Origin of the sequence: Kibdelosporangium banguiense (assembly GCF_017876405.1) — a bacterium.
Taxonomy (GTDB): domain Bacteria; phylum Actinomycetota; class Actinomycetes; order Mycobacteriales; family Pseudonocardiaceae; genus Kibdelosporangium; species Kibdelosporangium banguiense.
Genome location: NZ_JAGINW010000001.1, coordinates 6,477,041 through 6,534,711, shown reverse-complemented (window position 1 = coordinate 6,534,711; position 57,671 = coordinate 6,477,041). Strand labels below are relative to the sequence as shown.

Here is a 57,671-nt window from a genome sequence, read left to right as displayed (position 1 = left end):
ACCCGCGCACGGCGTGATCGGCCATCCACGGCAACGCGGATGCCGAGAGCCGCCCGGACAAGATCACTTCACCGGACTCAGGCGACACAGTCGCGGCACTCAGCATCGGGTGGTTGACCGGCTCAAGCCCAGCCGAGCCCACATCGCCTGCGCCGTTGACGGCTGTGAGCCAGTAGTGCTTGTGCTGGAACGCATACGTCGGCAGGTCGATCGGCTCGCCCTTGCCGTAGAAGGCTGCCCAGTCCACTCCGATGCCGCGAGCGTGGGCAGCACCGAGTCCGGCCATCAGCTCTCGTTGCTCACCGCGGTCACGCCGTAGCAACGGAATGAAGGCAATACCGTCGTTGACGCATTCCTGCCCAAGCGCGGTCAGCACCGCGTCCGGTCCGATCTCCAGGATCGTGCTGACACCCTGCGCCGCGAGGAACCGGATCCCGTCGGCGAACCGGACTGTCTGCCGGACGTGCTCGACCCAGTACTCGGCGTGACTCACATCCGAGATCACGCCGGTCACATTGGACACAACCGGGATCGCCGGATCGGCGTAGACCAAGCGCGCCGCGACCGCCCGGAACTCGTCCAGCATCGGTTCCATCAGCACGGAGTGGAACGCGTGCGACACCCGCAACCGACTGGTCTTACGGCCCTGCAAGGAGAATCGTTTCGCGATCTCGGTGACCACCGCGTCCGTGCCGGAGATCACGACACTCATCGGCCCGTTGATCGCCGCGATGCTGGCCGCCGCGCCGCAGAGCATCGGCTCGATCTCGTCCTCGGTCGCCTGCACGGCGATCATGGCGCCACCGGACCGCAGCGCCTGCATCATCCGGCCCCGCGCGGCGACCAGTCTCGCCGCGTCGGCCAGGGAGAACACGCCGGAAACATGGGCCGCGGCGATCTCGCCGACGGAATGCCCGGCCAGGAAGTCCGGCCGCACACCCCATGACTCGACCAGCCGGTACAGCGCGACCTCGACCGCGAACAAAGCGGCCTGTGTGAACACGGTCTGGTCGAGTTGCTCCTGGTCCCGGCCCCACATCACGGCACGCAACGGCATGTCGATCTGTGTGTCCAGCTCGGCGACAGCCGCGTCGAACGCCTCGGCGAACACCGGGAAGGTGCCGTACAGCTCCTGCCCCATGCCGATGCGCTGAGCGCCTTGACCGGTGAACACGAACGCGGTCAGTCCTTCCCGGACCGAGTCCACAACAGATCCTCTACCGGAACTGACAGCTTCGAGTTCGGCCGCGAACTCCTCGCGCCGGGTACCGAGGACGACCGCCCGGTGTTCCAGAGCCGCGCGGGTGGTGGCCAGCGAACGGCCGATCCGGGCGAAGTCGGCGTCCAGCTTGGTGTCCAGATAGGAGCGCAACCGACCGGCCTGGTCAGCCAGTGCTTGCGGAGTCCGGCCGGAGATCACCCACGGCAGGATCTCCGCGTCGGGGTCGTAGCCGGGTTCGGTCACGACAGCCGGCGCCTGTTCGATGATCACGTGTGCGTTGGTGCCACTGAAGCCGTATGCCGACACACCCGCGCGGCGCGGCCGGCCGGTCTGCGGCCAGTCGATCGCATCCGTCAGCAGCCGGACATTGCCCTCAGACCAGTCGACTTGGGCTGACGGTTGTTGCGAGTGCAGCGACTTCGGCAGCAGGCCATGGGTCATCGCCTGGACCATCTTGATCACGCCGGCGACACCGGCGGCGGCCTGGGTGTGCCCCATGTTCGACTTCACCGACCCCAGCCACAACGGCTGCTCGCGGTCCTGGCCGTAGGTCGCCAGCAGTGCCTGGATCTCAATCGGGTCACCGACTTTCGTGCCGGTGCCATGCCCCTCCACAACATCCACATCGGACGTTGTCAGCCCACCTGAGGCCAGCGCACGCTGGATCACCCGTTGCTGGGAAGGGCCGTTCGGCGCGGTCAGACTGTGCGATGCACCATCGGAGTTCACAGCCGAACCGCGGACGATCGCGAGCACCTTGTGGCCGTTGCGCTGCGCGTCGGAGAGCCGCTCAAGCAGCAGCATGCCAACGCCTTCGCCCCACCCCGTGCCGTCCGCGCCGTTGCCGAACGACTTGCACCGGCCGTCAGCGGCAAGCCCGCCCCGGCGGTCCATATCGGTAAACGTGTCTACAGTGGACATAACAGTCACGCCACCGGCCAAGGCCAGCGAACAGTCGCCACGACGCAGAGCCTGTGCGGCCCAATGCATCGCGACCAGTGAGGACGAGCACGCGGTGTCCACGGTCACCGCTGGGCCTTCCAAACCGAGCGCGTAGGCAACACGGCCGGAAACTATGCTGGCGATGCTGCCGGTGCCGTGATAGCCGATGAGTTCTTCAGGCAGCGGACCGAGCCGCAGTCCCCAGTCGTGGTACATCACGCCGGCGAACACACCGGTGTCGCTGCCCCGCAACGAAAGCGGGTCGATACCGGCCCGTTCGAAGGTCTCCCACGCGATCTCCAGCAGCAGCCGCTGCTGCGGGTCCATCGCCTGGGCCTCGAGTGGCCTGATGCCGAAGAAGGCCGCGTCGAACTCGGCCGCGTCGTAGAGGAAACCACCCTCGGCACACGACATCTCCAGATCGTCGTCCCAGCCGCGGTCGGCCGGGAACGCCGAGATCACGTCCTCACCGGCGGCGACCATCTGCCAGAGATCCTCCGGCGACCGCACGTCGCCCGGATACCGGCAGGCCATACCCACGATCGCGATCGGCTCGTCGGTGCCGGCCGCCGTGGCGACCTGCTTGCTTTCGGCTGTCCCGGAGAGCTTGCTGACCAAGTGCTTGGCCAATGCGGCAGGCGTCGGGTAGTCGAAGGTCAGTGTCGCCGGCAGGCGCTGAGAAGTGGCGGTGCTGATCCGGTTGCGCAACTCCACTGACGCCAGCGAGTCGAATCCGATCTCGTTGAATGCCCTGGTCGCGCTGATCTGGCTGGAATTCTCGCGACCCAGCACGGCTGCGGCGTGCGCTCGGATCATCTCCAGCAGTTCCGGCTCCCCCATCGCCATGATTCCAGCCGATTGTTCCATGGCGCCGGCTCGCCTTGCGGGTTCCCGGACCAGGCCTCGCAACAGAGCCGGGATGCCGTCGTCACGGGCCTGCACAGCACTGGCATTGATCCGCACAGCCATCACAGTCGCGTCGTCGCAGGTCAACGCCTTGTCGAGCAGTCGCAGGTTCTCGGTGTACGACAACGGGTCCAGGCCGAGTCGTTCGACCCGCTGCAATGCGGTGGCGTCGAGCTTGGCGCCCATCCCGCTGCCGGCCCACAAACCCCAGGCGACCGAGGTGACCACCTGGCCGGACGCCTTGCGACGAGCGGCCAACGCGTCCAGGAAGGCATTCGCAGCGGCGTAGTTGCCCTGGCCGGCGCCGTCCAGGATCGTCGACATCGAGGAGTACAGCACGAACGCGGACAGCTCCCCGGTCAGCTCGTGCAGATTCCACGCCGCGTCCAGCTTCGGCCGCAGGACCGTGTCGAACTTCTCCGGGGTGAGCGAGCTGATCAGGCCGTCGTCGACGACACCAGCGGCATGCACGACCGCGTTGATGGGATGGTCCGCGAGCAGTGCCGCCACTGCCTCCCGGTCGGCCACATCGCATGCGGCCACGGTGACCTGCGGGCCCAACTCCGCAACCAGGTCGGCGGCGTCAGGGGCGGCAAGTCCACTTCGGCTGGCCAGCACAACCTGCTCGACGCCGTGCTCACGAACCAGCCTGCGCGCCAGGTGCGCGCCCAGTCCACCGGTACCGCCGGTGATCAACACCCGGCTCTCGACGGTCCACGGCAGGTCCACCGGCTGCCGGATCTCGACCTGCGCCAGCCGGGGAACGAGAATCTGCCCGTCCCGAATCGCGAGCTCAGGCTCTCCGGATGCCACGGCCGCGGCGACCGTCTCGGACAGATCGTCGACATCCACGAGCACGAACCGGCCGGGATTCTCCGCCTGCGCCGACCGCACCAGACCCGAGACCGGCGCCTGGACGAGGTCGACGTCCTCGCCAGGGCGCGTGGCGACCGCGTGCTGGGTCACCACAACGAGCCGGTTTCCCTCGGACTGCGGGTCGGCCAGCCATGCCTGCAGCATCGCCAGCACCTCGGCGGTGACCGACCGGACCGAACCCGGGATGTCCTCTTCGGACACGAGCGGGACGATGTACATCCCGAGCCCGGTCATGTCCCCGGCGACGCCCGGTCCGGGCAGTGGCGACCATTGCACGCGGTACAACGACTCGGGCCGCTCCCTCATCGTGAGTTGCCCGGCGGATACCGGGCGCAGCACGACCGAGCCGATGGAGGCCACCGGCACCCCAGCCGCGTCCGCGATGTTCACGGAGATCTCGTCGGCGCTGGTACGGCTGATCCGCACGCGGACCGAGGACGCGCGAGTCGAGTGCAGTGCGACCTGGCTCCAGGCGAACGGAACCTTCGTCTCATGCGTGTCCCCGTTGATGTCGGTCGCGTGCAGGCAGGCGTCCAGGAGTGCCGGATGCATTCCGAACAGGTCTCGGTCGATTCCATCCGGCAACGCGACCTCGGCGAACACGTCGCCACCCCGCGTCCAGGCCGCCCTTAACCCGTGGAACGCCGGGCCGTGGCCGTAGCCCTGGCCGGCAAAGTTCTCATAGAAACCCGACACGTCAATGGCCTGCGCACCCCGCGGCGGCCACTCGGCCAGGTCGAAGTCCTCGGTGACCGCCGAGCTCAGCATGCCGTCGGCGTGCCTGGTCCAGCCGGCGTCCGAGGCTTGCGGACGTGAGTAGAACTCGATAGATCGGCGCCCGCCCTCGTCCGGCCCGATCACAACCTGCAGCGCGACACCGGCCGAGTCCGCCAAGACCAGCGGCGACTCGAGCGTCAGGTCCTCCACGACACCGCAGCCGACCTCGTCCCCGGCGCGGATCGCCAGCTCGACGAAAGCCGAGCCGGGCAACAATGTCACACCCGAGATGACGTGGTCGGCCAGCCAGGGGTGCGACTTGAGCGAGACCCGCCCGGTCATCACCATGCCGTCCGATCCCGCCAGACCGACAACCGCGCCCAGCAGCGGATGCTGAACCACGACCTGGCCAAGGCCGGCGGCATCCGCGGCGGCGGCCATCGGGCTCAGCCAGAAAGTGCGGTGCTGGAAGGGATACGTCGGCAGCTCGATCCGGCGCGCGTTGAGCCCGGCATAGAACGCCTCCCAATCCAGCTGCGCGCCGCGCGCATAGGCCAGCGAGATCGCCGACAAGACTTCTCGCTGTTCGGGGCGGTCGTGCCGGAGCAACGGCGCGAACACGGCATCCTCGACGCAGGCCTGCCCCATACCCGACAGGACCGGGTCCGGGCCGATCTCCAGGAACGTCCGCACGCCCTGATCGGCCAGCCATTCGACGCCGTCCCGGAACCGGACGGCCTGCCGCACGTGCCGCACCCAGTACTCCGGCGAGCACAGGTCTTCGCTGGTCGCCAGCTTGCCGGTCACGTTCGACACCACCGCGACACGCGGCGGCGAGTACGTCAGGACCTCGGCAAGTCGCCGGAATTCGTCCAGCATCGGTTCCATCAGCGCGGAGTGGAACGCGTGCGACACCCTCAGCTGCCTGGTCTTGCGCCCCCGGCTGGCCAGTTGTGCGGCTAGAAGGAGCGTGGGTCTTCCAGCTCCGGAGATCACTACTGAATCCGGGCCGTTGATCGCGGCGATGCTCACCCCGGCGGGCAGCAGTGGGGTGATCTCTTGTTCGGTCGCTTGCACCGCGACCATCACGCCACCCGCAGGCAACTCCTGCATGAGCCGGCCACGAGCGGCGACAAGCATCGCTGCATCCTCAATGGACAGAACACCCGCGGCGTGAGCGGCGGCCAGTTCACCGATCGAGTGGCCGGCAAGGAAGTCCGGCTTGATCCCCCACGACTCGATCAGCCGGTACAGCGCGACCTCGACGGCGAACAACGCCGCCTGGGCGTACATCGTCTGGTCGAGCAACTCCATGTTCTCAGTACAGAAGAGGACGTCCCAGAGCGACCGATCGAGCTGGAGGTCAAGGTAGCCAATGGCCTCGTCCAGCGCTTGGGCGAACACCGGGTAGGCGCCGTACAGTTCGCGGCCCATCCCGATCCGCTGACTGCCCTGACCGGTGAACAACAACGCCAGCCGGCCACCGTTGGCCGATCCTTTGATGACGCCTGGCCCATCCACCGCCTTCAGGCCGCGGACCAGATCGATCCGATCCGTTGCGATGATCACCGCGCGCTCATGCAACGCGGCCCGGGTCGTGGCCAGCGAGTAGCCGAGATCAGTGAGCGGGGTTTCGTCGTCCACAACAGACAGGATCCGCTCGGCCTGCGCCCGCAGGGCCTGCTCGGACTTGGCGGAGATCACGTACGGCAACATCGCTGGTATCGAGGCACCGGCCGACTCCACGACCGGAGGTTCTTCGATGATCACGTGTGCGTTGGTCCCGCTGACGCCGAATCCGGAGATGCCCGCCCGGCGTGGCCGGTCACCGCGCTGCCACGGCACGGCTTCGGTCAGCAGTTCGACCTTGCCCGCCGACCAGTCGATGTTCGGCGACGGCCGGTCCACGTTCAGCGTCGCGGGCAACGACTCGTGCCGCATCGCCATGATCATCTTGATGATGCCCGCGGCACCGGCGGCGGCCTGGGTGTGGCCGAGGTTCGACTTCACCGATCCCAGCCGGAGCGGTGTCTCACGCTCCTGGCCATAAGTCGCCAGGATCGCTTGCGCCTCAACGGGGTCGCCGAGTCTGGTGCCTGTCCCGTGCGCCTCCACCACGTCGACCTGATCGGGCGTGAGGCCGCCGATCGCCAGCGCGGTGCGGATCAACCGGCGCTGCGCCGACCCGCTGGGCGCGGTCAGGCCGTTGGAGGCACCGTCCTGGTTGATCGCCGAACTGCGGATGATCGCGAGCACCGGGTGGCCGTTGCGTTGCGCGTCCGAGAGCCGCTCGACCACCAGCAACGCCGCGCCTTCGGCGAAACTCGTGCCGTCGGCTCCTGCTGCGAACGCCTTGACCTTGCCGTCGGGCGCGAGGCCGCGCTGCCGGCTGAACTCGGTCCAGAGCCCCGGGCTGCCCAAGATGGTCACGCCACCGGCGAGAGCCAGCGTGCATTCCCCACGCCGCAACGATTCGGCGGCGAGGTGCAACGAGACCAACGAGCTGGAGCATGCCGTGTCGACGGTCAGCGCCGGTCCTTCCAGACCCAGGAAGTACGCGACGCGGCCGGAGGCAATGCTCAACGATGTCCCGGTCAGGACGTAACCGTCGAGGCCTTCGGGCACGTCACTGGTCCGGACGCCGTACTCGTTCGTGCCCGCGCCGACGAACACACCAGCCTGGCTGCCCCGCAGCGAAGCCGGGTCGATACCCGCTCGTTCGAGTGCTTCCCAGGCGGTTTCCAGCAGCAGGCGTTGCTGCGGGTCCATCGCGAGCGCCTCGCGCGGCCTGATGGTGAAGAATTCGGCGTCGAACTGGGTCGCGTCGGTGAGGAACCCGCCCTGCCGGGTGTAACTCGTGCCGGCCGTTTCCGGGTCGTCGTCGAACAGGGAGTCCAGATCCCACCCACGATCGGCCGGGAAACCGCTGATCGCCGAGCGTTGCTGACACACCAGATCCCAGAGGTCGTCCGGGGAGGCGATCCCACCGGGAAATCGGCAGCCGATGCCGACGATCGCGATCGGTTCATCCACTATGGACTGATTTGTGCCCGGCGTGTTCCCGGTATGGCCGAGCACCTCGGCGCGCAGATGGTCGGCCAGCAGGGCCGGGCTGGGATAGTCGAACGCGATCGTGACGGGCAGGCTCAGCCCGAGCGCCGCGTTGAGCCGGGCGTGCAACTCCACCAGGCCGAGGGAATCCAGCCCGAGTTGTTTGAACGACTGACCCGGCTCCACCCCGGCGACCGGGCCGGGGCGCACTGTTCTCAGTACCGCCAGGGTTTCGGCGCGCACGGCGTCGAGCACCACCCGGGTCTGCTCCGCGGCGGGCAACCCCGCGAGCCGGTCCGCCAATTCTTCGGTGAAGTCTCCGGGCTTGGCCATGTGCGCACTCCAAATATCCCGCGGGCACTCACCTGGAAAGGTATGGCCGGCCGGGCAGGGCCTGTACCCCTATCAACCCCGACCGGCCATGAGACAGGCAGAGACCGGATATCTTCACGATCCCTGCCTGAGCTACTCACCTGCCACTGACGGTGAACGCGGAAACAATCGTGCGCATTCCTAAAAGCGTTGTCCAAGCAGCCCGGCGTCACACAGCTCGGCCACCAGGATATCCAGATCGGCACGCATGTTCTCGTCGTCGACCTGCCACGCGGACGCCAGTGCACCGGCCGCGGCCTCAACCCGCCAATCGTTCTGGCACAACGCGATCCACATCGCGGCGGCCGCAGGCTCACACCGCACGACGTCGCCGCCGAGCCGGGAGGACAACTCCAGCCGGCCGTCGGGAAGCACGGCCGCATCAACCCAGGGTTCCGGACGGAAAGGCACTTGCTCTGCCAAGCGGTCCACGGCACTGCTCCCCTCGCTTGCGCGATGTCTCCCACATTCATCGACGGCCCATGAATTGCTACCGCCCAAGCGTAGCAAACCCATAAACGAATGTATAGGACTTCCGTATAAGATCTTGTCGGGCGCGCAAAAATCCGGCGGCCCGCACCTCGGGATCACCGAGGCACAGACCGCCGGATAATCCGCCGGGCGGGGGTTGCCGGCGGAGGTTCGCTGATTCTTCTCATACACTTTTTGTCATCGCGCTCTCCAGATGGGCGGAGATTTCCCGGATGACAGTCATGAGCCGATTACAGCCGCATGGCCACCTTGATCACCACACGACTCAACCCCTATGACAGGCCCGGCCACCCCTGTTCGGCGTCACTCGAAGGTCGACAAGGTGCTTTGCTGGGCACCTGTCACCGGCACCCGGCTGAGCAACAGTCCGACCGGCAGGTCCGCGCGGCTGCCGACGTTCAGCTTCCGGTACACCCGCGTCAGATGCTGTTCGACCGTGCTCACGGTGATGTAGAGCATCCGGCCGATCTCCCGGTTGCTGTAGCCACGCGCCGCCAGAGTCGCGACCCTGCGCTCCGCACCGCTCAGCGGGGGCACGCCGTCACCCTCGATCCGCTGTTCCTTCATCTCGTACGAACCGCCGTGCGACAACAGCTTCGACAGCGGCTCAGCACGACAAGCCTTGGCCTCGGCGGCTGCCCTGCGGGCGTGCATCCTGGCCCGGCTGAACTCTCCCAACTCCTGGTGCGCCTCGCTCAGGTCGATCAGCGCGCGGGCCAGCTCGAGCCGGTCCCCGCAGTTGTGCAGATCCTCGATCGCCTCCATCAGCAGCTGAGGGCGTTGCCTCAGTTCGCTCGTGGCGGCGAGCACACGCAATGACGTTCCGCGCGTGCGGGAACTGATCATCCGGGGCCTCTCCAGCTGACGCGTGACCAGGTCACGTGCGACCTTGCGTTGGTCCAACCGGAGATACGCCTGCGCGAGATCGGTGTGCGCGGGGACAAGCGAGGGCACGTCGATGTTCCATTCCCGCATCTGCCGGTCGCACGTCTGGAAGTCGTCCAGCGCGGCCAGGGCACGTCCCGTGGCCAGGTAGTAGTGCCCGCGCGCGTGCAGGTAACGGAGTCCGATCACGGTCTGGAACATCCGGTCGGGCACGAACTGCTTGAGCACGTCGGCTGCGGCTTCAGGACGTCCCATCGCTGTGTACGCCAGCAACAGCGTGGCTCTCGGCAGTCCGATAAGGACGCCCCACCCCTCGGCGGGCAGCAGGGACAACGCCAGTACCGATCGGGATTCGGCAAGTGCCAGATCCCCTTGCCGGAGCGCGATGTCGGCCCGTACCGCACCGAGAAGCGCTTGCCAGGTCGGCGCGTTGCGTCGTTCGGCCTCCTCGGCCAACGCGTCACACCAGAACGCGGCCTTGTCCGGCTTGTCGGCGAACGCCAGCGCGAGCAGGGCCGCGGCCACGACCTCCAGTGTCGTGTCGCCGAGATGGCAGCTCTGCAGAATGTGCTCGGCGCTGCCGGAGACGTCCTCCGACCTGCCTTTGATCATCAGCCCGCTCAGTTTGGCCGCCACCTGGACCCACGGGTTGCCAGGCGGCACACCCGTCCGGTCGTTGGACGGCAGCGCCTGCTGCGAGCCGTACAGCCATTCGAACACCAGCCGCAGCTCAGCCGCGACCTGCACGTCGGATTCGCACGCGGCGAGCGCGGTCACGACCGTGGTTTTGTCGCCGCGCCAAAGGGCGTGCCGGGCCAGGGTGACGGCGTCCCTGCCCGCCAACGTACCCTCCTGCAGCGCGTCGTCCAGCGGCTTGAGGTGCAGGGCCGCGGCCGCAGGGTTGACCCGCCATTCCACGCGGGCCAACGCCTTCGTGATGGCCAACCGGTCTGTATCGCTGGTGGTGTCTCGTAGCGCCAGACGGAGACACTGCGCGGCCCACGCGACATCGTCGTCGGCCAGCGCGCGCTCTGACGCCTCACGCAGAAGCTTGATCGCCCACACCTCACCGGCCGCGTCCGCCGACACCAGGTGGCGCGCGATCTCAATGGCGCCAACGCCTTGCTGGTGCAGCAGAGCCGCAGCGTGCTGGTGCAGCCGGGACCGTTCGTCGGGCGGGAGACTGTCGAGAACGGTCGCCGCCGCGGCCGGGTGCCGGAATTTGTAACCGTCGAAGACGCCTGCGACCGTGAGCACCTCAAGCGACGGCATGACCTCGTCGACGGTCTCACCTATGAGTTGCCCTACCAATACAGGCGTGACGTGCTCGTCAAGCACGGCCGCTGCGCTCGCGACGCCGAACAACTGCGGCTCGGTTCGATGCAGGCACGTCAGCACGGCCTGCCCGTAGGCGGTCCCCGGCATGAGTTCATCGCCGGCCAGATCGTCCAGAAGAGCGTTGACAAGCAACGGATTCCCGCCGCTGAGGTCGAAGCAGGCGACCGCGAGCCGGGATGCCGGCACGCTTTCCAGACGGCTCATGAGCAACTCGGTGACACCGTCCGGGGACAATGTCGTCAGCCGGACCTGTTCGTGCTGCTGGCGCGTGATCTCGGCCCGGAACGACGGCCACGCGCGCCGGCGCTGCTCCCAGCCGGACAGGATCAGCAGGATCGGCGCGGTGGCCATTCTGCGCCGCAGGTACAACAGCACCCGCAGCGACGCGCCGTCGACGAACTGGACGTCGTCGATCGCGATCACGACTGGGCGCGTCCTGGCGACTTCGAGTACAGCCGTGCACATGTCACGCACCACATGGGCGTCGAGCGGGCCGACCACGGCCGGGTCCGGGTCGATCCCGTCCCAGCCGATCGCGTCCACAGTAGACATGGCGGGCCGCGGCACGTCCGGGAACGCCGAGCCGTACAGAATCTGGCACATCACGCCCAGCTGCAGGGACTGCTCGGCACGTGAGCCGGCGGCCGACAGCACCAGCGCGCCTGCGCGCCCCGCACGGTCGGCGAACTCACGCAACAACTCGGTCTTGCCCGTGGCCAGGCCGCCGGTGACCAGAGCGACCCGGCCCTGCCCCGTGGCGCTCTGGTCCAGCAACCGCTCCAATGCGCCCAACGGGCCATTTCGCTCGACTAACACCATCCCCACAGCCTTTCGTCTGACCACCGATCCGGGATCACGTGTCAGACGCGAGACGGCAACCGGTCTTCCCCGCTCGTCGGCGTCACGGCTGGCGACGTACCCGGCTCTGGTAGAAAATTGTTCAGCGGTGACCGGGCCACTTTCCAGTGCCACCCTCATCAACCTGCACATGCGCTTGTCACTGACCCGTATGAATAACAGCGGGACCAACCAGGTATTTTTCACATATCGCGTGGACGGTGTTTCACGCGCACTTCGTGACGTGCCGACTGGCCGATGCCCGCGAAACTGCCGTATACCTTTGTTTTCTGCAGTCGCGGCCGTCCGGCGCGAGCAGGGCGGCCACCCCATGTGGAATGGAGCAACCGTGCGAATGCCGCCCCGGCTGGAGGAAGACGATGAACGCCGCGGTAAAACTGGATCTGTTACGTGAACTGACCCGTGCGCGCACCCGTTACGAGGAGCGATTCGGCTGGCCGGTCACCATCGAGGTCGACCCCGGACGCCTGGTGATGCGCGTCGGCGACGCCGTGGACGCGGTCGTGATGCCCCGTCTGCTTGGCCGCCTTGTCCTCACTGACCTGCGGATCGCCCTGCTGGCTGGTCCGGTGCTTGCCGACACGACCGGGCAGTGGTGGATGTTTCTGACCCGGCCGGCCGAGCCGGACGCACCGAAGCACCGAACCGAACTTCGGTGCCTGGAAGTCCATCTTGTGCCCGCCGGATCCCGCGTTGTGGTGCCGCGCGAATTCGACGCGAAAAATGGGTGTCCGTGGATTGAACAACCCCGCAGTTTGCCGCACTTGCCGCCTTGGCCCGCGGTGATCGCCACCGTCCGGCGAGCGGCCGCGATTCCGGCCCCGCGCAGCGCCGAACCCGCCCCGGCGATGAGGATCGGCTACGCCCGCTGACCGACCCGGTTACGCCGGATGCCGCACACTTCGGTGATATGCGCGATTCGAAACGACGTGTTTTCGCCTAATTGCTTCTCCACTCGGTGTCATCATCCGAATACAGTGTGTTCCAATGACTTCGGCAGGCGGCATCAGATCGCCATTGTTTTCCCCTAATAGCCGATCCGAATGAGCACCGAAACCCCTATGATCACGGGTGGGAGAACAGGCTGCGCCGAAGAGGGAAGGGGCCAGCGATGATCAGGGTGATAATCGCCGAGGACATGCACATGGTCCGCGGCGCACTCGTGGCGTTGCTCAACGTCGAACCGGACATCGAAGTAGTGGCGGAAATGTCGTCCGGCGACGAGATCCTGCCCGCCGCACACAAGTGGCGACCGGACGTGGCCCTGCTGGACATAGACCTGCCAGGCAAGGACGGCCTGACCGCGGCGGCGGAGATCCGCGCGGCCCTGCCGGAGGTGCGCACCCTGATCCTGACCGGCCTGGGCCGCCCCGGCACATTACGGCGCGCGTTATCGGCCCACGTCAGCGGCTTCATGCTCAAGGACGCCCCCGCCAGCGAGCTCGCCGACGCCATCCGCAGCGTCGCCGCCGGCCGCCGAGTCGTCGACAGCCAGCTCGCCCTCGCCGCCTGGGACAGCACCGACTGCCCGCTGACCACTCGCGAAAGCGAAGTCCTTCGGTTGGCAGCCCACGGCGCCGACGCCTCGGAGATCGCAGCCAAGCTGTACCTGTCAGTGGGAACCGTCCGCAACTACCTGACGACCATCGCAGGCAAACTCAACGCCCGCAACCGAGTCGACGCGATCCGCATCGCCACCGAAGCCGGCTGGCTCTGACCGGTCCCGTACTCCCCTCCCCTCCTCCGTACAGGCCTCTGCCCTTGGGCTGGTGTTGGTGCTGTGATTGTTTTTGAATGCCCTGCCGGGCGGGCAAACCTCCCTCAGATGAGGACACTCAGAGCACACTTCTGTTGCGCTGACGCGCTTTGGCTTTCTCGGGCGCTGACCGGGGCCAGGGTTCGCGACCGGGGGCGCTGACCGGGCACGCCGGACTTCACTTCAGCAGTCGGGACACCGAAACCTGGCACTCGGCAGTCAGCACCTGACGTCGCGAGGTCGGCCAACTCTGGAACGCACTGGGCCGCGGTGGGTCAGGAGACTACTCGCAGGGGTGGGTTCAGGTCGTCGTCGTTGTCGCTTTTGGTTGGGTGCTGGTCGAACAGCGGTAGTACTGCGTGGAGGCGGAATCTGTTCTTTTCCTGGAGTTCTGTGATCAGTTCGCCGCCCAGTTCGGCTACTCGGGCGGAGAGGTTGTGGATTCCGCTGCCGCCTGGGCCTCCGCCCGTTCTTGAGTCGACTGGGTCGTTGGGGACTCCGTCGTTGATTATCTCGATGGTCACCGCGCCGCCGAGTTGGGTCACCGAGATTTCGCAGAATTCGGCTTTGCTGTGGCGCAGCAGGTTTGTGATGCCCTCGCGTAGCACTGTGGCCAGGACTGTGGTCACTCGGACTGGCAGGTCGTTGTAGTTGACCGCCATTTGGACGTGGACGTCCGCCGCGGCCAGGACCGAACGTGCCGACACGCACTCCTCGTCGAGTGACATCTCTCGGTAGCCGCTGGCGACCGCTCGCACGTCGGCCAGGGCCTGCCTGGAAATCTGTAGGATTTCCACTAGTTCCTCGCGGGCTCTCGCCGGGTGTTTGATGACCAGGCGGTGGGTCAGCTCGCTCTTCAGCGTGATCGCCGACAGGTTGTAGCCCAGTAGGTCGTGCAGGTCACGGGCGAATCTCAGGCGCTCGCGGGCCACTGCCATCTTGGCCAATTCCTCGCGGGCCGAATGCAGTTCCGTCACCAGGGTCGACAACCAGGTCAGGCCGTAGACCAACAGGCCCGTCAGTGTTGTGGACAGCGATATGTAGAGCACCGCTTCGAACTGGGGGAAAAACAGCCACTGGGTGAATGCCATGCTGGCCACCACCAGGGCCGCCGCGATCCAGCCATAGGGTGGCCGCAGTACCATCAGCACGCTGCCCGCGAAGAATCCGGGCAGGCCGATCCAGGAATCTTCGAACTGGAGCAACGGCAGGTACACCAGGCAGGCCTGGGCGAACAGCGCCGCATAGCGCAACGCGGGCGACAACTGGTCGGCACGACGCGAAGTCCACAAAATCTGCAACGACAGCAGCACGACCATGTAGAGCGCCGAGAGCAGCACAGCACCAGTGCTCACACCCGATGAGAGAACACGGGTAAAGGCGAGCACCGCTATACAACTAAAGACCGTGACGACGACTAACCTTGCCACCTTCGGGGCGAGTGTGGAGTTGACGGATAAGTCGTTACCGTCCGAGTCTGGGCTCATTCTCCCCCCAGCGTCATCACGCTCTCGGCATGCTAAGAGGGTACACGTTCACCTGCACGGATCGTGCTTGCAGCAAGCTGCAGTCAGGGATCTTGCCTGGTGCTGTTGTGCTCGGGTATGGCGTCAGGGCGCAGGCCCACCACGAACCCGCCGACGGTGACTTCGGCGGGCCACTGCAGCAGGAACGCGCTGTCGGCGACCTCGATATCGCCGACGGAAAGCGCGCACGGCGCGAGTCCCATCGCTGTCGCCACAAGGTAGAGCGTCTGCTGCAGTACGCCGACGTGCCGGAGGGTCGTGGCGTACGCGATCCCGTTGTACATCCAAGACAAGCGTCCCATCCGTGCGGTCATGGTGATCAGCGCAGGCGGCCGTTGCATTGAACCTGTTGCCACCTTTGCATCATCCAGCAACTCGCCGACCTTGTCGGCCGAAGTATCGATGAGAGTCAGCGCGTGCCCGAGCGGGTCATAGTGGTATATGCCCCTCGGCAGATCCGCGCACCGGTCGATGGTCAGATACAACTCCAGTTCGTGCAGGCTGGCACTACTGGGATACGGCCGGTCGGACACCGCATAACTGACTCCGCCGCCGTCTGCCGGCCGCACCGAACGAATCCGGGCGGCCCGGAACAACAGCTCGCCCAGACGCTGGGATGTCAACGGACGGCGGGCGAACTTCCGAAACGACCGGCGGCTCTCAATCACTTCGGTGAACGACGGATCAGCCGCCGCGATTTCCGCGAGAACCGGTTTGTAAAGGGGGTAGCGCTGGCCTTCCGGTAATGGTTTCACCGCGGGCGGCGGCGGGACCTTGTCGCCGCGTGGGTAGACCGCGCCGCGTGGGTCCTCGTGCCGGCTGAGTCTGCTGCGCGAGTGGAACAGCAGATCGCTGTGCGACCAGACCATCAGGCCGGGGTCGGTGTCCTCGGCGAACCGGGCCGACGGCACGGTGCTCTCGCCTTCGCTGAACACGATCATCCCGACCGCGGCGACGTACATGACGATGTCGGCGACGAGCGATTCCGCCACGTCCAACGCCGGCGCCAGATCCGCGACCGTAGTCGCCTTGCCGAGCGACCCGACCACGCGGGTGGCCAGCGAACGGTGGAACACCACGCGGTGGCGGGCCAGCGGGGACTCGAGCACGACTTCGCCGTCGCTCGCCCGCATCGCGGCGAACCGCGACAGCCGCACCGGGTGGTCGGGGTCGATCACCGGCAGCTCGAAGCTGGCCTGCCGGGAGATCGGCACCGCCGACAGCAGCGGGCCACCCATGTCGGCCAGGCCCAGCGAATGCACCACACAGCTGTCGAGTTTCTCCAGCACACCACGGACATGGCCGTACTCCGGATCGTCCTCCACCGGCCGCTGGTTGTTGCCCTGCCGTGGTGGCAGAAGGTTCTCCAGCGACACCGGGCCCAGGCTCATCCGGTAGAGCCATTCGCGGACCACCGGGCTCGGGTCCTCGATCTCGATGTCGCCCCACCGGGTGAACACCAGCAGCTGATCCTCCGAGCCGCTTTCCACCAGCGCGTCCTCACGCAGGGACCACAGCCGGATCCGGTCCGGCTCACCGGTAGCAGGCTTGAACTGCACGCTGAACTCCCCGTCGAGGCTGTCGCGGTCGTCGTGTGGTGCGCTCTCCCCCTTCCGGCTTTCCCGCCTGCCCATGAACCTGTCAGATGAACAGCGGGATCGGGTTGAGATCGGCGTACTCAGTTGGACGCGGCAGCCATCCCAGCGCCACCGGCACGTCGAACAGCCGGCCCGGGCCGAAGCGGGCCCAGAAGCTGCGCATCCCCGGCACCACGACCTTGACCACCGGCAGCCCGATGTCCGGCCGGGTCTGGTCCAGCACAAGCACTTCCAGCCCGAGCGACTCCACACGGCGGCGTACGGTCTCGACGTCGTCAAGCAGGTCCGTTGTGGGCTCGTAGCCGTAGTCCTCGGGCACCCGCGCCCGGATCGTGCGGTCTGGCAGGAGATACGGCTGGTTGGCGATGGTCGCGGTCTGCCACCACTCCACCGGTTCGCGTTCCGCCCAGCCGTAACGGCCTTCCGGCCCGTCGACCACGACCGGCATGAGCTGGTTCATCTCGGTCAACGCGCGGCGCAACGCCACCCGCGGATCCAGGTGTGCCCCGAACCCGAACATGATGTCCTCGCATCCGCCGTCGGTCCGCCGCGAGAGGGCGACCATGGTGGGCAGCTTCGAGTCGGCGGTCACGTCGAGCACCCAGACCTCCCGGTTGAGCCCCGCGTACACGGCTTTCAGCTCGTCGATCCACTGGTCGCCGAAGGCCGTGAGGTCCACTTGCGGCCTGGTGACGCGGTTGTACCACCACATCGCCACCGAGTCACGCTCGACGAGTTCCAGCATTCCTTGCAGGACAGCGTCTTCCAGGCTGCTGCCGGCCGCGTTGCCGTTCGAGTCGGCGTACAGCGAGACCGAACCGGACTCCGGCGGCGCGCCGTAGTACAGCATCGCGGTGGGCAGCAACCGGTGCCGTTCGTGTGTCAGCGACCATACGGGTGTCCAATCGACGACCGCGTTGTCGTCAAAGGGATCGGGTACGTGCTGGAATGGCGAGTGCGCGGCGTTCCACGCCGAGCGCCCCGGGTATTGGCGTTGGTCGAACAGCTGGCAGGTGGACGGATGAACGGCTTGGTCCCGCAAGGACTTGTAGCTGCCGCGCACCCGTTCCTCGTCGCCGTGGAAGAACCCGGAATGCCGCTCGAGTGCCTCGCACATCGCGCTCACCTTGCCGTGCAACGGGGTGACGCCCTTGCCACCGTTCTCCGCACGCGGCGCGGCGTGCGGGCTGAACAGGTTGCGGCTCACCGCGACGTTGTGGCCGGCCCGGAACGAGTTGAAGAACGACGGGCCGCGTTCGTGCTGGGTGATCTCCTTGATCACGCCCGTGACCGGGCTGATCAGGTGTTCGTAGCGGTCGTAGACCCGTTGCGGCGGAAGCGAACGGTGTCCTCCCGCGTTGTCCGACGATTTCGGCTGGGATTCCAGCACGACCGGGCGCCGGGCCTGCGTACGCATGTGCGTCGGGTTGCCGCACAGGGCGCACTGCGGGCGACGGCGGAACTCATGGTGCCGGCCGGTCAGATCGAGACTGTCGAACGTCCACACCCCGCGCTGGCCCGCATACCGGTATCCGGCAAGCCATTTGGTGACCTCGAGGGCCATCATGTGGGTGGCCATCGTGTCCAGCGCGGGCAACGAGGCCACCGGCCGTGCGGCCGGGCCCACACGCCCGAGCGCGGCCTGGACGTGTGCCTCGGCGTCCCGGTGGGCCCACAACCGGGTGGCCAGGCAGTGCCAGCAACCGAGGTCGGGAACGTCGAACACCGGGCCGAGCCAGACCTGCGCGCCGACGAGCTTGGCCAGCAGCCAGGGCCGCCGCGCCGCTCGGTGCACGGCGTCGATGTCGGCCAGGTCCGGCGACAGGTAGTCGTCACACAGCACGACCGACAGATCGGCTGGATCGTCGGTCGCCAACGCGAAACCGTCGCGGCTGTCGTTGTCGCGGGGTTGCGGGCCGACCTGGACGGTCAGGCCCGCTTCCCGCAGCGCGGCCAGGGCTGGGACCGGGTCGGTGCTCCCGGTCGCGATCACCTGGACGCGTCTGCCGGCGGTACTGGCGACCGCCGTGGTGGCGTCCGTACCGGCCGCCTCCCAGTAAGCCCTGGCGCGCTCGTCCGCCCCGGTCGCCGGGGGTGGGCCCAGGGTCAGCAGTCCGGCCTCGTCCAGCCGGGCGATGAACCTTCCGACCTGCTCCGGTGCCACACCGGAGGGCACGTCACGAAGCAGGGCCGGAAGATCGCGGGTGTTGTCCAGCAGGGGCGCCAGGGTCTCCGCGTCCGACCCCTTCAGCGCCGTGACACCGCGCTCGGAGAAAAGGTATACGGCTTCGCCCTTGATCACTTCCACGCGCAGGTGGCGTTTGAATCCGACCACCCGGCCCGCCGGGACACCCGGTTCGGTCATCGCTGTGTCATCTCCCCTGTACCACGACGAGGTTGAAGGTCTGGGTGGAGAAACCCGCGATGCAGTCCTTGGGGTTCTGCCATTGGTCCAGCTCGTCGATCACCAGGTCGGTGCCTTCGGGCGAATGCAGGTCCAGCTCCGCGAACAACGCATCGAGGGTGTCGGCGAGAGTGGTCGCGGTGTTCAGGGCAGCGGTGTTGTTCAGGGTGGCGATCACAATGTCCCCTATCTCAGGATTCCCCGCTCAATGGCGATGGAAAAAGTCTGCGACACGGCTGGGGACGGCGGCCAGTGTCGCGATAATCAGTGCCCGCGCAGATCTGTCACTGCCCGGCGCGGGAACCGCTCATACCCGGCATATGAGATCCTCATACCTGCTCGCCCGGTAGCGCTCTAGCAGGTCACAAGGGTGCGAGCGGCAGAGCAGGGGCTTCGGGCACCATCGGCGACCGAATGGTCGCGCATCGTTATCACCCACGGTCAGAGGGCCCGGCGGACACGCCACGTGCAACACGCCGGATGGTTACCTCGGCGGCGGGAACGCCTCACCTCGTGTTCACCGGTAAAAACCGGCGGCCGGCAAAAAGAAATCATCGGCACTAATGGCCGGCCGCCGGTGGAAAAACAGCGTCAAGGTCACTTGCGCCAGAACTTGATCCCGCTCCACACCGTGGTGACCGGGCCCTTTCCGCTGGCAGTTCGATACGAACCGAACTTGTCGTAGAAATCGCCGGACGGACTGGAGACAGTGTGCTTGAGCGACCCGTTGATGTACGTCCGGTGCTGGCTGCCCACCTGATGCACGGTGTTGACCCGCACGGTCGCGCCGACGGTCGCACCAGTCGCGATGGTGTCGCCGCCGTGCACCGCGTAGAGCCGCCCGCCACGCTCGACCGCGAGCATGAAGAATGGGCCGGTAGTCTTGAACGTCTGCTTCAGACTGATCCGGGAACCGGCCATGCTGGTGATCCGGAACGAGCCTTCGAACTGACGCGTGCCACCCGTGTAGGTGGCGTAACGGCGCTCGGCGCGCTGGTCGCCGCTGCCGGTCGAACACGTGAGGGTGAACGTCATGCCGTTGACCGTGCCGCATCCGCGTTGCTGCACGGAGAAAGTCGGCTCATAGGACGTCCAGCCGCCGCCTTCGACCTGCGCCTGTGCGGGCAGGGCGGCGAGCGTGAGTCCGGCTGCTGCGAGCGCGACGACGGCGCAACTTCGCTTGATCACCGCGAACCTCCTGATCCTGGTGCCAATGGGGGCTACGGATATGTCCAACTGGAGGGCGGCTTAGGCTGAGCGTAGGAATACTTGGGCACGTGAACAAGTCCCAACCCGGCTACGTATGTCGTTGAGAAGGGCACAACGCCAGGCCAAGACCCCCACCGGAGGTATGCACGCCACGAGTTTGACGCTGCTCAGCCACTGGGTACCCGTTACCGGATCCGTACCCGGTCCCGGAAAAAATTCCCCCGAGGTGATGCCATGGCACTCGGAATCGACATCTACCGCTATCAGACAGTCACCGACTGGAACGCCGTGACGCGGCACGGCGTCTCGTTCGTCTATGTGAAAGGCACCGATGGTGGCGGACCCGCCATCGTGCGTGCCGACGCTCAGGTGCGCGGCGCGCAGAGCGTGGGACTACCGGTCGGGCTCTACCACTACGCACAGCTGTCGCCGAGTCCTGAGGTGCAGGCCGACGTGCTGACGGCCGAAGTGCTCCGGCTCGACGCGACCGGCCTGCCGCCCGCCCTGGATCTGGAAGATCCGCACCGTCCCGGCGGGGCGGCCCGCGACTTCGCCTTCCGGTTCCTGACCCGCCTGCGCGACAACGGGTTCGGCTCGGTGACCTTGTACGCCAACACTTCCATGCTGTCCGGGATCACCGCGGACACGATCGGCGTGCCCGGCACCATTGTCTGGGCAGCCGCGTACGGGCCGAACGACGGCAACAGGCACCCGCTGAGCTACCGCGGCCAGGCCAACATCCACCAGTACACCTCAGTCGGGCTGGTGCCCGGCATCAGCGGACGGGTCGACCTCAACGAGTCCCTCACCGAACTTCCAGGAGCTGACATGCCACTGACCCAGGACGACGTCAACCGTGTGGCGCAGGCTGTGTGGGAGCAGCACCGGCCGCACCTGGACCCCAACAACGGCTTGATTCTGCCGATGTGGATCTGGACAGTCGGCGCGAACATGGGTGCGTGGGCGGCCGCCAGCCGGCCGCTGCCCTCGGCGAACATCGAGGAGATCGCCAAGGGCCTCGCCGGTGAGCTGGTCGGCCCGCTGACCGAGGAGCTGTCGCAGAACAGAATCGCCGGTGACGGCGCCCTCGACCCGGAGAAGATCGCGCACAACATCGCGCGCAAGCTCGTCGAACGCCAGGCCGCGAAGGTCGAAAGCTAGGACGCGACTCGTGGGGTGGCTGCCAGCCACCCCACGAGTTCTGTTCAGGCCCTGGGGCCCGGGATCGCGTACTGGTACGTGCCGACCCAGCTGATCTGGTCCTTCGGCGGGGACTGCGGAGGTACGGCGACGAAGTCGGCCGCGTCGTCGATACTGCCGGAGCCGTCGTACTTCGCCTGCAACGGATACGGGAACACCGGCCGCGTGCGAAGCACGTTGCCCTGCTCGTCACGCCCGGTCGCGATCACCTTCTGGGGCGCCTGTCCCCATTCGACCCAGGCCACAGTCTCCCGCAGCGGGTCGAACTCGCCGAGTTTGCCGCCCTCCGCACAGTGATAAAGCGAGGGCACCATGAACAGGCGAGCCCATTGCTGGGTCCTGGCAAGGCCGCCAGAGCGTTGGACGAGCCGGTCGTAGTAGTCGAGCGTGCCGTGCGGCGGGATCGCCATGTCGGCCCAGCCGTGCCAGATCACGAGCTTTCCGCCGGCCCGCCGGAACGCGCTCAGGTCCAGGTTCAGCGAGTTGGCCTTGTATCCCTCGGCCGTCAGCTTGTGGAACTCGGCGCTGGTGAACCGGAAATCAGCCAGTGACGAGTGCGGTGTCCCGATGGGATACGCCAGGTACTTCAAGGTGTTGTCGGCGAGCAGCCCGGCGATCGATCCGGTGCCGGGGATCGGAGTGACCCAGCCGTTCCATGCCAGTTCGCTGCCGTACGGCTGATACCCGGGGTAGAGCAGCCGACCGGCCTCGTCGGTCGGTCCCGCATACAGCTTGCGGGTCGTTTCCACCTGGGCGGGCGTCAGGCAGTCCGGTTGGTCCGTGTTCGCCGGGCACCGCAACAAGATCGGGTCGTACTTGCATCGGCGCGGGTCGTCGAGCTGGCCGTCGAGGAGTCCGTCCAGGTTGTCGCACGCGGCGATGACTGCATTGTGCAGCGTGGCCAGTTTGTCGGGCGTGAGGATGGAGGAGCCGTCCGGTGCGGTGTTCGCACGAGCGAGCCACGCTTGGTACACCATCAAAGCGCTGATGTACGCGCCCGGTGCACCGGCGATGATGCCGTCGAAGTCGTCCGGATACCGCTGGGCCAGCAACAACGCCTCACGGCCGCCGTTGGAACACCCTGAGAAGTAGGAGTGTCTCGGCGGGGCGCCGTAGTACGTCGCGATGATCCGCTTGCTGGCCAACGAGACCACGTGCGGGGCACGGAAGGACCAGTCGTCCCGCGCGGCCTGGTTGTTCGCCGCCCACGCACCGTCGAGGAACGGGAACGTGCCCTTTCCCTCGTGGCCGTCGTCGGTCGCCGCGATCGCGAACTCGCCGTTGCGCGGCAGGCAGTTGTCGGGAAAGAGCAGGTCCGGGATGGCGCCGCACAGGCCACCGCAGCCGGACTGCAGGTAACGGCCGGTGTAGCTGCTGGTCGGGAGTTTGAGCCGGAATTTCACGGCCGGCTCGACAAATCCCTGAACATCACAGTGTTCGGGGTCGGTCGCGGTCGCCGGGACGACGGCCGTCGCGGTGATGTGGGTGGGTGCGCCGGGGATCTGGAAGTCCTTCGGCAGGCCGGCGCACTGGCGGACCGGCCGGATGACCGCCGATCTGGCTTCTACGGCTTCTGCGGCTTGTGCGACGGACGGCACGAACACCAAGCCTGCGACCGCCAACGCGGTCAGCCCCAGTGTCGTGGCCCGTCGAATGATCGAAAAGGCCATGCCTCAACCCTGGCCCGGCCGCCGGGACGCGGCAAGGGCATTGGCTACACCTCGTCACGTCGAGTCGCGGATCACCAGCTCCGGCTTGAACATCACCTGCTGGTGCGCGTGTGTCTCGGGATAGTCGCACTCCTCCAGCAGCAGCTGGGCGGCGTTGCGTCCTATTTGGAGGGTGGGCTGCCGGATCGAGGACAGCGGCACGGCGGCGTCCGCGGCGAACTCGATGTCGTCGTAACCCATGATCGAGATGTCGTCGGGCACCTTGCGGCCGGTGCTCACCGCGGCCCGCAGCAGCCCGAGAGCCAGCAAGTCGTTGGCACAGAACGCCGCGGTGATGTCCTTGTGCCGGCCGAAGAGCTCGCGGGCGGCCTCGTAGGAGATCCGCGCCTTCAGCGCGGGCAGCTCGACGACCTCGATCACCTTGTCCGGGTTCCGGCCGGACTCCTCGACCGCGGCACGCAGGCCGGCCAGCCGGTCGGCACACTGCCGCAGGCTCAGCGGGCCGCTGAAGAACGCGATCCGCTCGTGCCCGCGTTCCATCAGGTGCCCACCGGCCAGCTCACCGCCTGCCACGTCGTCGACCGCCACCGAGCAACAGTTCACGCGCGGGTCGTGCCGGTCCACCAGCACGGTCGGCGTCCCGCGCCTGCGCAGTGCGTCCAACCGCTCCGAGCTGACCTCCACCGGCGTGATCAGGACCCCGCGAACCCGCTGTTCCTCGAGAACCTGCAGGTAGCGGTCCTCCCGGGGGGCCTGCTCGTCGGAGTTGCACAGCACGACGGCATAGCCCAGCTCAGTGGCCACGTCCTCGACGCCTTTGGCCACGTCGTGGAAGAACGGGTTCGCCATGTCCAGCACGATCAGGCCGAGCGACCGGCTGGTGCCGGCGCGCAACTGGGCGGCGGAGGAGTTGCGCACGAAGCCGAGCTCCTCGATCGCGGCCAGCACCTGTTGCCTGGTGACGTCGGCGACCTTGTCCGGCCGGTTGAGCACATTGGACACCGTGCCGATGGACACCCCGGCCCGCACGGCGACATCCTTGATACTCGGCGCCATAGATGAATCGTATCAATGAAACACGGCCACGCAGTGCACCTTGACGGCCTTCGCTGGCCCGGCTAACTTGACGATAGCGTAGTGAAACGTTTCATTGTGCATCCGACACTGCATGCGTACCGGACACCGTTGCGCCGGATGGGGAGCCTGACGTGGAAGAGCTACTGGCCCGGGCACACACCCTGGGTGCCGATCGCCGGAACACCAACTACGCCGGCGGCAACGTCTCGGCCAAGGCGACGGCGACCGACCCGGCAACCGGTGACGAAGTGGACCTGATGTGGGTCAAGGGTTCCGGTGGCGACCTCGGCACGCTGACCGCCGCCGGGCTGGCGGTGCTGCGGCTCGATCGCTTGCACGCCTTGGTGAACGTGTATCCGGGCGCCGACCGCGAGGACGAGATGGTCGCCGCGTTCGACTACTGTCTGCATGGTCACGGTGGCGCAGCGCCAAGTATCGACACGGCCATGCACGGGCTGGTGGACGCGTCCCATGTGGACCATCTGCACCCCGACTCCGGGATCGCGGTGGCGACCGCGGCCGACGGCGAGGACCTGACCCGCAAGATCTTCGGCGACCGGGTGGCGTGGGTGCCGTGGCGCCGGCCGGGCTTCCAGCTCGGCCTGGACATCGCCGCGATCAAGGCAGGCAACCCCGCGGCGATCGGGTGTGTCCTCGGCGGTCATGGGATCACGGCCTGGGGTTCGACCAGCGCGGAGTGCGAGGCCAACTCTCTGGAGATCATCCGCACGGCCGAGCAGTACCTCGCCGAGCACGGCAAACCCGAGCCGTTCGGGCCGGTCGTCGAGGGATTCGAACCGTTGCCGGAGGAGGACCGCAGGGCGCGTGCGGCGGCGCTGTTCCCCACTTTGCGGCGTCTGGCGTCCACCGATTCCCGCCAGATCGGGCACTTCACCGACAGTCCGGAGGTCTTGGACTTCCTGTCCAGGTCCGAGCACCCGCGGCTGGCGGTGCTGGGCACGTCGTGCCCGGACCATTTCCTGCGCACCAAGGTCGCGCCGCTCGTGGTCGATCTCCCGGCGGTCTCGCCCCTGGATGACGTGATCGCACGCGTTTCGGCGCTGCACGAGACTTACCGAGCGGACTACGCGGCGTACTACTCCCGGCACGCGACCGCGGACTCGCCGCCGATGCGCGGAGCCGATCCCGCGATCATCCTCGTGCCCGGCGTGGGCATGTTCAGCTTCGGGCGGGACAAGCAGACCGCGCGAGTGGCGGGCGAGTTCTACGTCAACGCGATCAACGTGATGCGCGGAGCCGAGTCCGTGTCGCGCTACACCCCCATCGACGAGTCGGAGAAGTTCCGGATCGAGTACTGGGAGCTGGAAGAGGCCAAACTGCGCCGGATGCCCGCGCCCAAACCGCTGGCCACCAGGATCGCCCTGGTCACCGGCGGCGGCTCCGGCATCGGCAAGGCCATCGCCCACCGCCTCGCCGCCGAGGGCGCGTGCGTCGTCGTCGCGGATCGGGACGCACAGTCCGCCGCCGAGGTCGCCTCAGCCATCGGCGGAACCCCCGTGACAGTCGACGTGACCTCAGAGGAGGCGGTCGCGGAGGCAATCGCGGAGGCCTGCCTGGCGTACGGCGGCGTGGACCTGATCGTGAACAACGCCGGCTTGTCGGTGTCGAAACCCCTGTTGGAGACAACGGCAGCGGACTGGGACCGGCAGCACGACGTGATGGCCCGTGGCTCGTTCCTGGTGTCCCGCGAGGCCGCCCGTGTGATGATCACCCAGGACCTCGGTGGCGACATCGTGTACATCGCCAGCAAGAACGCGGTTTTCGCCGGTCCCAACAACATCGCCTACAGCGCCACCAAGGCCGACCAGGCCCACCAGGTCCGGCTGCTGGCCGCGGAGCTTGGCGCGTACCGGATCAGGGTCAACGGCATCAACCCGGACGGAGTCGTGCGTGGCTCCGGCATCTTCTCCTCAGGCTGGGGCGCCCAACGAGCCGAGGTCTACGGCGTGCCGGAGGAAAAGCTGGGAGAGTTCTACGCCCAGCGGACCCTGCTGAAGACCGAAGTGCTCCCCGAGCACGTGGCCAACGCGGTCTTCGCCCTGACCGCAGGCGACCTCTCGCACACCACAGGCCTGCACATCCCCGTCGACGCCGGCGTCGCCGCGGCCTTCCTCCGATGACGGCATTCGTGGCGGTGGACCTGGGCGCCAGCAGCGGCCGAGTCATGCTCGGCCAGGTCACAGCCGCAGCGGTGTCCCTGACAGAGCTGCGCCGCTTCCCCACCGGCCCCAGGCCGAGGCCGGACGGAGGCCTGAACTGGAACGTCACCGAGATCCACCACGAAATACTGGCGGGCCTGCGTGACGCGGCCCCGGCAAACCCGATCTCCATCGGCGTCGACTCCTGGGCGATCGACTACGGCCTGATAGGCCCGTCGGGCCAGCTCGACGGAGACGTCCGCTCCTACCGAGACCCAAGGACGGAAAGAATCCCGGACCAGGTACGAAAACTGATCTCCGATGAGGACCTCTACGAGATCTGCGGCCTGCAACACCTGCCGTTCACCACGATCTACCAACTGATGGCCGAACCCCAAGACCGCCTCGCGGATCACAGGATGCTGCTCCTGCCAGACCTGATCACCTACTGGCTGACCGGAACAATGGGAGCCGAGGTCACCAACGCGTCGACAACCGGGCTACTCGACGCCACAACCCGCCAGTGGTCCCCAGAGATCATGTCGCGACTGGATCTCCCCTCCTCACTGCTGCCCCCGCTGCGTCAACCCGGAGACCACTGTGGACTCTTCGGCTCAACCCAGGTCGTCTCGGTCGCTTCCCATGATACCGCCTCAGCAGTGGCGGCACTTCCGGTGTCCTCCCCAAATTTCGGCTACATCTCTTGCGGCACTTGGTCTTTGGTAGGCCTGGAGCTTCCCGCACCAGTCCTGACCCAAGAAGCCCGGCTCGCGAACTTCACCAACGAGTCCGGAGTAGACGGAACAGTCCGCTTCCTGCACAACACAATGGGGTTGTGGCTGCTCAACGAGTCAGCGCGAACCTGGGGAGCAGATCTCGCTCCCCTGCTCCGCGCCGCCGAAGACGAGCCCGCATTGAAGGCCGTGTTCAATCCGGACGACACAGTGTTTCTAGCGCCCGGCGACATCCCCGCCCGAATCGTCACCGCCTGCCGCAGCACCGGACAGGAGCCACCCCGACGGGAATCAGCTTTCGTTCGCAGCATCATCGAATCGCTCGCCCTGGGCCACGCCTCCGCGCTCGGAACAGCCGCCCGCCTCGCCAACCACGAAACCGAGGTCGTCCACCTAGTCGGCGGCGGCGCCCGCAACAAGCTCCTCTGTCAGTTGACAGCCGACGCCTGCGGAATCCCAGTACTGGCCGGCCCAGTCGAGGCCAGCGCTCTCGGGAACATCCTGGTGCAGGCTCGAGCCGCGGGAGTCGAGGCTCAGGCCAGCCCCGCTTTCGCCCGCTACGAGCCTCGCGGCAATCGGGACGTTTGGCGAGAGGCAGCCGATCGGGTTGGACTCCCTTTTTCCTGACGGCTCCCCCGATAGACTGGAACAGGGACGCCCCCCAGGAGTGGCGGGGGCTGCTCTCTTATATAGGGGCGGAAATTCCTGAGAAACGCTGACGGTCTGAGGCTGAAGTCTGAAGGATGAGTCGGGGCTGCGCGGGGCCTAGAACGCTGGGACCTAACCAGGAAACTAAAGCAAAAACCCGAACAGGACCCAACCAAGCAAAACCGCGAGGGCGCTCAGCCGAACACCAAGAAATTCAAGCCCGAGATTTGGCCAGAGTCAGTGCCAGCTTGGGGCACAATGAGACGGCCTTCTTGGCGTGCTTGTGCAGCTCGCGGGGAACTGGGGCGTTGGCGAGGATTGGATAGCCCCATTCGTCCAGCCCGATCAGTTCGGGAACGAGTTCGGCGCAGACTCCGTGCCCGTCACAGGCGATCATGTCGACTTTCAGTTGCTCGCTCATCGCCAGCCCTCGCTTTCGTCCGGGAGTGCGGGTAGGGGGAGGACGCGCGGCCCGGGTGAGCAGCGTTGTCCGGAAAGGTGGCGTCGCACGTCGAGCGCGAACACCTTCAAAGCGGAATCCACGAACTTGACGACCCCATCGGGGTGAGCGCAAGCACCGCGCCCATTGATCACGCCGAGCCGGAATCGAAGCCGCTCGTAGGCTTCGCGCGATCCGTCACGCGCGATCATGGCGAAGTCATCGGCAATCGCAGGGAGCCCCTTGAAGCAAGGACCACACTGCTTGGCGGTCTGCGCAGACATCCAGTCCGCCACCCGCAGAGTCTCGACCAGACCACAACTACGAGCGGGCAGAGCGACAACGATCCCAGCACCGATGGAAGCCCCAACCGGAGACAAGCCTTCCGGGCTGAAAGGCCGCCGCAACTGATCCGGGGCGATCCACGAACCGCCATATCCGCCAACAAGAAGCGCGGAAATCGGCTCGCGCAGGCCGCCGGCAACCCGCAGAACAGTCTCGCCGGTCACGCCAGTCGGAAGCTCATATACACCGACATTCCGCACAGCCCCACTCACGGTGAACAGCGCCGTGCCGGGAGCCTCCCCAGTTCCCGCCTGCCGGAACCAAGAAGGGCCATATCGCGCGATCATCCCGATGTGCGCGAATGTCTCCACATTGGAAACCAGCGTCGGCCGCCCGGCCACGCCGGAAACCCGGGCGGAATCCGCTTTCGGCCGACCTTCGTCGCCGCCGACGAACGCCGCTACAGCAGTGGATTCGCTGGAAACGTACCAACTAGGCGGTTCGGTCACATTGATCTCGACCTGACCCCAGCCGGCAGCCTTACGATCAGCGATCGCCGTCAGCATTTCACCGGCAACGCCTGTCCCGCGATGCACAGCGACTGTGATGCAATCGGCGCCAATGGCAAGGGCAGCAAGCTCGGCGCCGTCCAGCACAAGATGCGGCGCACGGCGAAGCAACAATTTGTCTTTGCCCGCAGCGGGTTCGCTTTCCATGCCGTTCACGACGACGTAAGGGTTTTCGCGACCGGCGACGGAAGCCATCTTCTTGCCGCTCGGAAACCAGCCGCCGCCTCGGCCTCGTAGGCCCGACGCGTTGAGCATGTCGATCAGTTGCGGGGCCACGTTCACAGGCAACGGCCCCAGAACACGTGCATGGTCAGCGAGGTTGCGGGCCTGAGCGGCAAGCAGCCGAGGCCTGCCGTCGTAGCGTTGTTGTGGGGCGCTCACAGCGACCTCCTCCGCACCGAGGCGACGCGGTAGCCGCCGCATGTGAGCACGAGTGCGACGCCGATTCCGACTGTGATCAAGGACCAGGCCTGGTCAGTACCGATCCCGATGGTGTGGATGACCGCCACCGGCCAGCCGATGTAGGCCATCCAGTGGATCAGGCGCCAGATTCTGAACGACATTTTCGTGCGCAGCACACCGGTCACCACGAGCATGATGATCACGTCGAAGGCGAGCGCGCCCAGTCCCAGATAGAGCGGTGAGTACGTGCCGATGAACGGGACCACCGCTTCCAGCAGGCCGATCGAGACGTAGTCGTCGAGCACGATCGTGACGATGTGCACCAGCAGGAACACCACGGAGGCCAGCGATATGTTGCGGTGCAACGACTCGGTGACGAACCGCGGCCAGCGCGACGTACTGATCCGGCCCGCGGTCAGCAGACCGAGGGAGACTGCGATGGTGAACAGCGACAGCGAGATGATGCCGCTGCCTCGCGCCAGATACCAGTATGTGCTTTCTCCGATGAAGGGCGCTGCGACAGTCATGACGTCTCCTCGGGCCAATCGGCCACAGTGGTAACGGCTCCACCCGTTGCCACCAAGCGCGACGGGAGCCGGCGCGCGGCGAGCCAGTTCGGTGCACGGTCGCCGAGCACGAGCGCGGCGGTCGAGGCTGTGTTCGCGGCGACGCATGTGGCGGCCGAAACCGTGGCGTAGCGCCAGATCCGCGATGCGGGAAGACCCGTTGCCGGGTCGAGGATGTGATGCAGGTGCCGGTCGCCGCGGCGCCACGAGCGTACGGTCACGCTCGATGTCGCCATGCCGCCGGAGTCGATCGACACGATCTGGCCGCTGTCGGCGAGAGTGTGGTCCGCGGTGACGCGGACGCTCCAGCCGTCGGCGGGCGGCTTCCCGGCGAGCGCGAGGTCGCCGCCGAGGTTCACCAGCACGCCGGCGCCGGTGGCGTCGGCGATCATCTGGGCGGCTTTGTCGGCGGCCCAGGCCTTCGCGGTGGCGCCGAGGTCGATCTGTACACCGTTTGGCACGGTAACGGTGTCGCCGTCGACCCGGATGTTGCGCCATGCCTGGCGAACCGGCGGATCAATGTCCACTGTGGCGGGTGCGCGTCGCGGAACCTGGGCGAAGGTCCGGTCGTAGCCCAAGGTGATCAGGTAGGTCCCAAGGGCCGGGTCGACCAGTCCGTCGCTGTCCACGGCCGCCTGCAGGGCCACCCGGACCGCTTCGGCCAGCAGCGGATCGGTCGCCTTGCCGGTGCGGTTGAGCAGGCTCAGCGCGGAGTCGTCCCGGAACCTGCTGCACGCCAGGTCCAGATCCTCGATGAAGGAGCGGAGCATCGGTTCGGCCGTCGGCAGCACGGAGGGCTCAGTGACGAGCAGATGAGCTGTCGTGCCTATGGCTGCGAACCGGACACTGGCGGTCACGACCCACCTGACTGGGTTTGTGGAGCCTTGGCGGTCGGGCGGGGCTTGGGCGCGGGCGCAGGCTGCTTCTTCTGCGTCGGCGTGCTCTTCTGAGTCGGAACGACGGCTACGCCGGCGTCAGCACCCGTGCCTGCCGGGGCGGGTGCTTGGGTCGTGGGCACCGTCTGGTCTTCGACGGCGACCCCTTCGAAGGCGGCGTTGCTCGAGGTGTCCGGCTTCGCGGGGATCCCGGAGGCGATGGCCACGCCGAGACCGACGGTGCCGGTCAGGCCGAGTGCCACGACTCCGGTCGTGATCAGGGTGATCCGCCTGACGGCCGCGTCCCGGGCGGCCGGGTTCAGTCGCTGTCCTTGCGCCATTGTGCTGTGCCTCCCCGGCTTGTCAACCACGTCACAGCACACACGTAGCAGGGCGCCAGAGGGTTCAAACCGCCTTGCATGCCGGCGGCGTTTCAGCCCAAAAGGGCATCATGGCAAGTCCACGACAAAGTGGATGTCACCGACAACAGTATCCGCGCACAACGGCCGGGCAACGGATATGCACCGGCCGGATGTCAGCGAACCAGCGGCCCGGTGGCGTAGTACGTCTTGCAGACCGGCCCGTCGTAGTCGGTGGTCACCTCGAGCACGGAGCGGCCGTCGCGCGCGGGCAGCAGGCCGGGACTGAAGTTCCGGCAGCCCTCGTTGTCCACACCGGACACCTTGATCGGGGCCGGGATCTCGTACCACGGACCGTCGCCCCCGTTGTCGTTGGCAAGAATGGTGCCACCGTTACCCGCGGCGAGCGCTCCACCGCTGTGCACCAGCATCTCGGTGATCAACAGAATCGTTCCGGACGGCCCCGGACCTGGACTCCAGGCGGGCACCGGCGTGTGCCGCCCCTGCTTGCCGTCGGATGTCCGGACGACTGTGCCGAGGTCACGCGGATCGCCGTAGTTCCAGCCGTCGGCCGAACGCCGGAAGTAGGCGCTGCACAGATGCACTTTGTCGTTGTTGCAGACCTCGTAGGTCATGAAGTAGCCCCGGCCGGGCAACGGGATGGCGTTGATCATGCCCGGCCGCACGTTCCAGGCGTCGCTGACCACGGTCTCCCGGTAGTCGGTCCACTGTAGACCGTCCGCCGACCGGACCTGGACGAGTTTCTGGTCGTGCTTGATCTTGTCGGTCTCGTCGGAGTAGAACGCCACCAGCCGGCCGTCGGCGGCGACCGACATACTCGGCTCCCAGGCGTTGTACTGGTTGGGCGACGAGGCGATGTCCGACAGGAACGACCAGGTGGTTCCCCGGTCCTTGCTGGCCCAGAGCCGCTGTTTGGTCTGTTTGCCATGCATCGCCAGATAGCCGACGGTGCCGGCCCACAGCACAGTGCCTTTCGGCAGCGCGCCGACCGGGGACGGCAGTTCGAACAGCACGGAACAGCAGATCCCCTTGCTGCCCGCGGCCGCCGGGTCGGGAATCCTGGCGATCTGCCGGAAGGTCCGGCCGTCGTCCTCGCTCGCCATGATCACGCCGAGGCCCTGGGCGCCGTCATTGGTGGTGATGCTGGCCAGCACGCGGCCGCTTTCCAACCGGATCACGCGTGGATAGCTGCTTCCGCCGTCATAGAGGACGTGCCGTTGCGGAGCGGCGTCGCTCGGCGCCGTCAGCAGCACGCTCACCAGAATCGCAGCCACACTCCACACCGCACCCCTCCGATTACTCTCGGTAGCGATCGGATACTAACTTGCACACCCTGCTTCCGCATCTAGGGTTGAGTCGTGCCGACCGAAATCGCCTGTGACGAGTCCGGTTCGGAGGGCGGCAATCTCATCGGCGCGATCACCGACGTATTCGCCCATGCCAGCGTGCGATTGAGCATCGAATCCGCTGAGGAGTGCATTCACCGGTTACGGCGCCGGATCCGCTCCCCCGCCCTGGAATACAAAGCAAATCACCTGCTGCGCGAGAAACACCGCGCCGTGCTCGTCTGGCTGCTGAGCCCGCACGGCCCCATTCACGGCAATGCCCGGGTTCACCTGGTCGAGAAGACGTTTTTCGTCACCGAGAAGTTCGCCGAACTGGCCGCACCCAGCCTGGACGCAAGGACGCTCTACCGCGCGGGCTGGCAGGCGCTCGGCCCGCGGCGGTGGCTTGCGTTCCTGAAATCATTCAACGACCTGGTCCGGTCCCAGCCCGGCCTCATCGCGCTGGATCTGCACATTCCAGCGATCGCGCAAGCCGTGGCGCACTGGAGTGCCGAGGGCGATCCGGTCGCGGTTGTGCACGACCGGCAGAACCTGCTCACCGAGGAACGCCTGTTACAGCTCAAGCAAACGCTCGGCGGCAGGCTCACCGGCCTGCGATTCGCCGACTCGCGGGACGACGCCCGGGTGCAGATCGCGGACTTCCTGGCCGGGGTCGCCCGCCGGATCGCCTCCGACGAGCTCAACGGCCACGGCGACGCCGAACTCGTCGAACTGCTGCGGTCCTACGTGGACCCCGCGTCGACCTGGGGCGACGAGCGGAGCTGGGCAGCCCTGCGCCCCCGGTGACAGGCCGCGGCCCGCTATGAGGCGGCGGGCAGCATGGCCCGGATCTCCTCGGTCAGATCGTCGGCGCCGCTCCACCGGCGGGCCTCGTTCTCCAAGGGGCGCAACCGATCCCGCAACCGTGCCGACCGTACGGTACGTCCCAGCCGGATCGCGCCCCGGCCGACGTCCACCGCGTGGTCGACGTCCTGCAGCAGCAAATGGTTCACCGCCAGGGAGATCAGGCAGAAGGCCCGGCTGCGGAGCATCCCGTCGCCATAGCCGGAGACAGCCCTCTCCAGCGCAGGCACCGCACGCCGCGCGTACGCCGGGTCGGCGAACCGCGCGAGGTCTGTGTAGACAGACCCGATCATCCCAGCAACGTCGACCTCGGTGAAGAACGCGTCCCAGCCAGGGACTTCGGTACGGTCGGCGGCCGCGAACTCGTCCTGCATCCGCGCGAGCGCGGCGATCGCCTCCTTCGCGCGGCCCAGCTTCGCGTACGCCCAGGCCACGTTCGCGGACAGAATCGCCGTGCCGAGCGTGTTCGGCGACGCCTGCGCGGCCTGACGGCCGAGCTCGAACTCGGCCAGCGCCCGGCCGGAGGAGTTGTAGTGCAGGTGGACGCGACCGATCCGATACCTGATGTTCGCCGTCATCGCCTTGTTCCCGGCGCGGGTGGCCAGGTCCAAAGCGGAGCCGAAGTGCCGCAGCGCCTCGGGAACCGAACCATGGTCGAACAACGTCCACCCAGCCAGGTTGTGCAGGTCCGCGACGGCGGTGTCCAGCCGCCGGGTCAGCTGCACAGGCATCGTCGCGCCCAGCATCGCTCTCGCGCGGGGCAGTCTCGACAGCACCGCGCGGTGGCAGCTCCCACCGCCGTACTGGTAGTCCAGAGCACGCAGATCCCGGGTGCCGGCCTCCAGCCGCTGCACGTCCGAAATCCCGATTTGCGCAGGTGCGCCACTTGGACGGCGCCGATCCATGGCTCCTCCTCGGGTCGGCCTCCCGTAGAGGAGTTACCGGCGAGAAGGACGGTCAAACGACCGGCCAAGAAATTCCTTGCTGTCCATAATGGATGGTCAAGTGCTGCCGAGCCACGCATCTGGCCCTATCGCTAGGATTCGCACAGGACTACCGTGGACCCCGGCCATCGGGAGGCTCGATGACAGCTACAACGGCGGTAACGCCCGCGGTAGCCGCCTCGGCGGAGTACCCGCCCGAACGGCACCGCCCCCGTGTCACCATCGGCACGGACGGCTCGACATGGGGTGACGCCGCGCTGGAATGGGCGCTGCGGCACGCCTGGCTGGTGAACGCCGGCCTGAAGGTTTATTCGGCCAAAACCAGCGATGATCATGCAATCGCCCGAAGACTCGACGTCTACCGCTGGTTGAACGCCTCAGTCACCACATCAGACGACTCCCCCGAACAAACCCTGCTGACAGCAAGCACCGAAACAGACCTCCTGGTCCTAGGTCACCACGGGCACAGCCCCCACAACCTGAGCATCGGCCACCTGGTCCTCCCCCTGGTCACCCACAGCCACTGCGACACAGTCATCGTCCGAGGCGAGCCCCGCGCAGTCCGCGCCGAACACGGCTGGGTAACCGCCGCAGTCGGCGGCTCCCACGACGACGCAGTAATCCGCCGCGCGGCAGAAATCGCAACGCGGTATAGGGATGGCTTGCGAATTGTGCACGCCTGGCCGCTGCCGGGTCCCCGCGCAGTGCCTTCGAAGGCGGAGCCGAATGAGGTGCTCGAGAAGGCCCGCGCTCTGGTCGCGAAACTGGTGCCCACGCTGACGCCGAGTCTGCACTTGGTTCGCAGCAGGCCGCATGAGGCGGTGGAGACTTGCTCCCGGAGTGATTTGCTGGTGATGGGGCCGGGGAGCGAACCTGGCCAGTTGTCCGCCGTTACCCGGACCGCGCTGCATCTCGCGCCTTGCCCTGTTCTGGTTGTTCGGCCGTAGTGTTTTGGAGCTGGGTTTCTGCCCAGCTCCTATTTTGGGTTTTGGTTCAGTGTCTACGGTTGGGCGCTCGGCTTTGTAGCAAAACCCCGAACAGCGCCCAGCCACCGACACTAACCAAAAACAAAGGCTACCACTGACGCCGAAACCCCTGAAAGGGCCAACTCGATACACCGAAGCAAAAAGCCAGGCTAACGGCCATCACCGAACATTATGAGGCCGAAACTGAATACTGATCCGAGGCCCAACGGGTTTGTTCGTCTTGGGCACGGCATGGTCCCACGTGCGTTGGCAGGAGCCACCCATGACGAGCAGATCGCCGTGTCCGAGGGAATGCCGGACGATGTCCCCGCCGCCCTTGGGGCGCAACAGAAGTGCGCGTGGGGCACCGATGGACAAGATGGCGACCATGGTGTCCTCGGTGGCTCCACGCCCGAAACTGTCGCCGTGCCAGGCGACACTGTCGCGACCGTCCCGGTAGTAGCACAATCCGGCCGTGCAGAACGGTTCCCGTAACTCCTGCGCGTAGTGCTCCCCCAAGGCGACCCGTGCCCGTTCCAGCACAGGATCCGGCAGTACGTCCCGTTCGGAGTAGAAGCACAGCAGCCGAGGCACGTCCACGACCCGGTCGTACATCTGACGACGCTCGGCATACCAAGGCACGGCACTCACCAGGCGCGAGAACAACGTGTCCGCCCCGGACAGCCATCCGGGCAGCACGTCGACCCAAGCGCCCTGCGTCAGCTCAGTCCGCCGAATCCCGGACAGCGGCCCAAGACCGACTTCGTCCACGGCGTCGAAGAGCGAGCCCTGCAGACCAGCACCCATACCTCCACACTACACACACCTCGAACAGAAGTTCGAATCACTTCCGTAGCAGCTCGACCAGCGCCGAAACACTGTGGTCACGGTGCCCCTGGTCGACGGCCCGGCGCAGCAGGTCGTGCATGGGCTCGTTCCAGGACACGTCTATGTTGCCTTCTTCCCCAATCGAGTGGTCGTGCGCGATGCCTTCGTAGAACAGGCCCAGTGCGGACGATGGGTTGCCGTAGTCGCCCGAGTCGATCTCCGCGGCGAACTGTGGCAGTACGGACTCGATCATCCGCAGCCACTTCACGGTGTGCGAGACCAGGGTCTGGGCCTCCAGTCCGCGTGCTGTCACAAGGGCGGCGCCCTGGAAGAAGCCAAGCAGCGCAGGCAAAAGGGTCCCGCCGGCAGCGAGTTCGTACAACGATGCGAGATCAGGTTCGGTGCCAAGGTGGACGGTGTCGCCGCCCATTACACGCAATGTCTCCACGTGGGTGTCGAAGACTTCACGGAAGCCTGCGTAGTAGAGCAATGTGTCCGGCTTGCCCACGGCTTCAGGCACGTTCTTGACCGCGCCGCCTAGGAACGACGCACCTTTGGCGGCGGCCCATGACGCCACTTTGCGGCGTCGGCCGGGGTTCCGGTGTTCAGCGTGACCAGGGTCCGGCCGGCCAGATCCGCGTCGGAGAGCACTGACAGCGTTGCGTCGAAGGTGGTGAGGCATGTGATGATCAGGGTGTTCGCTGCGACGGCCTCCTCGATGGTCGCAGCCTGGACAGCACCGGGTGGGACGGCCCTGCCGGCGCTGCGATTCCATACGGTGGTGTGGTGTCCGCCGTTGACGTAGGCAGTGGCCAGGGCGCTGCCCATGGCTCCCAGGCCGATGATGGTGAGCGACATGAAACGATCTTCGGAGCTTGGCGCACATTTGATCAAGTACCTACAATTTTGCCGGGTACAGACATAAATGTAAGTGAAGGGTCATGCTGAAGAGACGCAACTACACCTGCGGACTGGACGCCGCCCTCGACATCATGGGCGGCAAGTGGAAGGCCACGATTATGGCGCTGGAGCGGGAGAGTTAGTGCGGTTCGGCATCCTGGGCACAGTCGAGATCCGGTCGGCTGACGGTGAAGTGTTGCCTCTTGGTGGGCCGCGTCAACGTGCCCTGCTTGCGTTGCTGCTTCTTGATGCGGGTCGTGTCGTGACTGTCGAGCGCCTGCTGGATGGCATGTATGGGAGCCAGCCGCCTGCCGGAGCGATGAGTGCGCTGCAGTCGCAGGTTTCCCGGCTGCGCCGGGGCCTGCCACCCGATCTGATCGAGTTTCATCCGGCGGGCTACCGGATCGCGCTCGAGCCGGAAGCCGTGGATGTGCACCGGTTCGAGCATCTGGCAAGGCAAGGCGCACGGGCCCTCGCCGAGACCGACCACGCGCAAGCCGCAGCCTTGCTGAAAGAAGCGCTCGACCTGTGGCGAGGCCCGGTACTCGCGGATGTGCCGTTGACCGAAGCAATATCAGCACGCCTCAACGAACTCAGGCTGTCAGCCACCGAAGACCTCTTCGACGCCCAACTCGCCCTCGGTGAGCACGCCGCATTGATCTCCGAGCTACGCGCCCAAGTCGAAGCACACCCATTACGCGAGCGCCTGCGCGGTCAACTAATGCTCGCTTTGTACGCAGGCGGACGCCAAGCCGAAGCGCTGGCCGAATTCGAAAACGCGCGACGAACCCTCGAAGAGGAGCTCGGCGCCGATCCGTCAGCCGAACTGTCCGCGATTCATCTGGCTGTCCTGCGCGGTGAACCGGATCCGCGGTCGAATGTCCCCGCGCAGCTGACCAGTTTTGTCGGCCGGGCCGACGAGCTTGACCGGATTGTGGCCATGCTGGCGGATTCGCGGCTGGTCACGGTGACCGGCCCGGGTGGCGCGGGCAAGACCCGGCTTGCCATCGAGGTGGCCGGTCTGCAGGCGCGAGAGACGTACTTCGTCGATCTGGCAGCGGTAAGCCACGGCGCCGACATCCCGCAGGCGATGCTCTCGGCGCTCGGTGTCCGCGACGCGGGCCTGTTCGGCACGCTGACGCAGGACACCACCAGCCGGGTCATTGCCGCCCTGGCCGATCGGCATGTGCTGCTGATCATGGACAACTGCGAGCACGTGATCGCCCACGCAGCGGGGTTTGTTCACCGCCTGCTGACCGCCTGCCCCGGCTTACGAGTCCTGGCCACCAGCCGGGAAGCGCTCGCCATCACCGGCGAGCACCTGTGCCCCTTGCCTTCGTTGCCCGAACCCGCGGCTGTCCGGCTCTTCACCGACCGAGCCGCCGCGGTCTCCCCCGGTTTCCATGTCCACGCGGGAAACGCTGAAACGGTCAAGCAGATCTGCGAGGCGCTGGACGGGATGCCGCTGGCGATCGAACTCGCCGCCGCCCGGCTACGGTCCCTGGAGATCGCCGAGGTCGCGGCGCGCCTTGAAGATCGGTTCGCGCTGTTGTCCCGCGGCGCGCGCACGGCTTCACCCCGCCATCGGACTTTGCGGGCGGCCGTCGAATGGAGCTGGGACCTGCTCGACCCGGACGAACAGTTGCTCGCCGCCCGGCTGACTGTCTTCGCTGGTAGCGCGACCTTGGCGGCGGCCGAGCAGGTGTGCGGTATGCCCGCCACGGCTGATCTGCTGTCCAGTCTCGTGGACAAGTCGCTGGTGGAGAACGTCGGCGGCCGCTACCGGATGCTCGACACCATCCGTGCGTTCTGCGCCGAGCACCTCACCGAGGACATGCGGCGCGCGCACGCGACCTACTTCTACGAACTGGCGGAGACCGCTGATCCCCACCTGCGCCGGGCCGAGCAGCTGGAGTGGCTGAGCCGGCTGGATGCCGACCACGGCAACATCCAAGCGGCCCTGCGCTGGGCGGTCAGCAACGACACAACCCTTGCGCTGCAGATGTTCGGTGCCATATCGCCCTACTGGTACCTGCGTGGACTACGCGGCCAGGCCACGCCCCTCGCGACCGAACTGCTGACCCGGATCGGCACGCAACCGCCTGACGACCTCGACGAGGAGTACGTCCTCTGCGTGCTGCACGCGGCCTGGTCGGAGATCGACGCCCCGCACTGGCACGACCACCTCAAGCACGCCGAATCCATCATGCGCCAGCCTCGTGGCGCGATCCGGCGCGCGCACAGTGCTTTCCTCTGGGCGGTCGCCACCGGGCCGCCCAAGGGCGAGCCGCAGCGGCCGCTGCTCGACGACGACACCTGGTCGGAGTCGTTCGCGACGCTCGGCTTCGCCATGCTGAACATGTTCGACGGTGAAATCGTTGCCGCCCAGGCGGACCTGGCCAAGGCACTGGCCGGCTTCCGCGCCGTGGGCGACCGGTGGGGCCTGATCACCACTCTGGACACGCTCGCCCAGTTGGCCGACTCCCGCGGCGACGACCAGGCGTTCCTGGATCTGCTCACCGAGGCGATGGACCTGGTCGGCCAGCTCGGCTCGGTCGACGACACAGTCACGCTGCTGTGCCGTCGAGCGGACAACCTTGTGCGTGGAGGCAACTTCGACGCCGCCCGCGCGGACTACGAACACGCGGCCACGTTGGCGCGCCGTATCGGCACCTCGGACCAGTTGGCCGCCGCCTACAGCGGCCTGGGCGAGATCGCGCGTTTCGACGGCGACCCGGCCAATGCCCGCCGCCTGCAGGAACTCGCCCTCAGTACGTGCACCAAAGGTCCGTTCGGCCTGGGCAGTCCCCAGGCGCGCGTCCTGATCGCGCTGGCCCGGCTTGTCGAGGCCGAGGGGGACATTTCCAGCGCCGGAGCCCACTATCACCAGGCGATCGCCATCGCCCTGGAGCACCGGCACCTGCCGTTCGTCGCACGCGGCACCGACGGTCTGGCCAGCCTGGCCCTGCGCGAAGGAAACGCGGAACACGCCGCCCTGCTGCTCGGCGCGGCCATCGCCATCCGTGGCATGCCCCTCATCGGCGACCCTGACATCACCCGGGTGACCGATCAGGCCATCGCTGTCATCGGCAAGGACGCCTTCACGGCCGCGTTCGAGCGTGGTGCCGCGCTGACCCGTGAGCAAGCGCTGTCGTTGATCGGTAAGTGAACGGTGCTCGAACGGTAAGCGGGCTCCCGCATCCTCCTCACCAGGGAGGAATCACAACAATGACAGCGACACTGCAGAAACCCAGGACCACCACGAAGAAGTGGTGGCAGCGCCCCTGGATAGGGCCGCTCGGCCTGCTGGCCATCGCGTTCATCGCGTTTTCCGTGCCGCCGTACCTGACTGGTGACCGGAGCCAGTCACGTGTCCAGCAGCCGGACTACGCGTGGCACTACCCGCTGCTGGTCGTTCACGTGCTCTTCGCGTCCGTCGCGATGATCACGTGCGTGTTCCAGATCTGGCCGTGGTTCCGCCAGCGCCATCCACAGGCACACCGGAGGATGGGACGGATCTACGTGTTCGGCGGGGTCCTGCCGGCCGGGGTATTGGCCCTGACGATCGGTATGGTCACGCCGTTCGGGCCGGCCGCCTTCGCCAGCGGGATCGTGATGGCGCCGCTCTGGCTGTTCTTCACGGTCGCCGGGTACCGGATGGCCCGGCAACGGCGGTTCGTCGACCACCGCAGGTGGATGATCCGCAGCTTCGCCCTGACCATGTCGATCATCACCAACCGGCTCTGGGCGATCGTGTTCGGCATCGCGGTGGGACCCCAGCTGGAGACCACGTTCCACGGCGACTTGAAGCTGATGGTCTACTCGATCTCCGGCGCCACGACATGGCTGGGCTGGGTGATCCCGCTGCTGATCGCCGAGTGGTGGCTGCAACGCCCGGAGATGGCCAGACGCAAGGCTAGGTCCGTTGCCGGCGGTGCTGGCTGACCAGCTGGGCCCGCAGGACGGACACGACATCCGGGTGGCCCAGCGGAAGCGGTGGGTCACGCCGGTCCCGGTCGCCCTGGAAGCTGTGCGCGATCACCCGCACGTTCACGCCTTCCAGGGCGAGCGCGTCGATCACGGCCGCTTCCCGCTTCATCCACATCTCGTCGGCGACCTTCGCGGTGGCCCCGTCGACCGGGATGCCGCCCGCGGCCGGGTCCACCAGCAGCACCGACCGGACGACCTCGCAGTGCCGCCCGCCGATCGCCAGCGCCGCGACTGAGGACGCGCCCGCGGCCACGACATCGACCGGGCCGGTCACACCCTGCAGGAACTCGGCGAGCTGCCAGGCCGAGTCCTCGACCGGCAGGCGGCACCACACCACCGTCCACCGATCGGTGAGTTCCCGCCAGGTGGCCGGCAACGCACCGTGACTGGCCGCCCCAATCGGATCCAGCACGATGATGGTGCCGAGCGGATTCTTCGGGCCCTGGTGAACTATCGACTCACGCACGGCTGCTCCTCTCCAAGGCAGAGATACCCACGTCCCACTTGACCCACACCAGGTGTAGACATGTCGGCGTGACCGCTGACGAACTGCCCGGGGCGTCCCGCCTCGACGAGACCACTGAGGCGCTCGAGGATCTCGAGCAGATGTGGGACGCGCTGGCCGGCGAGGAACCGCTGAGCAATTCGCTGCAACGCCTGGTGGACGCCGCACTCAAGGTCGTCACCGGCGCCGACGCGGTGAGCGTGACCGTGACAGTCCACTCTGGACTCAACCCGAAAACGGCAGCCTCATCACACGAATGGGCGGTCATCGTTGACAAGAACCAGTACGAGGCCGGCGACGGTCCGTGCCTGGAAGCCGCCCGTATCCGGGAGCCGGTCCTCGTCTCGGGCAAGCAAGCGTTCGCGCGCTGGCCGCAGTTCGCCGCCGACGCGGCACGGTACGGCGTGCATGCGTACCTCTCCACCCCGCTGGCGCTCACCGGCGTGGAGAACGGTCAGCTGATCGGCGCGCTCAACGTCTACGGCTTCCAGACGGATTCGTTCGACCGGCTGGACGAGGCACTGCTCAGACTCGTGACCACCACGGCATCCGCGACGATCACCAACGCCCAGCGCTACCTCAAGATGCGCGACGTCGCCGATCACATGCGCACAGCGATGGCGTCCCGCGCGGAGATCGAACAGGCCAAAGGCGTGCTGATGGCGGTGCACGGGATCACGGCGGAGGAAGCGTTCGACAAGCTGGTCGCCCAGTCCCAACGTACCAACACCAAACTCATTGTGATCGCCAGGCAACTGCTGGCATCGCTGCGGAACTCCTAGTCCGTACGTTCCGGCGCAGGGCCCTCAGAGCGCTCACGCCACGGAACGATCAGCCACAGCATGCTGAACCCGACCGCGGTGATCACGGCGGTCACGATGGCGCCCCAGCCGCCGAGCACGACCTCACCGATGAGCAGCACGGTTCCGGTGACCGCGGCGGCAAGACAGATGAGTCCGCTCACCGCAAGTTTGTTGGCAACACTGATGATTCGCTCTCGCCTGCCATGCCGGAACAACACGCGGTGCCACGATGCGGGCGCGGTGAGCAGCGCGGTCGCCGCTGTGGCGAAGAGCACGGTGATGAAATGGGTCGTGCGAATGTAGTCGTCCGCCGTGGCGTAACGCTCGGTGAACGCGATGGACAGCAGGAAGCCGAACAGGATCTGCACCCCTGCCTGCGCCACCCGTAACTCCTGCAGCAGTTCGCCCAGATTGCGGGCCAGCCGCTCCTGGTCAGAATTCTCGGCATCACTCACCAGAACGGGGTACCCTGGAGCCGAATCCGGCAATCCCCCTCTCACCAGGGCAAATACCGCGCAAAGGGCCCATGGTTACCCCGTGGGGCCAAATTCTAACCAACTTTCTCACCAAGTTGTGTCACGCTCGCGCGCTCCCGTACGGTTGGGGTATCACAACGGTTGAGCACACAGCCGCGCTGACGTGTTTCGCAACCGAAAGGGAATTCCGTGAACACACCGAATGGCTTCACTGGCAGTGACGACGCCCATCCGGGCAAGCTGCTCACTGTCGATGTCCAGCCACACCCTCGCGGCATTCCGTTGGTGCGGTTGCTCGGTGACGTCGACCTGGCCACCGCCCCGCTTTTCCAGCGCGCCGTGGAGCAGCAGGTGGCCCAGCGGCAGCGGTTCGTGGTGGACATGGACGGCGTCGACTTCCTCAGCTCGGCCGGCCTGGCCGTCCTGGTCGACGTCCGTCAGCAGATGGCCGAGAAGGACCTCAAGTGGGCCGTGGTCGCCGCCAGGGCGACGGTCACCAGGCCGTTGGAGATCACCGGCCTGCTCACGATGCTGCCGATCTTCGACACTGTGCCGGCCGCATTGGACGCGGTCGCCGATCCCGTGGCAGGCTGATCCCTCCCGGCGTCAGTGGTCCCCGTCGGACCGGCGCGTGGAAGCGAGCTCGCCGAGCCACTGGGGGCGGGGGATCCCGTTGGTGTCACACCATTCCAGCATGCCGATCGTCCACAGTACGACGTGCGTGAGCACCTCGATGGTGGCTTTGAAGCTGTTGTCCCGCAACGCCAGGTCGACCTGGAACAGGGTCTCCTCGCTGTGCCCGTTCAGCTCGGCCAGCAGCGCACGCACCGCGGCCCGGATCGGCGGACTGGTCTGGTCGATGTCCAGGGCATTGTTGTCGTCTCCGGTCAGCTCCAGTCCGTAGGTCCGGTCCTGCTCTTCGGCCGGGCCCGCGGCGGTGAGCATCATCTGGGACAGCGCGGCGATGAGCTCACACGTGATGAGGTGTGATTCGCGGCCACCGTTCGTCCGATCGGCGGTGAGCCTGGCCATCTCCAGCACCATGCTCTCGTCGTCGTTGCGGCGCGTCACACCGACGAGCTGCCTCGCCTGCAGTCGTGTGTTGGTCACCATGACTGTCGTGTACCCGGCCGTTACGGCGGCAACCACGGTGATTTGGGATTATCACGACATCTCGCGGGTATGTGTCAGATCATGACCACGGATCTCAGCAGTGTGCTGGCAGCCGCCCACCAGGACCTGGCGGGCCTGCTGCATGAAGTGGAAACCAGCCCGGCAAGCCCGGAACACCGGCGTCAGCTGGCCGATCACATGATCACCGAACTGGTCGCGCACGCGGTGGCCGAGGAGCAGCACCTCTATCCCGCCGTACGGGAGTACTTGCCCGACGGCGAACGGATCGTCAAGGCCAGACTCACCGAGCACGCCGAAACCGAGCAGACCATGACCGAGTTACAGAACATGTCACCCGCCGATGCCCAGTTCGAGTTGTTGCTCAGCAAGCTGACCACCGAGACGCGCAGGCACATCGAGGACACCGAGACGGTTCTGCTGCCTGGCCTGCAAAAGGCCTGTCCCGCCGCTGATCGGCGCGAGATCGGCGCGAAGTTGTTGCACACCAAGCAGATCGCGCCTGGCAGACCCCATCCCGCCGCCGCGGACCGCAAGTCCGGTGACCTGATCCTCGATCCAGGCGTCTGCCTGGTCGAGAAGGTCAGGAACGCCCTTGCCTAGGCCGTGTCCATATCCGCAGGATCGGCATATGCCCGATTCGTCAAACCTGTGTCGGCGTACGCACGTGTGGGTAGCCGACACCTATGACGAAGACACTCACTGGCCGGCGGGTGGCGGTGCTCGCCGCCGACGGCGTGGAAGAAGTCGAGCTCGTGCAGCCCAGGAAGGCTGTCGAGGACGCGGGCGCGACCACCGAACTGCTGTCCATCAAGGATGGTGAGCTACAGGCTGTCAACAAGGACATCAACCCCGCCAACGGACAGCGTCGGATCCCGTGACCACCGCTCCTGAGCGGTACCGGCGCGCGAGCGACTACCTCGCCGCGTGCATGATCTACCTGCGGGACAACGTGTTGCTGCGCGAGCCGTTGCGGCCCGAGCACCTCAAACCCCGTCTGCTCGGCCACTGGGGAACATGCCCGGGGATCACGTTCGTCTACACAGGACTCAACGGCGTCGTCGCCCGGACCGGGCGCCGGACTCTGCTGGTGACCGGGCCAGGCCATGGCGCTCCCGCCGTGCACGCGAACCTGTGGCTGGAAGGCACACACGCCGCCTACGACCCGGCGTTGTCGCGGGACGCGACCGGAATGGCCGAACTGGTCAGGCGGTTCTCCTGGCCGGGCGGGTTTCCCAGCCACCTGTCCCCCGAGGTTCCCGGTGTCATCCACGAGGGCGGCGAACTGGGTTACGCCCTGGCGACCGCGGTCGGAGCGGCACTGGACGACCCGACACTGCTCGTGGCCTGCATCATCGGTGATGGCGAGGCCGAGACGGGCCCCACCGCGGGCAGCTGGCACGCCAACAAGTTCCTGGATCCGGCGACCGACGGAACCGTGCTGCCGATCCTGCATCTCAACGGGTACAAGATCTCCTCGCCGACGGTCTACGGCTCGATGAGCGACGCCGAGCTCACCTCGTACTTCGAGGGCGCCGGCTGGTCGCCCCGGATCGTGGACGTCGCCCGGCACGCCGACCCGGACGAGGCCCTGGCGCAGACGCTGGACAACGCGCTGGCCGACACGACAGCCCGGCCGATGCTGATCGTTCGTTCGCCCAAGGGCTGGGGTCTGCCGAGCCATGATGCCCACGGCACTGCCCTGGCCGGGACGTTCCACGCGCACCAGGTCCCACTCGATGGTGTGCACTCCGACCCCGGCCAGCTCGCCCTGCTGGAATCCTGGCTGCGGTCATACCGGCCGGAAGAACTGTTCGACACCCACGGCAGGCCGATGCTGGACCTGCTGACCGGCCTGCCGCCGGAACACTTGCGCCTGGGCCGCGTCCCGCAGGCCAACGGCGGCGCGCTGCGGCGGGACCTGCCGCTTCCGTCGATCGACAAGCACTGCGTCGAAGTCGGTAGCGCGGGCACGACGACCGCGAGCGCGAACTCCGTCCTCGCGGGCTGGCTGTCCGACCTGCTCGGAGCCACCCAGCAACGCCGGGATTTCCGGATCGTCTGCCCGGACGAGCTGGAGTCCAACAAGCTCGGCGGCGTACTGGACGTCACCGACCGGGCGTTCACCTGGCCGGTCACCGGATACGCCGAGCATCTCGCGCCGGACGGCCGCGTGATCGAGGTGCTCTCGGAGCATCTGTGCCAGGGGTTCCTGCAGGGCTACCTGCTCACCGGCAGGCACGGGCTCTTCCCGTGCTACGAGGCCTTCGCCTGCATTGTGGACTCGATGGTCAACCAGTACGCGAAGTTCCTCAAGATGGCAGGCGAGGTGTCCTGGCGCATCCCGGTGGCCGGCCTGAACTACCTGCTGACCAGCGAAGGCTGGCGCCAGGAACACAACGGCTACAGCCACCAGGGCCCGGGGTTCATCAACAACCTGCTCACCAAGAAGGCCTCCGTGGCCCGGATCTACCTGCCGCCGGACGCCAACACGTTGCTGCACACCATGCGGCACTGCTTGCGGACCACCGACAAGATCAATCTGGTGGTGACCAGCAAGCAGGAATACCCGCAATGGCTTGACATGGACGCGGCCGAGGCACACTGCCGAGCCGGGGCCGGCGTCTGGGAATGGGCGGGCAACCACGCCACACCTGAGGTCGTGCTAGCCAGTGCGGGCACCGTTCCGACCATGGAAATCCTTGCCGCGGCCTGGCTTCTGCGTAGGCGCGCACCTGCATTGCGGGTGCGCGTGGTCAACATCGTCGATCTGCTCGCCCTCGCACCGCCGGACCGGCATCCACACGGCATGGCCATCGACGCCTTCACCCGGTGCTTCGGCACAGAAATCCCTGTCGTGGCGGCGTTCCACGGCTATCCGTCGGCGATGCACGAAGTACTGCACGGACGCCGTGCGCCAGACCGGTTCCATGTGCACGGCTATCAAGAGGAAGGCACCACGACCACACCGTTCGACTTGCTGGTCAGCAACCGCATGAGCCGGTACGACCTGGCCGCGGACGCCGTCCGCCGGGCCTGGCGAACCCGTGGATCGTCCATTGCGGACGCTTTGGTCGCAGAACGTGACGCGCTGCTTGGCAAGGCGCGGACCGATGGTGTCGATCCTCCCGAGATCAGTGAATGGCGGTGGACCGCATGACGGTCGTGCTCACAGTCAACCCAGGGTCCTCCAGCCTTCAGGTGCACGTGGTCCAGACCGACGGCGACAAGATCCTGGCGGTAGAGAAGACCGAGGAGAAGGCCGATCAGGCCGCTGCCGCCAAAACGCTCGACACTCTGCTCGGCGAGATCGACACACCTATCGCGGCCGTCGGCCATCGACTCGTACACGGTGGACCGCACATCCGGTCGCCGTCAGTGCTGACCGAGTCGGTGATCGACCAGGCCCGTATCGCGGCGGAACTGGCGCCCGCCCACGTCCCGGTGACGTTGGAACTCCTGGAAGTGGCCCGTGAACGGCTGCCGGACGTCCCGCACGTGCTCTGCCCTGACACCGGTTTCCACTCCGACATGCCCGAACTGGCGACCAAGTACGCTCTTCCGGAGGAATGGCGGCGAGATTTCGGTATCCGCCGTTACGGATTTCACGGCCTGTCCTATGCGTGGGCGACCGAGCGTGCGGCCCAGTTGCTGCACCGGCCAGCCGACTCCGTCAACCTGCTCCTGGCCCACCTCGGCGGCGGCAGCTCGGTCTGTGCGGTGCAAGGTGGCTCCAGTGTGGACACTTCGATGGGCTTCACGCCGCTGGAAGGTGTCCCGATGAGCACGCGCTCCGGCAGCGTCGACCCGGGGCTGCTGCTATGGTTGCTCGATCGGACGTCGCTCACGGACGTGGCCGAAGGCCTGTACCACCGCTCCGGCCTGCTCGGTCTGTCCGACGGCCGCTCGGGAGACACCCGGGAACTGGTCAAGGCAGCGTACGACGGCGACAGCGTGGCCCGCTGCGCCATGGACATCTTCACGCGCCGGATCAGCCAGGCGCTGGCCGCCATGGCGGTCAACCTCAAACGCGTGGACGCCCTGGTCTTCACCGGGGAGATCGGCTGGGACCAGCCGGAAGTACGGCAGGCGGTCTGCCAGGACCTCGGCAGGCTCGGCATTCCGGCCGGCCTGCCGGTCCAGAACCCCACCACGGACAGCATTCTGTCGTCGCCGTACGCGCCCGTCCTGGTCCTTGCGGTGGAGCCCCGCGAGGAACTCCAGATCGCCAGGGAGACCGCTGTGGCCGTCCAGGTCCTCAACGGGTGAGAAGGGCGTACACGGCCGATTCGATCTGCTCGCGCTCCTCGGCCTTCGCCAAGGCGTCCTGGATGGTGCGGCCGTCTTCGTATGCCCTGACGACCCGAGGGTCCACATAGGAGTTCCGGGCGACGGTTCTGGTGTTGCCCAACTGGGCCGCGACCTTGTCCATCACCTGGACCTCGACCTTCTTGCGGCCGGTCTTGGACCCCGGCCGGTCGGCTGAGGCGAAGGCGACCGCCGCGACCACTGTGGCGTTCCACGTTCTCAGGTCCTTCGCGGTGTACTGCGGCCCAGTCAGTTCCTTGAACCGTTCGTTGACATCCCCGGCGTGCACCTCACACCAGTCCCGCCCGGACCGGTACACGAGCAAGCGCTCGTCGTCGGTTCTCGCCCTGCGCAGCGCGCGAATCAGCCGTGTCAGCGTCTCGTCACGCATCCGCAGATGCCGGTCGATCCCGCCTTTGGCCGGGTAGTGGAACACCAGGTCACCGCGTTCGATCACGACATCCTGCCGCAGCAGGGTCGCTGCCCCACGGGAACCGTTCTCCTCGGCGTACTCGTCCCCGCCGGTCCGGAACACGCCCCTGTCCAGCATCCGCAGCGCACCGACGGTGGGATCACCAGCCCGGCCAGCCGGTCGCACACCCCGGCGTCCTTGATCGGGTTCCCGTCGGCGTCCAGGTACTGCCAGCCCCGGCCACGACGCCGGCGCCGGAATCCAGGACCGGCCGGGTCGGCACGTCTCAGGCGCATGTGTCCATGAAACCCCGTAACCGGCTGCCGGTGTGAACAGGCCGCGACTGGGTAATCGAGACAGTGACCGGAAAACCGACGAGAAAACAGTGGAGGCACTGCGAGTGACTACCATTCAGGAATCGATCGACGTCCGCGTTCCGGTCTCGACCGCGTACAACCAGTGGACGCAGTTCGAGTCGTTCCCGTACTTCATGGACGGCGTCGACCGCGTGGTTCAGGTCACCGACACGATGACCCACTGGGAGACCAGTATCGGTGGTGTGCACCGGGAATTCGACGCCAAGATCACCGAACAGCACCCGGACGAGCGGGTGGCGTGGCAGGCCGTGGGCGGGCAGAAACAGGGCGGCGTGGTCACGTTCCACCGGATCGACGAGCAGACCACCCGGGTGAACGTGCAGATGGAATACGACCCTGACACGTTGACCGAGAAGGTCGGTGCGGGACTGGGCGTGATCGACCGCAAGGTCAAGGGCGACCTCGCCAAGTTCAAGGAATTCATCGAGAGCCGGGGCCGTGAGTCCGGCGAGTGGCGCGGCGACGTGAGCCGTTCCCCGCAACAGGGCGAATGATTTCCTGGCCATAGTGGAAAGTGCGCCACGGCGCGCTTTCCACTATGGATGGTTGACGACATTCACCGGCGTGCCGGTGTTCACTGGGCCTGCGGTGTTGTTGATGATCCGGTTGATTGTTCCGACACCACCGCCGAGTGACACGCCGACCATGTTGTGAAAGCGGACATTCGGGTTGTTGGGCACCTCGAAAGCGCGTTCCACCACGACACTGCGGTTGACGTTGAAGAAACAGTAAGCACCCAGGCCCCAAGCCTCATGGCTGGTCACGTTGTCGGCCACCTTGTAGGCGGCCCACCCTCTGGTGGAGCCGTTCATGTAGGCGGCCTGGTTGGGCGGATCGTACGGGAACTCGTTCTGGAAGAAGTAGGTCCGGCCGCCCTGCCCGTTCCAGATCACGTTGTACTGCTGGTAATGCTCGACGAACAGGCCGTAGAACGTGACATTGTCGCCGTTGACGATCAACCCGTTGCGGCCTGTGTTCTCCGTCCAGCCGGTCGGCACGCCATCGGCCGCGTGATCGGCTCGCCAGACCCAGGTGTGGTCGCCGATCACGTTGTGGCTGTTGATGATCAGGCTCGTCGTGGCCTTGCCGACCCACGGCCCGCCGACGCGGAAGAACACGTCATGCAGCGAGGTCGGATTCGCCGCGTGGCTCGCGTTCGACGCAGGCGGGCCGACTTCCATCAGCAGCTGCGAGTTGGTGACGTTGGCGTCGAACATGATGCCCGCGACCTTGACACCGTCCACATCGGCCACCGACATCGCGGTGATGCCGTTCTCCGGCACCAGCGTCGCCAAGCCCAGACCCAGCACGACGGTGTCCGGCCGGGTGACCCGGATGGTCTCGTCGACGCGGTAGACGCCCGGGGTGAACAACAGGTTCTTGCCCGCGGCCAGCTGCGCGTTGATCTGCTGGGCCGTGGCGCCCGGCTTGACGATGTGGAACTGGTCGATCGGCAGCGACTGACCGGGCTGCGTGCCCTGCCACGTGATGCCCGCTGTGTTCTGCCGGATCGCGGGCACGAAAACCTGGTATTTGCCCGCATTGTCGGTGTACAGGAACGGTTTCTCCCGCACGATCGGCGTCTGGTTCACCCGGGTGTACGGCGGATTCGGATAGTTGCCGGCCGGGGCGTTCACCGCGCCGACGAACACCATGTTCCAGTTCTGGCCAGTCCAGCTGCCCCACTGGGTGTTGCGCGAAATCCACTGCTGCTGCGACCCCGAGCGCACCTGACCGTCGACCAACGTGTCGGACATCCAGCCACCACTGGACCAACCACCGTCATCGAGCACCAAGTTGCCACGCACATGCATCCGGCGATACGGCGCCGCCTGTGAAACCGCCCACCGGTCCGTGCCACCCGCCGGCGTCACCGACAGATTTTCCGCGGACCGCCAGAAATTCTGCGTTGCGTTCCCACCGAACCAGTCGGCCTCGACATGCACAGAGCCATTGATGTTCACACTGTCCGGACTGAACCCGAGCCCGGCGATCTGCGTGAAGAAGCCGATGTTCGCGTTGAGGTCGTACGAGCCCGGCTTGAACAGCAACGCGTACCGATTCTGCCCGAACTGGTTGCGTTCCTGCTGGGCGAAAACGGAATTGAGCCGGCTCTGGATACTCGACGCGGACATCGACGGGTCGAATACATAGGTGTTCGGCCCGAGATCGATGTCGCCTCCAGGCGGTGGTTCGCTGCCGGCAGGGCTGAGCGTGAACGACTGGGCAGCGGTGTTGTTGCACGTGTACTGTTGCAGTTGCTGACTGTCCGCAGTGGACGCACCGGGTACGTCCAGGCACTTGCCACTATGCCTGGAAACAAAGTGGTACGCCCCACCGGCTTCCTCGACCGGCAACCACTGCTGGTTGTTGCCGCCGCCGTACGTCCACAAGTGAACGAGAGCATTGTCGGCGACGGAAACATCCGACACATCCCACACCTGCGCGGGCGCACTACGCGCATTCACCCGGAAATACCCATTGCTCGTCGGCTGAAACTGCCACTGCTGCGAAGCCGTCGAGTTGCACGTGTACTGCTGCACAGCCGTGCCGTTCGCCGTACCCGCAGCACGCGCATCCACACACTTACCACTGTTGACCACGGTGACCGAGTACCACACAGCCGGATCGATCGCCGCACCAGCCTGCGGCGCAACAACAACCATCAGACAGGCAGCCACAGTCAGGCCGAAGATGACGACTTCCGTTCCACGCTTACCGGAGAACACAGGGATCCTCCATCTGCCACGCCGCCAGCTGTTCCCAGCAGCCTAATTGGTCCAACCAATCGTGTCAATACACCTAAATCTAAGTCGTGAATTATCGAGTCGCCTTGCCTGGCTTGGGTTTTCGCCCGGGTACCGGTGGCTGGGACGTCGTTCCCGGCGCATGCGGCTTGGGTCGATGCCCTCAGCGACCGCAACGCGTTCCATGCTGGCCAGCCGCCAGCGCTGATCATTACCGGGCCCAATTACTGGACCCATCACAGCGCCCCACCACAGTGTCTCCTCAGAGGTGGGCGGCCACGGCCCCCCGAAATCCAGCGTAGCGATGAGGTCTGACAGTTCCGGGGCACTCGAGCTGCAATGCGACTTGACTGTGGACAACTCGCTGCCTGTGGACACCTTCAACTTGTGGATCTTCACGGCCCGGTTCTTGTCAGCCCTCAACAGTAGGCTGGAAACCGGGGGCCGAAGGCCACACCTGCGAGCAACGACGCGATTGGAGCAATGATCAGAACCTGTGGATGGTTCTCGGCGAGGTGACCTGGATGGGCGCACCTTCCCGAGGATGATCTGAAAGGTCTGGAGTTCTGATCAGGGCCAGCGTTGGCGCGCTGGCTCGGGAAGGTACGCCCATGCTCACCGTAGTCCCTGGCCCCGCATCCGGTGACGATGACCGGCCGCCGGTAGGCGATTCGGCATCGTTGATCGACCAGATCGTTCGGGAGGGCGCCCGCCGGATGCTGGCCGAAGCTCTGCAAGCCGAGGTCGATGCCTACATCGCCGTCTACGCCGGCCAGTGCGACGAGCACGGCCACCGCCTGGTGGTGCGCAACGGCTACCACGAACCGCGCGAGGTGCTCACCAGCGCGGGTGCGGTAGAGGTGACCGCGCCGCGCGTGAATGACAAGCGCGTCGACCCCGACACCGGCGAGCGGCAACGATTCTCCTCGGCGATCCTGCCGCCCTGGGCGCGCAAGACCCCGAAGATCACCGAGGTGCTGCCGCTGCTGTACCTGCATGGCCTGTCTACTGGGGACTTCGTGCCCGCGCTGGGCCAGTTCCTCGGCTCAGCGAAGGGCTTGTCCGCGCCGGTGATCACGAAGCTGACCGAGCAGTGGAAAGCCGAACAGCGCGCGTTCTGCGAGCGCGATCTGTCCACTGTGGATTTCGTGTATCTGTGGGCGGACGGGATCCACGTCAACATCCGTCTGGAGGAACACAAACTCTGCCTGCTCGTGATGATCGGAGTGCGCGCTGACGGCCGCAAGGAGCTCGTCGCGCTGACCGACGGGTACCGCGAATCGGCCGAGTCGTGGGCGGATCTGCTGCGGGACTGCAAGCGCCGCGGGATGCGCGCCCCGATCCTCGCGGCCGGCGACGGCGCGCTCGGGTTCTGGAGCGCGCTACGTGAGGTCTTCCCCGAAACCGCCGAGCAGCGCTGCTGGTTCCACAAAATCGCCAACGTCCTCGCCGCGCTACCCAAATCCGCCCATCCCGGCGCGAAGAAGGCCCTCGCCGAGATCTGGAACGCCGAAGACCGTCGCCACGCCCTCGACGCCGTGACCGCGTTCAAAGCCTTGTACGGCGCGAAATTCCCCAAGGCCGTCGCGAAGATCACCGACGATGTCGAGGAACTGCTCACGTTCTACGACTACCCGGCCGAGCACTGGATCCACCTGCGCACCACCAACCCGATCGAGTCGACCTTCGCCACCGTGCGCCACCGCACAAAGGTCACCAAGGGCCCCGGCTCGGCCGCCGCAGGCCTCGCCATGGCCTTCAAGCTCATCGAGTCAGCACAGGCCCGCTGGCGCGCCGTGAACGCACCCCACCTCGTCGCGCTCGTCCGCGCCGGAAGCCGCTTCGACAACGGCAAACTCGTCGAACGACCCGACGACCACGCCCCACCCACCGCCGCCTAACGATCTTCATCCACAGGTCTTGACAATTTCTCACGCGATTGCACCGTGGACAACTCGCTGCTTGTGGACAGGTCAAGGCTATGGATCTTCGCAGCCCAAAACTGTCAGACCCTTGCGGTAGCGTGGATTCCGGGGGCCGGAGGCTGCCCCCGAACCCAGGCACAAACACAAGCCGAGCCGGAGCAGGGCCTAAGCGCTTGCCTCGGGGATCGACGGGTAGATCGGGAGCAACTCGAGTACGCCTGCGATCTCCAGTGATCGCAGGACCGGGCCGTGGGTGGCGACCAGTCTCAGTCTGCCGCCTGTTTCTGTGTGCTGTTCGCGGGCGTTGAGCAAGGCGGCGATCCCGGCGGAGCCGAAGAACGTCACGTCCGACAGGTCCACCACGATCAGCTCGGGATTCGTGCTGATCGCCTGTTCCAGTTCCTCTGCCAGTAGCGGGGCGGTGTTCATGTCGATCTCACCGGATGCGCGCAGCACGACGGCAGCACCGTCCAGCCGTCGGTCAACGCGCAGCGCGTCTTCGCTCACACGCGTGTTCTACATGAGGCCGCGTGGGTCGCCGTTCGGGGGTGGCTCTGGTGAACGGCTGAGCTTGGAGAGCAGCCTCTCGAAGAACTCGTCGTCCACGTCCGCCTGGTCGGGCTCTCCGCCCGCGCTCGCGGGTGGCTTACGCCGCTCTCGGCGTGGCAGCGGCACGGCTTTGGCGCTCATTCCGGTCGGCAACGCGACCTCGCACCACACCAGGTTGCCGCCGTCCGGGAGCGCCACGGCGCCCGCCTGACGCCCGGTCAGTGTGTCCGGCACCACTGGGGGTGTCGCTGCGGCGTCCTCGACCTCCACGACGAGGCAGTCGCCGTGCAACCGCAACCGAAGCGTGATGAAACCGGGCACTTTGGTGTCGCTTCGCTGGACCACCGCGTGTACCAGTTCGCAGGCGACATGGCTCGTCTCGTCCTGCAGCTGACGCAGTGACCACTCTGTCAGCGCGAACCTGACGAACATGTCCGCGCAGTTCACGGCGGTAGGTAACGCGACCAATCGCAGGTCGTCGACCTGCGTCGTCTGAGGGTTCACCCTGCTGCCTCCTCGCGCACGTCACCCGAACGGCCGTATCTTGCCAAGTGAATGACGCATCACGGTAGCCAGGGTTCCCGCTCAAGAGGTCAGGTGATCGGATTGATCCGCACCATCGGTCTTGTTCTGCACCCTCGACGCGATTGCGTACCGGTGATCGAAACTATCACCTCGTGGGCTCAGGCTCGGCACACGGATGTCCTGGGCCTGGGCGAGGAGGTCGCCAGGGCCAACGGACTGGTCAAGCCGGTGGCCGAGGACGAACTCGCGGAAAGATCCGATCTTCTGGTCTCCCTCGGCGGCGACGGGACGATGCTGCGCGCGTTCCGGCTCGGCAGTCAGGTGCCGGTGCTGGGGGTGAACCTGGGGCGCCTGGGGTTTCTGGCCGAGGTCGACGTCCCTGAGCTGGACAGCGCGCTCAACGCGATCGACTCGCACCGGTTCACGGTGGAGAAGCGCTCCGGGCTGTGCGCCACGATCGCCGGTCAGGACACGGTCGCGTTCAACGACATCGCCTTGGTGCGGGTGCCCGGGCACGGCATGACCGAGGTGCTGCTGCACGTCGAGGGACACCCGTTTGTGGAATATGCGGCGGATGCCGTTGTGGTGGCCACGCCGACGGGGTCGACGGCGTACAACTTCGCCGCGGGCGGGCCGATCGTGTCGCCCCGGGCGGAGGGATTGCTGGTCACGCCCGCCGCTCCGCACTCGGCTTTCAACCGGGCCTTGTTCCTGTCCAGCGGGGAGAAACTCGCGCTGGAGGTCATGCCCGGCAGCGGCGAGGTCGCGATGGAGGCCGACGGGCGGCTCATCGGGCAGGTGCAGCCCGGGACGATGATCGACATCATGGCCCTGCCCGGCGCGGCCCGGGTGGTTCGGCTCGGCCGGACCACGTTCTACCAGCGCACCCAGCGCAAGTTCCGCCTCATCGGCTCAGCGACCAGCGACGACTTCAACTGCTAGCGCATTTCGGCCCAGATCCGGCGAAATCCGCGATCGGTGAACAAGTACCGGACCACGCGTCCCATGGCCTCAGCGGCACGCTCACGGCCCGGCAACGGCTGGTGCCCGAGTGTTCGGGCACCAGCCGGAACGTCACGAGCCCGGGACGACGATCAGGCTCGACGGCAGGGTTGTGTCGTTGCGCAGCGCGTCGAAGAGCTGCTTGGACTTGGCCTGGTCCCAGAGGATCACCGAGCCGATCTTGGGCACGCTGCGCTGTCCGCCGATCGGCACGGTCGTGCTGACGGTCTCGCCCGTGCTCGCGCCTGCCATGGCGAAGCCGAGCGGCGGCAGGTTGTGCAGGTGGTCGCCTTCGTCCAGGGTGATCGCGTCCGGCACGTCGGCCAGCAGCGGGATCATCCGGAACGGGTTGATCAGGGTGCCCGGGCTGGTGGTCTTGTCCATCAGTGCGGCGATGAACTGACGCTGGTGGACCACACGGTCCAGGTCGGCCCGCGGGGTGGCACGGGTACGCACGTATCCCAGCGCGTTGGCGCCGTCGAGTTCCTGGCAGCCGGCCGGCAGGTCGATCCCGGCCAGCGGGTCCTTGATCGGCTTGTCCAGGCACATCTCCACGCCGCCGACGGAGTCCACGATCCCGGCGAATCCGCCGAAGCCGATCTCGATGTAGTGGTCCAGCCGCAGGCCGGTGTTCATCTCCACGGTCTGCGCCAGCAGCTTCGGCCCGCCGAACGCGTACGCCGCGTTCAGCTTGTTCTTGCCCTTGCCCGGAATGTCCACATAGGAGTCACGCAGCAGCGAGACCATGGTCGGCTTCTCGTTGTTGTCCGGCAGGTGCAGCAACAACATCGTGTCCGTGCGCTGCCCCTTGGCGTCGCCGGTGGACAGTCGCTCCTGGTCCTCGGAGTCCAGCCCTGCCCGGCTGTCGGACCCCACGATGAGCCAGTTCGTGCCCGCCGCGGCGGCCGGGCGGCCCTCGTAGTCGCCGAGCGCGGCGACCCGCGTCATCGACGTCTCCAGGTAGATCCAGATCGCCGCGATCAGCACGACGATCGCCAGCAGGATGATCAGCAGGATCCGGCCGACGCGACGCTTGCGACGCGGCGGACGCGGTGCCGGGCCCTGCTGCTGCCCCGGCGGCACGTACGGCGGTGGCTGCCGAGAACCCCCCTGAGGTTGCCGGTAGTCACGACGATCTTGCGGCGCCTGTCCCGGCATGGGATAGGCACGGGTCTGACCGTCCCGCGAACCGTACGGCTGGCCGTAGCTCATCCTCGTCCTCATTCCGTCCCCCGACTGTCAAGGATGCTCACAAAGACGTGAGACCACAGGCCGAGGTTGCGTCAGATATGTCCGGTACACCCTAGGGTCAGCTGTCCCTGGACGGCACAAGCTGATCAAGAACGAAACGTCTTACCAGGTCACGCCAGACACGGCGCTTGCGGAGCAACGCATGTGTCTCACCGTCGACCCAGACCAATTCGACCCGATCGGTGACCTGGGCGGCACGTCGCGCGTAGTCCCGGGACTCACGCGGGTCGGTGGTTGTGTCGAGCTTGCCGTGTGCGATCAGGACCGTGCGCCCGGCGAGCTGCTCGACTGGGTCGGCCGGTGGGCACCACGGTGCCAACGCGCAGACGGCCGTGACAGCTGGGTCGTCGGCGACGCGCAGCGCGACGCGACCACCCATTGAATGGCCGAGTAGGACGATAGGCACGCCCGGGAATCTGCTGTGGATCTGTTCAAGAGCCCAACGGGCGTCCCGGACGGCGTCCAGTTGGGGAGCGTTCCAGCCACGAACCCGGTTACGTAACTGGAACACTGCCAGTTCGTCGGACGCACGGGCCAGGTCACGGGCGAACGGGATCATCCGGAGATAAGCCAGCGCCAGCGGCGGCACCTCCCCCATGCCGTGCTCGCGACCGCCGTGCAGCACCAGGGTAACGGCGTTGGGCTGCGGCGAGCCGAGCTGCCGGAGATGGGGTTCTGACACGTCGAC

47 protein-coding genes and 1 pseudogene (1 of these 48 cut by a window edge) are annotated in these 57,671 nt (G+C 66.5%); 18 read left to right on the top strand and 30 right to left on the bottom strand.

The window, feature by feature from the left end; all coding sequences use genetic code 11:
* The 3 genes from JOF56_RS30710 to JOF56_RS30700 form a co-directional block, all read right to left on the bottom strand.
* A protein-coding gene (locus JOF56_RS30710; RefSeq protein WP_209642955.1) for a type I polyketide synthase crosses the window boundary here: on the bottom strand, positions 1 to 8,047 show its 5' portion. It extends 7,451 nt beyond the left edge of the window; only the first 8,047 of its 15,498 coding nucleotides appear in the window; its start codon is at positions 8,045 to 8,047; its stop codon lies off the left edge, out of view.
* Between the two features lie 180 nt (positions 8,048 to 8,227).
* Positions 8,228 to 8,518, bottom strand: coding sequence for a PqqD family peptide modification chaperone (locus JOF56_RS30705; RefSeq protein WP_209642954.1), 291 nt, complete (start codon positions 8,516 to 8,518; stop codon positions 8,228 to 8,230).
* A 363-nt stretch (positions 8,519 to 8,881) separates the two neighbouring features.
* Positions 8,882 to 11,620: a helix-turn-helix transcriptional regulator gene (locus tag JOF56_RS30700; protein ID WP_209642953.1), complete on the bottom strand. Its 2,739-nt coding sequence runs from the start codon at positions 11,618 to 11,620 to the stop codon at positions 8,882 to 8,884.
* A gap of 398 nt (positions 11,621 to 12,018) precedes the next feature.
* Here JOF56_RS30700 and JOF56_RS30695 point away from each other — a divergent pair, with 398 nt between their 5' ends.
* Together JOF56_RS30695 and JOF56_RS30690 are read left to right on the top strand one after the other, a co-directional pair.
* The gene (locus JOF56_RS30695; protein ID WP_209642952.1) at positions 12,019 to 12,531 is read left to right on the top strand and encodes a hypothetical protein; all 513 of its coding nucleotides are present in this window, start codon (positions 12,019 to 12,021) and stop codon (positions 12,529 to 12,531) included.
* Positions 12,532 to 12,770: 239 nt separating this feature from the next.
* A complete protein-coding gene (locus JOF56_RS30690; protein WP_209642951.1) occupies positions 12,771 to 13,376 on the top strand; it encodes a response regulator transcription factor in 606 nt (201 codons plus the stop codon).
* Positions 13,377 to 13,690: 314 nt separating this feature from the next.
* Here the strand turns inward: JOF56_RS30690 and JOF56_RS60250 are convergent, their stop codons facing one another.
* The 5 genes from JOF56_RS60250 to JOF56_RS30665 form a co-directional block, all read right to left on the bottom strand.
* Positions 13,691 to 14,770, bottom strand: a complete 1,080-nt coding sequence (locus JOF56_RS60250; RefSeq protein WP_209642950.1) for a sensor histidine kinase — start codon at positions 14,768 to 14,770, stop codon at positions 13,691 to 13,693.
* Positions 14,771 to 14,985: 215 nt separating this feature from the next.
* Complete coding sequence (locus tag JOF56_RS60245; RefSeq protein ID WP_209642949.1) at positions 14,986 to 16,500, bottom strand: SagB family peptide dehydrogenase; 1,515 nt, start codon at positions 16,498 to 16,500, stop codon at positions 14,986 to 14,988.
* An 82-nt stretch (positions 16,501 to 16,582) separates the two neighbouring features.
* Positions 16,583 to 18,904, bottom strand: coding sequence for a TOMM precursor leader peptide-binding protein (locus tag JOF56_RS30675; protein WP_209642948.1), 2,322 nt, complete (start codon positions 18,902 to 18,904; stop codon positions 16,583 to 16,585).
* A 7-nt stretch (positions 18,905 to 18,911) separates the two neighbouring features.
* Entirely contained in the window at positions 18,912 to 19,121 is a 210-nt protein-coding gene (locus JOF56_RS30670) for a hypothetical protein (RefSeq protein ID WP_209642947.1), read from the bottom strand.
* A gap of 419 nt (positions 19,122 to 19,540) precedes the next feature.
* Positions 19,541 to 20,128: a hypothetical protein gene (locus JOF56_RS30665; protein ID WP_372448395.1), complete on the bottom strand. Its 588-nt coding sequence runs from the start codon at positions 20,126 to 20,128 to the stop codon at positions 19,541 to 19,543.
* A 258-nt stretch (positions 20,129 to 20,386) separates the two neighbouring features.
* Between JOF56_RS30665 and JOF56_RS30660 the strand changes: the two genes are divergently transcribed.
* The gene (locus tag JOF56_RS30660) at positions 20,387 to 21,313 is read left to right on the top strand and encodes a glycoside hydrolase family 25 protein (protein ID WP_209642945.1); all 927 of its coding nucleotides are present in this window, start codon (positions 20,387 to 20,389) and stop codon (positions 21,311 to 21,313) included.
* A gap of 44 nt (positions 21,314 to 21,357) precedes the next feature.
* On the opposite strand, the gene JOF56_RS30655 is transcribed toward JOF56_RS30660, so the two are convergent.
* Both JOF56_RS30655 and JOF56_RS30650 read right to left on the bottom strand, forming a co-directional pair.
* A complete protein-coding gene (locus JOF56_RS30655; protein ID WP_209642944.1) occupies positions 21,358 to 23,022 on the bottom strand; it encodes a tannase/feruloyl esterase family alpha/beta hydrolase in 1,665 nt (554 codons plus the stop codon).
* A gap of 54 nt (positions 23,023 to 23,076) precedes the next feature.
* The gene (locus tag JOF56_RS30650) at positions 23,077 to 24,078 is read right to left on the bottom strand and encodes a LacI family DNA-binding transcriptional regulator (protein WP_209642943.1); all 1,002 of its coding nucleotides are present in this window, start codon (positions 24,076 to 24,078) and stop codon (positions 23,077 to 23,079) included.
* A 152-nt stretch (positions 24,079 to 24,230) separates the two neighbouring features.
* Here JOF56_RS30650 and JOF56_RS30645 point away from each other — a divergent pair, with 152 nt between their 5' ends.
* Together JOF56_RS30645 and JOF56_RS30640 are read left to right on the top strand one after the other, a co-directional pair.
* Positions 24,231 to 26,240 (top strand): bifunctional aldolase/short-chain dehydrogenase, encoded by a 2,010-nt coding sequence (locus JOF56_RS30645; RefSeq protein ID WP_209642942.1) that lies wholly within the window; start codon positions 24,231 to 24,233, stop codon positions 26,238 to 26,240.
* Complete coding sequence (locus JOF56_RS30640; RefSeq protein WP_209642941.1) at positions 26,237 to 27,619, top strand: rhamnulokinase; 1,383 nt, start codon at positions 26,237 to 26,239, stop codon at positions 27,617 to 27,619. The genes JOF56_RS30645 and JOF56_RS30640 overlap by 4 nt, the downstream gene beginning before the upstream one ends.
* Positions 27,620 to 27,854: 235 nt before the next feature.
* On the opposite strand, the gene JOF56_RS30635 is transcribed toward JOF56_RS30640, so the two are convergent.
* The 6 genes from JOF56_RS30635 to JOF56_RS30610 all read right to left on the bottom strand — a co-directional run bounded on the left by JOF56_RS30635 (position 27,855) and on the right by JOF56_RS30610 (position 32,430).
* Positions 27,855 to 28,061: a ferredoxin gene (locus JOF56_RS30635; RefSeq protein ID WP_209642940.1), complete on the bottom strand. Its 207-nt coding sequence runs from the start codon at positions 28,059 to 28,061 to the stop codon at positions 27,855 to 27,857.
* A complete protein-coding gene (locus tag JOF56_RS30630) occupies positions 28,058 to 29,314 on the bottom strand; it encodes an NADH-ubiquinone oxidoreductase-F iron-sulfur binding region domain-containing protein (protein WP_209642939.1) in 1,257 nt (418 codons plus the stop codon). Before JOF56_RS30630 ends, JOF56_RS30635 begins: the two co-directional genes overlap by 4 nt.
* On the bottom strand, positions 29,311 to 29,862 hold the full coding sequence (locus tag JOF56_RS30625; protein ID WP_209642938.1) for a ferric reductase-like transmembrane domain-containing protein: 552 nt from the start codon (positions 29,860 to 29,862) through the stop codon (positions 29,311 to 29,313). Before JOF56_RS30625 ends, JOF56_RS30630 begins: the two co-directional genes overlap by 4 nt.
* The gene (locus JOF56_RS30620) at positions 29,859 to 30,758 is read right to left on the bottom strand and encodes an FAD:protein FMN transferase (RefSeq protein WP_209642937.1); all 900 of its coding nucleotides are present in this window, start codon (positions 30,756 to 30,758) and stop codon (positions 29,859 to 29,861) included. The genes JOF56_RS30625 and JOF56_RS30620 overlap by 4 nt, the downstream gene beginning before the upstream one ends.
* Entirely contained in the window at positions 30,755 to 31,117 is a 363-nt protein-coding gene (locus JOF56_RS30615) for a hypothetical protein (RefSeq protein ID WP_209642936.1), read from the bottom strand. The genes JOF56_RS30620 and JOF56_RS30615 overlap by 4 nt, the downstream gene beginning before the upstream one ends.
* A gap of 194 nt (positions 31,118 to 31,311) precedes the next feature.
* Positions 31,312 to 32,430 carry a sialidase family protein gene (locus JOF56_RS30610; RefSeq protein ID WP_209642935.1) on the bottom strand — a complete coding sequence of 373 codons (1,119 nt, stop codon included), beginning with the start codon at positions 32,428 to 32,430 and terminating at the stop codon, positions 31,312 to 31,314.
* An 84-nt stretch (positions 32,431 to 32,514) separates the two neighbouring features.
* On the opposite strand from JOF56_RS30610, the gene JOF56_RS30605 reads away from it, so the two are divergent.
* Positions 32,515 to 33,288, top strand: coding sequence for a DUF3800 domain-containing protein (locus tag JOF56_RS30605; protein ID WP_209642934.1), 774 nt, complete (start codon positions 32,515 to 32,517; stop codon positions 33,286 to 33,288).
* Positions 33,289 to 33,302: 14 nt separating this feature from the next.
* Here the strand turns inward: JOF56_RS30605 and JOF56_RS30600 are convergent, their stop codons facing one another.
* Entirely contained in the window at positions 33,303 to 34,250 is a 948-nt protein-coding gene (locus JOF56_RS30600) for an NsdA family TPR-like regulatory protein (protein WP_209642933.1), read from the bottom strand.
* Between the two features lie 179 nt (positions 34,251 to 34,429).
* Here JOF56_RS30600 and JOF56_RS30595 point away from each other — a divergent pair, with 179 nt between their 5' ends.
* Entirely contained in the window at positions 34,430 to 35,236 is an 807-nt protein-coding gene (locus JOF56_RS30595; protein ID WP_209642932.1) for a universal stress protein, read from the top strand.
* Positions 35,237 to 35,434: 198 nt separating this feature from the next.
* Here the strand turns inward: JOF56_RS30595 and JOF56_RS30590 are convergent, their stop codons facing one another.
* The 3 genes from JOF56_RS30590 to JOF56_RS58350 are packed head-to-tail and all read right to left on the bottom strand — an operon-like array spanning position 35,435 to position 36,940.
* Complete coding sequence (locus JOF56_RS30590; RefSeq protein ID WP_209642931.1) at positions 35,435 to 36,061, bottom strand: alpha-ketoglutarate-dependent dioxygenase AlkB; 627 nt, start codon at positions 36,059 to 36,061, stop codon at positions 35,435 to 35,437.
* Positions 36,062 to 36,098: 37 nt separating this feature from the next.
* Positions 36,099 to 36,602, bottom strand: a complete 504-nt coding sequence (locus JOF56_RS58355; RefSeq protein ID WP_245378462.1) for an imine reductase family protein — start codon at positions 36,600 to 36,602, stop codon at positions 36,099 to 36,101.
* Between the two features lie 17 nt (positions 36,603 to 36,619).
* Positions 36,620 to 36,940 (bottom strand): NAD(P)-binding domain-containing protein, encoded by a 321-nt coding sequence (locus JOF56_RS58350; protein WP_245378461.1) that lies wholly within the window; start codon positions 36,938 to 36,940, stop codon positions 36,620 to 36,622.
* Positions 36,941 to 37,124: 184 nt separating this feature from the next.
* On the opposite strand from JOF56_RS58350, the gene JOF56_RS30580 reads away from it, so the two are divergent.
* Both JOF56_RS30580 and JOF56_RS30575 read left to right on the top strand, forming a co-directional pair.
* On the top strand, positions 37,125 to 40,151 hold the full coding sequence (locus JOF56_RS30580; protein ID WP_209642930.1) for an ATP-binding protein: 3,027 nt from the start codon (positions 37,125 to 37,127) through the stop codon (positions 40,149 to 40,151).
* 59 nt (positions 40,152 to 40,210) lie between these two features.
* A complete protein-coding gene (locus tag JOF56_RS30575; protein WP_209642929.1) occupies positions 40,211 to 40,927 on the top strand; it encodes a DUF2306 domain-containing protein in 717 nt (238 codons plus the stop codon).
* Here JOF56_RS30575 and JOF56_RS30570 read toward each other — a convergent pair.
* Positions 40,899 to 41,438, bottom strand: a complete 540-nt coding sequence (locus tag JOF56_RS30570) for a hypothetical protein (RefSeq protein ID WP_209642928.1) — start codon at positions 41,436 to 41,438, stop codon at positions 40,899 to 40,901. The genes JOF56_RS30575 and JOF56_RS30570 overlap by 29 nt on opposite strands.
* 68 nt (positions 41,439 to 41,506) lie before the next feature.
* On the opposite strand from JOF56_RS30570, the gene JOF56_RS30565 reads away from it, so the two are divergent.
* Complete coding sequence (locus JOF56_RS30565) at positions 41,507 to 42,259, top strand: ANTAR domain-containing protein (RefSeq protein ID WP_307855328.1); 753 nt, start codon at positions 41,507 to 41,509, stop codon at positions 42,257 to 42,259.
* Here the strand turns inward: JOF56_RS30565 and JOF56_RS30560 are convergent.
* Positions 42,256 to 42,735, bottom strand: coding sequence for a DUF6328 family protein (locus JOF56_RS30560; RefSeq protein WP_209642927.1), 480 nt, complete (start codon positions 42,733 to 42,735; stop codon positions 42,256 to 42,258). The two genes, JOF56_RS30565 and JOF56_RS30560, sit on opposite strands and share 4 nt — an antisense overlap.
* 210 nt (positions 42,736 to 42,945) lie before the next feature.
* On the opposite strand from JOF56_RS30560, the gene JOF56_RS30555 reads away from it, so the two are divergent.
* Positions 42,946 to 43,350, top strand: a complete 405-nt coding sequence (locus JOF56_RS30555) for an STAS domain-containing protein (protein WP_209642926.1) — start codon at positions 42,946 to 42,948, stop codon at positions 43,348 to 43,350.
* A 12-nt stretch (positions 43,351 to 43,362) separates the two neighbouring features.
* On the opposite strand, the gene JOF56_RS30550 is transcribed toward JOF56_RS30555, so the two are convergent.
* Positions 43,363 to 43,866, bottom strand: coding sequence for a hypothetical protein (locus tag JOF56_RS30550; protein WP_209642925.1), 504 nt, complete (start codon positions 43,864 to 43,866; stop codon positions 43,363 to 43,365).
* Between the two features lie 84 nt (positions 43,867 to 43,950).
* Here JOF56_RS30550 and JOF56_RS30545 point away from each other — a divergent pair, with 84 nt between their 5' ends.
* The 4 genes from JOF56_RS30545 to JOF56_RS30530 all read left to right on the top strand — a co-directional run bounded on the left by JOF56_RS30545 (position 43,951) and on the right by JOF56_RS30530 (position 48,156).
* On the top strand, positions 43,951 to 44,490 hold the full coding sequence (locus tag JOF56_RS30545) for a hemerythrin domain-containing protein (protein WP_209642924.1): 540 nt from the start codon (positions 43,951 to 43,953) through the stop codon (positions 44,488 to 44,490).
* Between the two features lie 83 nt (positions 44,491 to 44,573).
* Complete coding sequence (locus tag JOF56_RS30540) at positions 44,574 to 44,768, top strand: type 1 glutamine amidotransferase family protein (protein WP_209642923.1); 195 nt, start codon at positions 44,574 to 44,576, stop codon at positions 44,766 to 44,768.
* A complete protein-coding gene (locus JOF56_RS30535; protein ID WP_209642922.1) occupies positions 44,765 to 47,047 on the top strand; it encodes a phosphoketolase family protein in 2,283 nt (760 codons plus the stop codon). Before JOF56_RS30540 ends, JOF56_RS30535 begins: the two co-directional genes overlap by 4 nt.
* A complete protein-coding gene (locus JOF56_RS30530) occupies positions 47,044 to 48,156 on the top strand; it encodes an acetate/propionate family kinase (RefSeq protein WP_209642921.1) in 1,113 nt (370 codons plus the stop codon). Before JOF56_RS30535 ends, JOF56_RS30530 begins: the two co-directional genes overlap by 4 nt.
* On the opposite strand, the gene JOF56_RS30525 is transcribed toward JOF56_RS30530, so the two are convergent.
* Together JOF56_RS30525 and JOF56_RS60805 are read right to left on the bottom strand one after the other, a co-directional pair.
* The gene (locus JOF56_RS30525) at positions 48,146 to 48,793 is read right to left on the bottom strand and encodes a hypothetical protein (RefSeq protein WP_307855327.1); all 648 of its coding nucleotides are present in this window, start codon (positions 48,791 to 48,793) and stop codon (positions 48,146 to 48,148) included. The two genes, JOF56_RS30530 and JOF56_RS30525, sit on opposite strands and share 11 nt — an antisense overlap.
* Positions 48,794 to 48,795: 2 nt before the next feature.
* Positions 48,796 to 48,903, bottom strand: a pseudogene (locus tag JOF56_RS60805) (DNA topoisomerase IB); the annotation flags it as partial.
* A gap of 104 nt (positions 48,904 to 49,007) precedes the next feature.
* Here JOF56_RS60805 and JOF56_RS30520 point away from each other — a divergent pair.
* On the top strand, positions 49,008 to 49,478 hold the full coding sequence (locus JOF56_RS30520; protein ID WP_209642920.1) for an SRPBCC family protein: 471 nt from the start codon (positions 49,008 to 49,010) through the stop codon (positions 49,476 to 49,478).
* A gap of 42 nt (positions 49,479 to 49,520) precedes the next feature.
* Here JOF56_RS30520 and JOF56_RS30515 read toward each other — a convergent pair whose 3' ends face one another.
* The gene (locus JOF56_RS30515; protein WP_504739843.1) at positions 49,521 to 51,713 is read right to left on the bottom strand and encodes a pectate lyase-like domain-containing protein; all 2,193 of its coding nucleotides are present in this window, start codon (positions 51,711 to 51,713) and stop codon (positions 49,521 to 49,523) included.
* A 629-nt stretch (positions 51,714 to 52,342) separates the two neighbouring features.
* On the opposite strand from JOF56_RS30515, the gene JOF56_RS30510 reads away from it, so the two are divergent.
* Positions 52,343 to 53,632: an IS256 family transposase gene (locus tag JOF56_RS30510; protein WP_245378459.1), complete on the top strand. Its 1,290-nt coding sequence runs from the start codon at positions 52,343 to 52,345 to the stop codon at positions 53,630 to 53,632.
* A 189-nt stretch (positions 53,633 to 53,821) separates the two neighbouring features.
* On the opposite strand, the gene JOF56_RS30505 is transcribed toward JOF56_RS30510, so the two are convergent.
* Together JOF56_RS30505 and JOF56_RS30500 are read right to left on the bottom strand one after the other, a co-directional pair.
* Positions 53,822 to 54,163, bottom strand: coding sequence for an STAS domain-containing protein (locus tag JOF56_RS30505; protein ID WP_209642919.1), 342 nt, complete (start codon positions 54,161 to 54,163; stop codon positions 53,822 to 53,824).
* Between the two features lie 9 nt (positions 54,164 to 54,172).
* Positions 54,173 to 54,709 (bottom strand): ATP-binding protein, encoded by a 537-nt coding sequence (locus JOF56_RS30500; RefSeq protein WP_209642918.1) that lies wholly within the window; start codon positions 54,707 to 54,709, stop codon positions 54,173 to 54,175.
* A 153-nt stretch (positions 54,710 to 54,862) separates the two neighbouring features.
* Here JOF56_RS30500 and JOF56_RS30495 point away from each other — a divergent pair, with 153 nt between their 5' ends.
* Positions 54,863 to 55,672 carry an NAD(+)/NADH kinase gene (locus tag JOF56_RS30495; RefSeq protein ID WP_307855326.1) on the top strand — a complete coding sequence of 270 codons (810 nt, stop codon included), beginning with the start codon at positions 54,863 to 54,865 and terminating at the stop codon, positions 55,670 to 55,672.
* Positions 55,673 to 55,804: 132 nt separating this feature from the next.
* On the opposite strand, the gene JOF56_RS30490 is transcribed toward JOF56_RS30495, so the two are convergent.
* Both JOF56_RS30490 and JOF56_RS30485 read right to left on the bottom strand, forming a co-directional pair.
* The gene (locus JOF56_RS30490) at positions 55,805 to 56,944 is read right to left on the bottom strand and encodes an LCP family protein (RefSeq protein ID WP_209642917.1); all 1,140 of its coding nucleotides are present in this window, start codon (positions 56,942 to 56,944) and stop codon (positions 55,805 to 55,807) included.
* A 97-nt stretch (positions 56,945 to 57,041) separates the two neighbouring features.
* Positions 57,042 to 57,665 (bottom strand): alpha/beta hydrolase, encoded by a 624-nt coding sequence (locus JOF56_RS30485; protein ID WP_307855325.1) that lies wholly within the window; start codon positions 57,663 to 57,665, stop codon positions 57,042 to 57,044.
* Positions 57,666 to 57,671: the final 6 nt, after the last annotated feature.

Bases quoted from the DNA above. Each gene is read 5' to 3' on its own strand.
- JOF56_RS30700 (WP_209642953.1), bottom strand. From the start codon at position 11,620: ATGGTGTTAGTCGAGCGAAATGGCCCGTTGGGCGCATTGGAGCGGTTG.
- JOF56_RS30695 (WP_209642952.1), top strand. From the start codon at position 12,019: ATGAACGCCGCGGTAAAACTGGATCTGTTACGTGAACTGACCCGTGCG.
- JOF56_RS30690 (WP_209642951.1), top strand. From the start codon at position 12,771: ATGATCAGGGTGATAATCGCCGAGGACATGCACATGGTCCGCGGCGCA.
- JOF56_RS30675 (WP_209642948.1), bottom strand. From the start codon at position 18,904: ATGACCGAACCGGGTGTCCCGGCGGGCCGGGTGGTCGGATTCAAACGC.
- JOF56_RS30660 (WP_209642945.1), top strand. From the start codon at position 20,387: ATGGCACTCGGAATCGACATCTACCGCTATCAGACAGTCACCGACTGG.
- JOF56_RS30655 (WP_209642944.1), bottom strand. From the start codon at position 23,022: ATGGCCTTTTCGATCATTCGACGGGCCACGACACTGGGGCTGACCGCG.
- JOF56_RS30650 (WP_209642943.1), bottom strand. From the start codon at position 24,078: ATGGCGCCGAGTATCAAGGATGTCGCCGTGCGGGCCGGGGTGTCCATC.
- JOF56_RS30640 (WP_209642941.1), top strand. From the start codon at position 26,237: ATGACGGCATTCGTGGCGGTGGACCTGGGCGCCAGCAGCGGCCGAGTC.
- JOF56_RS30635 (WP_209642940.1), bottom strand. From the start codon at position 28,061: ATGAGCGAGCAACTGAAAGTCGACATGATCGCCTGTGACGGGCACGGA.
- JOF56_RS30625 (WP_209642938.1), bottom strand. From the start codon at position 29,862: ATGACTGTCGCAGCGCCCTTCATCGGAGAAAGCACATACTGGTATCTG.
- JOF56_RS30615 (WP_209642936.1), bottom strand. From the start codon at position 31,117: ATGGCGCAAGGACAGCGACTGAACCCGGCCGCCCGGGACGCGGCCGTC.
- JOF56_RS30600 (WP_209642933.1), bottom strand. From the start codon at position 34,250: ATGGATCGGCGCCGTCCAAGTGGCGCACCTGCGCAAATCGGGATTTCG.
- JOF56_RS30595 (WP_209642932.1), top strand. From the start codon at position 34,430: ATGACAGCTACAACGGCGGTAACGCCCGCGGTAGCCGCCTCGGCGGAG.
- JOF56_RS30590 (WP_209642931.1), bottom strand. From the start codon at position 36,061: ATGGGTGCTGGTCTGCAGGGCTCGCTCTTCGACGCCGTGGACGAAGTC.
- JOF56_RS58350 (WP_245378461.1), bottom strand. From the start codon at position 36,940: ATGTCGCTCACCATCATCGGCCTGGGAGCCATGGGCAGCGCCCTGGCC.
- JOF56_RS30575 (WP_209642929.1), top strand. From the start codon at position 40,211: ATGACAGCGACACTGCAGAAACCCAGGACCACCACGAAGAAGTGGTGG.
- JOF56_RS30545 (WP_209642924.1), top strand. From the start codon at position 43,951: ATGACCACGGATCTCAGCAGTGTGCTGGCAGCCGCCCACCAGGACCTG.
- JOF56_RS30540 (WP_209642923.1), top strand. From the start codon at position 44,574: ATGACGAAGACACTCACTGGCCGGCGGGTGGCGGTGCTCGCCGCCGAC.
- JOF56_RS30530 (WP_209642921.1), top strand. From the start codon at position 47,044: ATGACGGTCGTGCTCACAGTCAACCCAGGGTCCTCCAGCCTTCAGGTG.
- JOF56_RS30510 (WP_245378459.1), top strand. From the start codon at position 52,343: ATGCTCACCGTAGTCCCTGGCCCCGCATCCGGTGACGATGACCGGCCG.
- JOF56_RS30490 (WP_209642917.1), bottom strand. From the start codon at position 56,944: ATGAGCTACGGCCAGCCGTACGGTTCGCGGGACGGTCAGACCCGTGCC.